Below are 57,195 nucleotides of genomic sequence, written 5' to 3' on the forward strand. Positions count from 1 at the left end.
CCGCTTCGCCCGAGAGCAACGAGCGCGCCTGCTGAGGGGCTGGTCGACTCTGTCCCGTGTGACGAGTCACATCGGCGGGCCACAACGGGTCAAGGCTGGACTCTCGCACTTGCCCGGACGTCGCCGCGCGCGCTCTGGACGGAGCTACCGCCCGCTGGCCGACCGGCGTAGAGTCATGATTCAGATTGAATCAGATGTGGAGGCCAGGATTGGCGTACCAGGCGATCACAGCCCGACAGCTTGCGGCTGACGTCCTCGAACTACTCGACCGAGGGGACGTGGACGAAGCCCGGTCGGTTCTCGCTCGCGTCGCGCGCTCGCATGTCGATGGCTCCGGAACATCAGAAGAACGTCACCTCGTGCTGTCCGCAGCGGCCTGCATGGTGGGTGTCGGCTTCGAGCCCCGGGCGGAGGAACGCGATGCTCGTCCGCCGTGGGCGTGGTTCGAGTCCATCCAGGAGCAGAACTCGACCTACTCCTCCGAGTTCCTGGATGCCTTGAGAAGCCGATTCACCCAGTCGGCGGACGTCCTGTTCGAGGTGGCGGAGTGCTTGAAGGCGACCCCTTCGATCTCGGGGCTCACTGCTCTGCCGGCACTGATGGAGGACGGGCGCATGGGCGGCGTCACTGCTCGTCACAGTGCCGAGAGGCCGGTGCCGAGCGGCCCCGCAGTGAAGCTCTTCCTGTCTTCTGCTCTGATGGGGCAAGCTGCGCGCCAGCGCGCCGCCGAAAGAGTGACCGTCCGGCTGATCTACTGGGCGAGTGGCGCTGGAATGACTCAGCGGGACATCTCGCGACTTGTCGCCAAGCCGCAGACTGCGGTGTACCGCCATATACAGGCAGTCCGAGACGACCCCGCGGCGTTCGCCCTCGATCCCGAGGAGCTCTACGCGAATCATGTCGCGGGTAATCTGGACCGCCAGACCTTGATCGAGCTGCTGGCGGCCTATCCCTACCAGCAGGGTCTTTTTCCGGAGGATGCTCCTGATTGGGGTTACGTACCGGGATCGTGGGATCAGCTGACGAGACTGGTGATCAACGGAAGCATCTCGGAAGAGGAGCTGGACGTGATCATCGCCGGGCACGAGATGATCGCGGCAAAGCATGAGTGACGCGCGGCGCGATTACGTTGCCGACGAGCTCGAAGCGATGTGCAAGCCAGGGGCGATTCTGGGGCGGGACAGCCCGAGGGCGACATGGCATGCCTTCACTCCCGGTCAGTGAGTCGTCCGTGCCGCCCACATCGCTCGGGCTTATCTGGGGCGGCAGGAGAATGTATCGACGGCCGGGGCGATCGCGGTCGTCACCGCAGGTCCCCCTGGAGCCGGGAAGACCTCGTTTCTGCGCGAGGAGGGCTACCTGGATTCGGACTATCGCAACATCGACCCGGACGAGGTGAAGTCCTTGTTGCTTCATCGAGCCCTCGACGAGGGGACCTTCAACGATCTTCTCGACATTCCACTCTCCGACGGTCTGTCGATTCAGCCCATGGAGCTGGCGACTCTCGTTCATCAGGAATCGGCCTCGATCGCCGACAGCATCCTTCGCTATTGCCTGGAAGCAGGTGAGAATGTCCTCCTGCAGGGCGCTCTCGGGTGGGACGAGTATCCGAACATCCTGTTGCGCGCCCTGACCAAGGAGGACTACTCGACACTGACTATTCTGGATGTCGAGGTCGAAGAGACTCTCGCCCTCGAGCGTTCGAGGGAGCGGTGGTGGGAAGGTCGCCACGATCCGACCGATATCCTCGGCGGGAGATTCGTTCCAGAGGATGTGATCTGAGGCCTGTACGCACCGAGCGGCAGATCGCGATGCGAGGAGAACGCAGAGTTGATGCTCGTGACTTCGAACATTGCAGAGACTCGGCTCATCAGGCAGTCCACCGTCGCAGGCGTGACGAGTCGAGTGGTCACGACCAATACGAACTCTGCTCGACGTGCCTCGGAGGCGGATCTCACTGACGACGCGATCGACGAATAGCGCACGAGGTCCGCGCAGCCGGTCCGAGCCGGTCACGGTCTGTGCCCACCGCTGGCGGTGTAGACGCAGGGCGGTAACGATCCGGCCGCCTCTGCGGCATCGCTTCCCCGGAAACTGCAAAAGCCCCACATGACGTGGGGCTTTCACACTAGTAACGAGCAGATCCCGACTGCCGTTGTTCCCGACAAAGCCAGCATTCGACGCCGCCCCCACTCGACCTGCGTCACCGGGTCCACGAGCCACTCGCCGGTCGGCCACTCCGCGACGCTCTCCACCTCCCCAGCATGACCGACGGCCGCGGGTGCGCGCGGTCGCGGGCGACGAGGCGATCCGCGGCTGTCAGCCCCCGCCCCGGAGCGCGACGCATGATGGCGGGATGTTCATCCCGACCCGAGCCGCCGGTCTCGAGGCGCTCGACGACTTCGTCGCGCGCGCCGGCTCCGCCTACACGCGCGAGCGCAATCACGACCACGGACCGTCCCGGAGCAACGTCTCCGGGCTCTCCCCCTACCTCCGCCACCGGCTCGTCACCGAGCGGGAGGTCGTCGCCGCGGTCCTCGCCCGCCACAAGCTCACCGCCGCGGAGAAGTTCGTCCAGGAGGTGTTCTGGCGCACCTACTGGAAGGGCTGGCTCGAGCAGAACCCCGAGGTGTGGCGCCGCTACCGCCGCGAGGTGCGCGACTTCGAGGGGCACCTCCCGACCGGCTACGCCGACGCGATCGAGGGCCGGAGCGGCATCGACGCGATGGACGCCTGGGTGCAGGAGCTCGTCGAGACCGGGTACCTCCACAATCACACGCGCATGTGGTTCGCGAGCATCTGGGTCTTCACGCTCGGCCTGCCCTGGCAGCTCGGCGCCGACTTCTTCTACCGGCACCTGCTCGACGGCGACGCCGCCTCCAACACCCTGTCCTGGCGCTGGGTGGCCGGCCTGCAGACCCCGGGCAAGACGTACCTCGCGACCGCGTCCAACATCGCCAAGTACACCGAGGGGCGCTTCTCGCCGCAGGGCCTCGCCGGCTCGGCGCCCGCGCTGGGGGAGGAGCACTTCCCGCCCCGCACGCCGATCGAGCCGGACGACGTCGTCGGCACCCTCGGCACCCGCCCCGGACTCCTGCTGCACGAGGAGGACCTCGACGCGGGGAGCCTCCTCGCCGAGCAGCCCGGACTGGCGGAGCGGCCGATCGCGACCGCGGTCGTCGCCGACCCGGGGGAGCGCTCGCCGTTCGCGGTCTCCGATGCCGTGCACGCCTTCACCGCCGCGGCGATCGCCGACGCCGCCGAGCACACGCCGGACAAGGGCGGCCGGCCGGCGCGGGTGCTGGCCGATGCGCTCCCCGCGACGGTCGTCGACTGGGCCGCGTCCGAGCGGCTCGACACCGTCGTGGTCCCGTACGCGCCGGTCGGTCCCGTGCAGGAGCGGTTGGACGAGCTCCGCTCCGCCCTCGCTCAGGAGGGGATCGCGCTCGTCACCGTGCGCCGCCGCTGGGACGGCACCGCCTGGCCCTCGGCCTCGCGCGGGTTCTTCGCCTTCAAGAAGCGGATCCCGACGCTGGTGCGCGGGCTGGACGAGCCGAAGGACGCGGTCCGGCTGTTCTGAGCCGCGGCGGGGACCTCGGAATGGCTGCTGCTGGACGTCGAGAGCGCAATCGACGAGCAGGTCGCGGACGCAGAGCGGACGGTCCCCGCGTCACGGGCGCGTGAAGTCTCGACACCGGACGTCCGCCCCGGGCCGGACGGCCGTGAGTCGCAGCGGGGACTCCGACGGCCCTGAGAGGGGGCGCGCCCAGCGCGTACCCTCGTGCCATGTCCGTTCCTCCTGCTCCGGCGACGATCATCGACGTGGCGCGGGTCGCAGGCGTGTCGCGGCAGACGGTCAGCCGTGCTCTCAACGACATGGCGGATGTCCGGGCGACGACGAAGGCGCGTGTGATCGCGGCGGCGCGGGAGCTGAACTACCGTCCGAACCGGGCGGCGCAGAGCATGGTCCGCGGGCGCCGCACGATCATCGGGCTCGTGCTCGAGGACCTGAGCAACCCGTACTTCGCGGAACTCGCCGCGGCGGTGAACCGGGTCGCGGCCGATCGGGACTGGGGCGTGCTGCTCTGCGACGTCGGCACGGACCGGGGGAAGGCGCGCGGGCAGCTCGCGACGATCGTCTCGGGCGTCGACGCGCTGGTGCTCACAGGCTGCCGCACGGACACCCTGTCGCTGCTGCCCGAGGACGTGCTGCGGGGCGGGCAGCGACGACTGCCGCTGGTGATGATCGACGGGCCCGCCGACGAGCGCTTGAACGGGCGGGTCGTGCTCGAGGTCGAGCAGGGGGTCCGGGCGGCCGTCGATCGTCTCGTCGCGCAGGGCCGGCGCCGGATCGCGTTCCTCGGTTCGGAGGTGGGGACCGACGTCCGCCGCGACGTCTTCCGGGCAGGTCTCGAGGAGCACGGCCTGTCCTGGCGGGACCTGCCGGCACTCGTCGCGGAGGAGAGCATGGAGGGCGGGATGCGCGGGGCCGGCGAGCTGCTGGAGCGGTGCCCGGAGCTCGACGCGGTCCTCGTCTACAACGACGTCATGGCGCTGGGCGTGCTCAAGACGCTGGCGAGGGCCGGGCGCCGCGTGCCCGAAGAGGTGGCGGTGATCGGCGTGGACGGCCTCGACATCGGCCGACTCGTCACGCCCGAGCTGACGACCCTGGCGATCGACAAGGCTCGGCTCGCGGAGGCGGCCGTCATGCTGCTCGAGCGGGCCTTCTCCGACGGCGGAACGGGGCCGGTGGGGGAGTCCGTCGTCGGGCTCACACTCCTCCTGCGCGACTCCGCCTGACCGCGACTGCACGGGTCGGCGCACCGAGGCGCTCGCCCGAGCTCTCCTTCCCTGCTGCAATCGGAACGTTCACGGTTCTGCGTCGACCTCTGCTAGCGTCTGGCCTGTGAACGTTCACGGCACCGCCCTCGCCCCCTCTCGCCACTCGATCGCCGCGTGGCGGAACGCCGTCATGGTGATGTTCACCCTTGGGGGCGTCACGGTCTCCACCTGGGGTCCGCGACTCCCGAGCATCCGCGATTCCCTGGGAATCGGGGACGCCGTGATCGGCCTCGCCCTGGCAGGCGTGACCGTCGGCTCGATCGCCGGCCTGGGCGTCGCGGCGCTGCTGCTGTCGAAGCTCGGTGCCCGGCGCGCGATCCTCGGCGCCCTCCTGACGACCGCTGCCGGCGTGGCCGTCGTCGGTCTCGGAGCCGGAGTCGCGGGCTCCCTCGGCATCACGATCGTCGGGTTCGTCGCGGTCGGCCTGGGGGTCGGCTCGCTCGACGTGATGATCAACGTCGAGGGTGCGGCGGTCGAGGCCGCCGTGCAGAAGACGCTGATGCCGCTGCTGCACGCGGCCTGGTCGGCGGGCGCGATCCTCGGCTCCGTGATCGGCGCCGGCGCATCGGCGGCCGGGATCCGCTTCGAGTGGCAGTTCTGCGCCGAGGCGGTGCTGATCGCGATCGCCGGCCTGATCGCGGTCCGCTACCTTCCGGCGGCGCAGGCCGTCGAGGCGAGCGCCGCGGGAGCCCCGGCCTCGAGTGGCTGGCGTCAGCGGCTGCGCGTCCTGGCCGACTGGCGGCTTCTGCTCATCGGCGTGGTCATGTTCGGCGCCGAGCTGGGGGAGGGGACCGCGAACAGCTGGCTGTCCCTCTCGGCCCGCGACGGCCACGGACAGACCGAGACGGTCGCCGCGCTCTTCTTCACGGTCTTCGCCCTGGGTGAGACGATCGCCCGCGTCGTCGGCGGCCCGGTCGTCGACCGCATCGGCCGCGTCGCCACCATCCGGATCACGGCCGCCGTCGGGGTGCTGGGGCTCGTGCTGTTCATCCTCGGCGGGCCCACCTGGCTGATCCTCCTCGGGACGGTGCTCTGGGCGGTCGGCGTCTCGATGGGCTTCCCCCTGGGCATGTCCGCCGCCGCCGACAGCGGTCCGAACCCGGCCGCCCGCGTCAGCATCGTCGCCTCCGTCGGCTACCTCGCGAACCTCGCCGGCCCGCCCGTCATCGGCGGCCTCTCGGAGTCGTTCGGGCTCCTCAACGCCTTCTGGCTCGTCGCCGCACTGCTGGCCGCCGCGTTCCTCGCCGCCGGCGCCTACGGCCGGCGCGGCACCCCGATCCCGTCCGACTGAGCACCGAAGGGCCGATCGCCGATGCCTCGACCTCTCCACCCCACCACCGACTCCGCACGCCGGCTCGGAGCGCACCTGCGCCGAGCCCGGCTGGAGCGGGGGCTCCGCCAGGAGGACCTCGCGCGCGACGCAGGCGTCGGAACCGCGACTCTGCGCCGCATCGAGCGCGGCGACCAGGACAACCCCAGCGTCTTCGTCGTCCTCCGCCTGCTGAACCGGCTCGATCTTCCCGCCGCGACCCTGGACAGGATCGTCGGCTAGCGGACGTCGATGTCCGATGCCGCGTGGCGCCTCGTCCCTCAGGACGCCCTCGACTCGCGGGGCCGGGAACCGACGTGTGGATGCATCCGAGCACGCCGGTCGGCACGGTGTCAGTGCTGGAGCAGATCCTCGATCGCCACGAGTTCGGTCGCCGAGAGGGGCGGCGCGTCGAGGGCCGCCACGTTCTGCTCCAGCTGCTGCACGCTCGAGGCGCCGATGATCGCCGAGGTGACAGCGGAGGAGCGCAGCACCCAGTTCAGGGCGAGCTGGGCGATGCTCTGGCCGCGCCCGTCCGCGACCTCCTTCAGGCCTTGGATCAGCCGCTGGTAGTCGCCCTCGAGGGCCCCGGGCTTCAGGAAGTGCCCGACCGCGGCACGCGAGTCCGGCGGGATCTCGCCGGAGAGGTAGCGGTCGGTGAGCAGCCCCTGCTCCAGCGGGGAGAAGACGATGGCGCCGATGCCCTCCCGCTCCACGAGATCGAGCAGGCCCGACTCCTCGGGCCGGCGGTCGAGCATCGAGTAGCGGGGCTGGTGGATCAGCAGCGGCACCCCGTACGCGGCGAGCGCGTCGCGGGCGGCGATCGTCTGCTCGGGCGAGTAGTTCGAGACGCCCGCGTAGAGGGCCTTGCCCTGCTGGATCGCAGTCGCGAGCGCGCCCATGGTCTCCTCGATCGGGGTCTCGGGGTCGGGGCGGTGCGAGTAGAAGACGTCGACGTACTCGACGCCGAGGCGGCCGAGGCTCTGGTCGAGCGAGGAGAGCAGGTACTTGCGCGAGCCGTGATCGCCGTAGGGGCCGGGCCACATGTCGTAGCCGGCCTTCGTGGAGAGGACCAGCTCGTCGCGGTACGGGCGCAGGTCCTCCGCGAGGATCCGGCCGAACGCCGTCTCGGCGGAGCCGTAGGGCGGGCCGTAGTTGTTGGCGAGATCGAAGTGGGTGATCCCGAGGTCGAAGGCGCGGCGGACGATCGCGCGCTGGGTCTCGATCGGCTTCGTCTCGCCGAAGTTGTGCCACAGGCCCAGCGAGAGCGCGGGCAGCTTCAGGCCGCTGCGGCCCGAGCGGTTGTAGGTCATGCGGTCGTAGCGGGTGTCGGCGGGGTGGTGGGTCATGGCGTGTCTCCAGAGAGCGGTGATGTGGTCGGCGTCGTGTCGTCAGGCCGGAACTGCCGGGGACGGTGGGTCTCGATACGCCCCTGCGGGGCTACTCGACCAGCATGTGGGGCCTGCGGGGCTGGTCGGCCGGCAGGGGAAGCCTGCGGGGCTGCTCGGTCGGCAGGGGAAGCCTGTGGGGCTGCTCGGTCGGCGGGAAGGGCCGGCGGGCGGCGTGGGCCGAGGCGGCGAGTGCGTGCGGGCCGCCCGCGACCTTGGTGACGACACGCGCTCCGGGAGCCACGCCGAGGAAGCGCTGCAGGGTGTCGGGATCGAGCAGGCTCGGGACGGTGTCGTCGGTGCGGACGGGGGTGTGGCTGTCGCTGAACGCGGGGCCGAGCGTCGTCGCCGTGTCGCTGACTCCCGAGACGCCGAGCACCGCCAGGGTGCCGGCGTCGCGCGCGGCGCGGGCGTGCTCGAGCGGGCCGTCGAGGCGGCGGGTCTCGAGGTAGGAGCGGCCCCAGTTGATCGCGGTGCCGAGGCCGTGGCGGGCGGTGAGCTCGAGCTCGGTCGGCAGGTCGAGGAAGCCCTTCGCCGGGTCCGGTCCCTCGAAGGAGTCGCAGTGCTCGATCACGAACCGCACGCCGTGCGGGTCCCAGCCGGCGATCTCGGCGAGACTCCGCGAGAACGCCGCCCGGGCCGTCCCTGCGGAGCCGCGGGTCGTCCGCGGCGCCGAGTGGAGCAGCACCGCGTCGACGACCGCGCGACGCTCGCTCTCGTTCACCGATACTGCGGCAGCGACGGCCCGCCGCACGAGGGCGAGCGCGGTCGCCCGGCGCTCCTCGACCGGATCCGCCAGCCCGATCCCGCGCTCGAGCACCGCCGGCAGCAGGGTGAGCACGTGCGTCCCCCCGCGGCGCAGCAGCCGCAGCAGCTTCGCCTCGTCGGGCACGAAGGCGCTGCCGAACGGGATCTCGAACCCCGAGCACCCGGTGACGAGCGCGATCCGCTCGTGGAAGGCGTCGAAGGCCGCCGCGTCGCGTCGCGCGTGCTCCGGCAGCGACGGGTACGCCCCGACGAGCATCTAGCGGGCGCCGTCGACCCGTGCCGCCCCGGGGAGGCGCAGGTCGCGGATGTAGGCGGCGAGCTCCAGCAGCGGTGCGCCCTCGTGCGCGCCGATGCCCTCGGGCTTCCAGCGGCTGATCGGCTCGATCGCCAGACGCGAGCTGTGCCGGAGGTAGTACTTCGCCGAGGTCGGGTAGCGGGAGTTGATCGTGTGCTCGGCGACCGTCAGCAGGCGCTGCACGGCGACGGCCGTCTCGGCGGGCTCGTCGTCGTAGTGCTCGCAGAGCCAGGCCACGTGCTCCGGGTAGATGTTCGCGGCGTAGCCGCTGAGGCCCGCGGCGCCCGCACGGAGCGAGTCGGTGAGGGAGGAGATCTGCGCGTTGTAGAGCTTCAGCCGGGTGCCCGCGATCGCGGCGAGCCGCTCCCGCATGGTGTCGAGCGAGTGCGAGGTGTCCTTGTAGAAGACGAAGCGGCCGGTCCCGGCCATCCAGGCGACGTTCTCGGTCGAGGGCAGGCGCTTGAACGGCACCGGGCACTCGTAGATCCCGAAGTCGACCCCCGGCACGGTGTCGAGGATGTGCTGCACCGTCGCGCGCCACTCCTCCTCGGTGGTGGTGAGCCCGCCGACCAGCGAGGAGATCAGGACGACCGCGTCGACCCCGGTCGCGGCCATCGCGGCGGCGGACGCGGCCTGCTCCTCCGGGGTGCCCGAGGAGACGGAGGAGGCGACCACCGGAACGCGGCCGGCGGAGCGGGCGACGACCCGCGTCGCGAGGGCGAGGCGCTCCTCCTCGGTGAGGTCGTACATCTCGCTGGAGAGCGCGACGGTGAAGATGCCGGCGGCGCCGTTGTCGATCAGCCAGTCCGTGAGGGCGTCGACCTGCTCGAAGTCGAGCGAGCGGTCCTCGCGGAACGGGGTGAGCATGACGGGCCAGCCGCCGTCGGGGAGGGTGCTGCCGGTCGTCGTCGGGGCGGTGGCGGTCTCGGTGGTGGTCATGTCGATCCTTCGGTGTGGGAGGTGGTCGGCGCGGAGAAGCGGTCGGACAGGGCGGTCGGCGGGGCGGGGCGGTCAGCCCTTGAGCGATCCGCTGACGAGGTCGAGGCGCCAGTAGCGCTGCAGGAAGAGGAAGAGCGCGATCAGCGGGATGGTCGAGACGAGGCAGCCCATGATCACGACGTTGTAGGTGTTGGGCTGGTCGTTGCCCTGGTTCATCAGCGAGTAGAAGCCGACCGTCAGCGGGAACATGTCGGTGCGCGAGAGCATGATGAAGGGGAGCAGGAAGTTGTTCCAGATGCCGACGAAGTGCAGCAGGAACACGGTGATCAGACCCGGCACCATCGGGTAGACGGCGATCCGCGAGAAGATCCGCCACTCGCTCGCCCCGTCGATCCGCCCGGCCTCGAGCATCTCGGTGGGCACCACCGCGGTGGCGTAGATGCGGCAGAGGTAGATGCTGAACGGGCTGATCATGCACGGCAGCAGCACCGACCAGTAGGTGCCGGCGATCCCGACGGAGGAGAGCAGCAGGTACTGCGGGATCGCGAGGATCACCCCGGGGATGAGCACGCCGATCAGCAGGAAGTTGAAGACGAGCTTCTTCCCGCGGAAGGAGTACTTCGCGAGGCCGTAGCCGGCGAGAGCGGAGACCGCGGTGCCGAGCAGCCCGCCGCCGCCGGCGAAGATCAGGCTGTTCAGGCACCAGGACCAGAACGCGCCGTTGCCGACCCCGAGCAGCAGGCCGAAGTTCTCCTGGAACCCGCCGGTGAAGCTCGGCCAGAGCGAGAACGTGGTGAACAGCTCGCCCGAGCGCTTGGTCGCTGCCGTGAAGAGCCAGAACACGGGCAGCAGACAGTAGACGGCCCCGACGAGCAGGACCGCGGTGGGCCAGAACGCGGCCCGCGGCCGGGTGACCGTGGGGCCCCGGCGGCGGGAGCGGACCGACTGCGCGGCCCGGCGCGGATCCTCGAGGACGGGCGGGAGCTTCGTGAGGGTGTCGGTCATGATCAGTCTTCTCCGAAGGCGCGCGACTGCAGGAACCGCAGCAGGCCGAGCGAGGCGATGAGGGTGAGGAGGGTGACCACGACCGAGGTCGCCGAAGCGGAGAACAGGTCGTTGGTCACGAAGGCGTCGCGGTAGATCAGCATCATCGGCACCCAGTCCGAGCCGATCACCGTGGTGAGCGTCACGAGCGTGTTCGGCTCCGAGAAGACCTGCAGCGCCCCGATGACGGAGAAGAGCCCGGTCATGATCACTCCCGGCACGATCAGCGGCAGCTTGATGCGCAGCGCGAGCTGGCGCTCGGAGCAGCCGTCGATGCGGGCGGCGTCGTAGATCTCGGACGGCAGACCGCGCAGCGAGGTGTAGAGGATCACCATGTTGAAGCCGACCGAGCCCCAGATCGCGATGTTCGCGACCGAGAGGAACACCGAGTCCGGTCCGAGGAAGACCGGAGCGGGCAGCCCCAGAGCGGTCGCCGCGTCGACGAAGGGGCTGACGCCCGGGAGGTAGAGGAACCCCCACATCAGCGCGGCGATCACGCCCGGCACCGCGTAGGGCACGAAGATCGCGATCCGCGAGAACCGGCCGAAGCGGGTGGAGAGGTTGTCGAGCAGCAGCGCGAACACCAGCGCGAGGATCATCGTGACCGGCACCGAGAGCAGCGCGTAGGTCAGCATCCGGCCGAAGCCGGCCCAGAGCGCGGGGTCGGACAGGGTCCGCGCGTAGTTGTCGAAGCCGACGAACGTCTCCTTCTTCACGCCCAGCCCGCTGCCGCTGACGGTGTTGCCGCGGAAGCTGAGCCAGACCGTGTAGAGCAGCGGGAGGGCGAGGAGCGCGACGGCGAGCAGGACCGCGGGGGCGACGAAGAACCAGGGTGCCGCGCGCGGGGCGAGGGTCGAGGGGCGCCCGGTCCGGGGCGCGGCGGTGGTCGTCACGGGAGCCTCACTGCCCGGCGACGTCGTAGCCGGACTTCTCGAGGTCCGCGACGGTCGCCTCCTGCACGCTCGCGAGCGCCTCCGCGAAGCTGCCCTTCTCGTTGACGGCGGCGCTGAAGGCGTTGTTGAAGGCGTCGTAGGCGACCGAGACGTTCGGCCCCCAGGTCACCGAGGCCGTCATCTGGTCGATCTCGTCGGCGGTGGCGTAGAAGTCGGTCTGCTCGGGCAGCAGCGCCGGGGCCTGCTGCAGCTCGGGCAGCTCGCGGCCGGAGAGCGCGGCGGGCCAGATGCTGGCGTACTCGATGTACGCCTCGAGGGCCTCGGTCGAGGTGTTCAGCCAGAGCGCGAACTCGCGCGCCTGCTCCGGGTGGTCGGAGCCGGTGGTCACGATCGTGCCGCTGCCGCCCAGGACTCCCGAGCTCGGGTCGGACGGGGTCCACTGCGGGATCGGCACCGCGGCCCACTTCCCGATCGTGTCGGGCGCGTTGTTCTGCAGCAGCGGGGGAGTCCAGACCGCGCCGAGCCAGCTGGCCAGCGTGCCGTCGGCGAGCGCGGCCTGCCACTCCGGAGTGAAGGTCTTGAAGGTCGCGAGGCTGCCGTCGTCGACCAGGCCCTGCCAGTAGTCGGCGACCTTCTGCGAGGCGGGGTCGTCGATCGCGACCGTCCAGGTGCCGTCCTCCTGGCTCCACCACTCGGCGCCGGCCTGCTGGCTGAGCCCGGCGAACAGCTGCGCGTCGTTCGCGGGGAAGGTCGCGAGGTACTTCGTCGGGTCCGCGGCGTGCAGGGCCCGGGCGGCGTCGGCGTACTCGTCCCAGGTGGTCGGGACGGCCAGGCCGTTGGCCTCGAAGATGTCGGTGCGGTAGTAGAGGAACATCGGCGCGGTGCCCTGCGGGACGGCGTAGTTCACGTCGTCGAACGTCGTCAGCTCCCAGGCGGGGCCGGCCGTCTCCGCCTCCCGGTCGCCCATGATCGAGGTGACGTCGGAGGCGATCTCGCTCGTGATCAGGTTCGGCAGGTTCTCGTAGGTGGTGTTCGAGAGGTCCGGCAGGGTGCCGGCCTGCTTCGCCGCGCTGAGCTTCGCGACGATCTCCGCGCCGCCGGTCGAGGTGTTGACCTCCACCTGGATGTCGGGGTTCGCCTGGTTCCAGACGTCGACGATCTTCTCGATGTTGGGGGCCCACGACCAGTACTCGAGGGTGACGGGGCCGTCGGCGTCGCCTGTCGCGGCCGGGCTGGTCGCGCCGGTGCAGCCCGCCAGGAGGGCGGCGGCGGCGAGGGCGGTCACGGCCGCGAGCGGCCTGCGGAACTTCGTCGTTCTCATCGGTGTCTTCATCCCTGCGTGAATCCTCTGCTGCTCTGCAGAAGGCGCGTCGCGTCGTGGATCCGGGTTTCGTTACCGGTAACGAACTGTGCGACAGGATCACCGTAGAGCGCCGTCCGCGACTCCGCAAGGATTAATCGTTACCGGTCACGATTCGGGGATCGGAGGGTCCGCGGTCGAGGTTCCGCGGGCTCGCGGATCCCTCAGGCGGGAGGGGCGGTCGACGCGCGCACGACGAGCTCCGGCGCCGGGTAGTCGACGGCGCCCGCCCGGTCGGACTCCTCGACCAGGGCGATCAGCGCCAGCGCGGAGGCGCGGCCCATCGCCGTGAAGTCCTGGCGGACGGTCGTCAGCGGCGGGTGGAAGAACTCCGCCTCGGCGATGTCGTCGAAGCCGACGACGCTGACGTCCTCGGGGATCCGCCGGCCGTTGTCGTGCAGCCAGAGCAGCAGCCCGAGCGCCATCCGGTCGTTCGCCGCGACGACCGCCGTGACGCCGGCCTCCGCGAAGAGCTGCGGAGCGGCCGCGTAGCCGGAGCGGGAGGACCAGTCGCCGTGCACGAGCGGACGGGTGGGCAGCGCCGCCTCGGCCATGCACTGCTGGTAGGTGCGCGCGCGGTCCTGCGCGGAGATCCAGCGCTCGGGGCCGGCGAGGTGCGCGATGCGCTGGTGGCCGAGCTCCAGCAGGTGCGAGACGGCGAGCCGCGTGCCGACCACCGACGAGCCGTCCGTCCGCTCGCCGCCGCGATCGATGTGGATCGGGATCGGGAGATCGAGCGTGCGCAGCGCCGCATCGACCTCGTCGGTGGGCGCGGTGGCGAGGATGCCCTCCAGGTCCCGGCTGCCGAGCGCGTCCAGAGCGTCGGCGAGCTCGACGTCGTCGGAGGTGTCGAGGCTGATGATGTCCAGCGAGTAGCCGGCCCGGCGGGCGGCGTCGCTCGCCCCCTGCATCGTCTTGCCCGGGCCGGTCCCGGACAGCTCGTGCACCAGTGCCCCGAGGCGGTGCGTGCGCCGGGTGGCGAGCGAGCGGGCGGTGGCGTTGGTCCGGTAGTTCAGCGTCCGCAGCGCCTCCTCGACCCGGACCCGGTTCGCCGGGCGGATGCCGCCGGTCCCCGTCAGGAACCGCGACACCGTCTGATGCGAGACCCCCGCCGCCCGGGCGACGTCGTAGATGGTCGCCGCGCGCTGCCTGTCGGCCATGCTCGTCCCCCGCCGCCTGATCCCGTGTTAGCGGTAACGATAGGGCAGTGGCCGCCCGGAGGCGGGGAGGAGGACGGGCGGGGCCGAGCCGAGAGCCGCTGACGCAGGGCTCCTCGTGCGTCCGTCGCGGTCCATGCTCGTCGAGTAGCCCGCGGAGCGGGCGTATCGAGATCCACCAGCGTCAGAGGGCGGGTGTGCAGACCAGCCGACGGGTGACGGTGGGTCTCGATACACCGCCGCGCGGCTACTCGACCAGCATGAACTGCGCCCTCACGCGGGCAGGCGCAGCAGGCCGCCGGGCGCGCGGACGGTCGCGGCGGCGACCGCCATCGCCCGCGACAGCACGGTGAGCGGATCGGCTGCACCGGCGACCAGCGCCGCGACGGCGGTGGCGAAGGCGGCGTCTCCCGCCCCCATGGTGTCCACGATCGGGCCAGCGGCAGCGGCGACCGGGACGGCCTCGCGGTGCCCGCGACGGACGTACGCGGCTCCCTCGGCCCCCGCCGTCTCGAGCACCGCGCCGGCGCCGGCGTCGAGGAGGAGCTCGGTCACCGAGGCGAGGTCGGCCCCGAAGACCAGCTCGGCGTCCTCGGCGCCCACCTTGACGAGGGCCGCGCGCGACGCCGCGGCGAGGAGGCCCTCGGCGAAGGCGTCGCGGTCGTGCAGCAGCCCGGGCCTCGGATTCGCGTCGATCGCCAGCGGAGTGCCCGCGGGGACCAGGGCGTCGAGAGTCGCCGCTTCGGCCGGGTCGTCGAACGGGAAGCCGCTGACGACGATCAGCTCGGCGCGCGCGGCGGCGGCGCGCAGCTCGCCGGTCGGGACGAGGGTGCGCGAGCGGGAGGCCGCGGAGAAGGAGTAGCGGGGCTCGCCGTCGGTGCGGTCCGAGACCGCCCGGCCGGTGCCCCGCGGCGCCGGAGTCGCGAGCAGGGGGACGCCGTGGCTGCGCAGGTGGTCGCGAAGCAGGCGTCCGGCGTCGTCGTCGCCCACCATGCCGGCCAGCAGGGCCGGAGTCCCGAGGACGGCGAGCCCGACGGCGACGTTGAGCGCGGAGCCGCCGGGGACGTCGACGGAGCCGGAGGGGTCCCGCATCTCGTCGATCAGGACGTCGCCGAGCACGAGGACGGGGCGGGCGGAGTGGGAGGACATGGCGCCTTTCCAGGAGAGTGCGGGCGCGCCGGACGGCGCCCCGGGGCGGGGCCGAGGGGAGGGGAGGGTGTCAGACCTGCGGCGCCAGCACGGACTCGCGCCGGACCAGCGGGCAGGGCAGCAGCACCGGGTGGGAGGCGAGGAGCAGCTCCTCCGCCGATCCCGCGATGAGCCGGACGAGCGTGTCGACCGCCCAGGCCCCCATCTCGTAGTGCGGGAGGGCGACCGTGGTGAGCGGCGGGTGGAGGCCCTCGGCGATGATCTCCTGATTGTCGAAGCCGACGACGGAGAGATCGCGCGGGATCTCGAGGTGCAGCTCGGCGGCGGCGCGGTAGGCGCCCATCGCCATGCGGTCGTTGTAGCAGAACAGGGCGGTCGGCCGGTCGGCGCGACCCAGGAGCCGGGTGCCGGCGCGGTAGCCGCCCGGGCTCTCCGAGATCTCCTCCACGATGAGCGACTCGTCGATCTCGATCCCGGCCTCGGTCAGCACCTCGCGGTACGCCTGGAGGCGGAGCCGGGTCGCGGGCACATCGTCCCGGTTCGTCAGGAACCCGATGCGGCGGTGACCGGCGGCGACGAGCTCGGTGACGGCCGCCCGCGCTCCGCTGAGCTCGTCGGGCACCGCGGAGGGGATGCGGCCCTCGGTGTCGCGCGCGTCGATCAGCACCGACGGGACCGCGTGCAGCGACTCCGGGAGCGAGACCTCGCGGTGGAACATCGTGGCGAAGAGGATGCCGTCGACCTGGTTGTCCATCAGGGTCCGGATGGGGGCTCCGAGATCTCCGGAGTCGCGCATCGTGTTGATCACGACGAGGGTGAGCCCGTGCGCCTGCGCGGCCTCCTGCGCGCCGAGGATGATGCGGCCGGCGTGCGGGGTGGTCGCGATCTCCTCGCTGATCAAGCCGATCATCTCGGAGCGCTGGCGGCGGAGGCTGCGCGCGATGCGGTTGGCGCCGTAGCCGAGGCGAGCCGCGGTGGCGCGGACCCGCTCGCGGGTCTCGTCGCTCGCGCGCGCCGACTCGACGTCGTTGAGGATGTGGGAGACCGTGGTCACGGAGACGCCCGCCTCGCGAGCGACGTCGCGGATGCCGACTGCCTTAGGGGTCACGTCTCCCACATCCCTCACGCTCGGAGCTCGACACTACCGTCCGCAGGCCCGCTCATCCCTTGACCGCCCCGAGGGTGAGGCCGGCCACGATGTGCCGCTGCAGGACGAGGGTCAGCAGGATGACGGGGAGCGAGTAGAGCACGGCCAGCGCGGTCATCGCGCCCCAGTCGAGGCCGAACTGCGTCTGGAAGTTGGCGATCACGATCGGCGTCGTCTGCGCGCGGACCGCGGTGAGCAGCAGCGCGAAGAGGAACTCGTTCCAGGAGGCGAGGAACGCGAAGATCGCCGTCACCGCGACTCCGCCGGCCGTGACCGGGATGACGACCCGCCACAGGGCGCCGAGCCGCGACGCGCCGTCGATCTTCGCCGCCTCCTCGAGCTCGCCCGGGACCGCCTCGAAGAAGCTCGACATCAGCCAGATCGAGAGCGGGAGCGAGATCGTCGTGTGCGCGATCGCCAGCGCGAGCGAGGTGTCCGCGATGCCGAGGGTGCGGAAGATCGAGATCATCGGGGCGCCGATGACGATCGGCGGCACCATCCGCATCACGAGCGCGCCCACGATGAAGGCGCGGCCGAGGCGGGTGCGGAAGCGGGTCACGGCGTAGGCCGCCGGGATCGCGAGCACCAGCGAGACGGCGGTGCTGAGGACCGCGGTCACGACGCTGTTGATGAAGGAGGCGACCACTCCGTCGCGGCTGAGGGCCGCCACGTAGTTGTCGAGCGTCCACTGCGTGGGCAGGATCCGCGGGGGAACGGCGATCGTCTCGAGCGGCGTCTTGAACGACGTCAGCAGCATGTAGACGAACGGGAATCCGTACAGGACGACGGCGAGGGCGAGCGCGATCCAGATGATCGCGCGGGGGCCGACGCGGGTGGCTTCGAGTCCGTTCACGAGGTGCTCTCTCCTCCGGGTCGCCAGATCGTGAGGATCGCGACGAGGGCGACGGCCAGCATCACGACGAGGTACACCGTGCCCATCGCGCTCGCGAGCCCCGGATCGCCGAACCGGATCATGGTGCGGTAGATCAGCAGCGACATCGTCTCGGTGCTCTGCTGAGGTCCGCCGTTGGTCTGGATGAGGATGACGTCGAACGCCCGGGCGGCGTCGATCCCGCGCAGGATGAGCGCGACCGCGATCACCGGTCGCAGCAGCGGGATGACGATGCGGAAGAGGATCGACGGGTAGCGGGCGCCGTCCAGGCGCGCGGCCTCGATCACGTCGCCCGGGATGTTCTGCAGGCCGGCGAAGAGCACCAGCGTGACGAACGAGGTGGTGAGCCAGATGTCGGGGATCGCGACAGAGAACAGGGCGATCGACGGGTCGCTCAGCCAGGCGATCTGACCGGGCGAGGACAGGATGCCGACGCGGCTCAGGACCTCGTTGACGATGCCGAAGTTGTCGATGAGGAGGAAGCGCCAGAGCAGTCCGGCGACGATCGGAGCGATCATCAGCGGGTACAGGAAGATCGTGCGGAACACCCGCGAGGCGTCGCCGAGCGCCGTGAACAGCAGGGCGACGGCGAGGCCGAGGACGAACTCGAGCGTCACGACCACGATCGTGTAGACCAGGGTCCGCCACGAGGCGTTGACGAAGTCGGGCGAGCCGAACGCGGTGAGGTAGTTGCCGAGGCCGACGAACTCGCGGCTGCCGGCGATCGGGTCGATCTCGAAGAACGAGTCGCCGACGAACTGCAGCAGCGGCCAGCCGACGAAGACGGCGAGGAAGAGGCCCGCCGGCACCATCATCAGGGCGGCGAAGCGGCGGTCGGTGAGGGCGCGGCGCGGGGGCCGGCGCCCGGCGGGGGAGGCCCCCGACCGGGCGCCGGGCGCCGTGGTCACGTCGACGGCGGAGGTCATTCGGCCACCAGCGACTCGACCTGCTGCTGCGCGGCGTCGAGCAGCGCGGCATTGTCCGCGCCGGGCTCCACGGACTTCTGCAGCATCGGGACGAGCACGGTGTCGACGATCTGCTGCCACTCGGCCACCGCGGGGCGGGGGAGCGTGGCGGGCGCCTGGAGCGTCTCGAGCAGCGGGCCGTAGTTCTCGTAGCCCTCGACGGTGGAGTACTTCTCCAGCACCGAGATGCGCGAGGCGAGACCGAGACTGGTGTCGGCGCTGAGCTCGTTGTGGTCGAAGGCGTACTGCACGAAGTCGAGCGCCTTCTCCTGCTTCTCGCTCGCCTTCGCCACCGACAGATACCAGGCGCCGGGGACACCGGCGGGGCCGGCCTCGCCGCCGATCATCGGGGCGACGCCCACGTTCCCGGCCACGGCCGCGTCCGCCGGGATCTGCCGGTAGGCGTGCGCCCAGAAGCGCATCATCGCGGTCTTGCCCTGGTTGAACAGGTTCTGCGCGCCGGCCCAGTCGAGCTGCGCGGCGCCGGGCGGGGCGTAGGGCAGGAGGCTGGTGTAGAAGTCGAGCGCCTTCCGGCTGTTCTCGTCGCCGAGCGAGACGTCCCCGTCGGTGCCGGTGACCATGGTGGTCTCGCCGGTCTGCGAGAGCGTGGCGAGGAACTCCGTCTCGACCGCGCCCTTGACGTCAGTGCCGTAGAGGTCCGGAGTGCCGTCGCCGTCGGTGTCCTGGGTGAAGAACTCTGCGGCGTCGGTGTACTGCTGCCAGGTGGTGGGCGGCACGAGGTCGTAGCCGTACTCGGCCTTGAAGGCCTCCTGCTGGGCCGGGTCCTCGAAGAGGTCGGAGCGGTAGTAGAGGATCTCGGAGTTGGTCCAGGCCGGCATCCCGACCTTGCTGCCGTCCACGGTCGCCTCGGAGACGAGCGACGGGAACAGGTCCGCCGTGACCTCGTCGGTGTAGAGGTCGTCGAGCGGAGTGACGGCACCGGCGAACGCGGGCAGCCAGATCGCGTCGAGCGCGGCGACGTCGAACGAGACGCTGCCCGAGGAGAACTCGCTGTTGAGGCGGTTGTAGAGCCCGTCGTAGGGGAGCTCGACGAACTCGATCGAGGTGCCGGTCTCCTCGGTGTACTGGTCGGCGATGGGCTGCAGCTCGCCGTGGCCGCCGGCCTCGACGAGGACGGTCACGCTGTCCGCGCCGCCGGAGGCGCCGGTGCCGCCGCCCGCACCGCAGCCCGCGAGGACGGTGGTGGCGGTGAGGGCGACGGCGCCGACCGCGAGGAGGCGGCGGGCGGGTCGGGGGGAAGATCTGCGAAGCGACATCACTTCGGCTCCAATCGAAAGCACTGCGGGAGGGGGGTGCGGCCGGGTCGGTGCGACCGTACGACGACAGCATGCAACGAAAGCGCGCGATTGACAATACGTTTTGCCAAAACGTATTGTCACAATCATGACCACGACCTCCGCCGCCGCCGTCGAGCGACTCGGCTCCTCCGTCCTCCGTCCGCGGATCCACTTCACCGCCGAGACCGGCTGGATCAACGACCCGCACGGCGTGACCTTCCACGACGGCCGGTACCACCTCTTCCACCAGTACGTCCCCGGGAGCACGGTGTGGGCGCCGAACTGCCACTGGGGCCACGCGGTCGCCACCGACCTCCTGCACTGGGAGCGCCGCCCCGTCGCGCTCGCCCCCGGCGACGGCGACGGCGGGATCTGGACGGGCAGCCTCGTCGTGGCCGAGGACGGCGCCCGGATCCTCTACACCTCCACCGTCGCCGGGGACTACGCGCGGGGGAGGGTCCGCGTCGCTCGCCCGGTCGATGCGAGCTGGGACGAGTGGGAGAAGGGTGACGTGCTCGTCGAGCCGCCGACAGACCCGGACGTGGTCGTCTTCCGCGATCCGTTCGTGCTCCGCGAGGGCGACGGCTGGCGCATGTTCATCGGCGCCGGCACCTCGGCGGGCGAGGCGCTGGCGATCACCTACACGTCGAGCGACCTCGACTCGTGGGAAGAGGACGGGGTGGCTGCGCGCCGCTCCTCCGCCGAGCGCGAACCCGTGTGGACGGGGGCGCTCTGGGAGTGCCCGCAGGTGGTCGAGGTCGACGGCCGGCACGTGCTGATCAGCTCCGTCTGGGACGACGACGTCCTCTACTACGCGGCGTACGGCATCGGCGACTACGCCGACGGACGCTTCCAGGCCCGCGACTGGGGGCGGCTCAGCTTCGGCGACTCCTACTACGCCCCCTCCTTCTTCCGGGACGCCGAGGGCCGGCCCTGCCTGATGTTCTGGATGCGCGACGTGGCCGACGCCGAGGCGGGCTGGAGCAGCGCCCTGAGCCTGCCGCACCTGCTCGCCGTGCGCGACGACCGGCTCGTCCTGCTGCCGCACCCCGCCTGGGCGGGCGGGGACCCCGTCGCGCTCGACGAGCTCGGCCCGGAGCCGGTGCGCCTCGACTGGACACCCGGTGCCGCGGGGGAGCGGCTCGACCTCGCTCCCGCGACCGCGCTGGTCTGGACCGGTTCGGAGATCGTGCTCGAGCGCGACGGCAGTGAGCCGTGGGCGGCACCCCACGCGGGAGGCGCCGTCGCGGTGGTCCTGGACGGACCGGTGCTGGAGGCGGTGACGTCGGCCGGCGTGCTGGGCGGGCCGATCCGGCCGGTCACCGGGGTGCACGCTCGAGGCGGCGACCTCGTCGGGCGCAGGATCGTCTGACCAGGACCGATCGCCGGAGCGCGGGGGGAGTCGTCGATCCGACGGCTCCCCCCTTCGCGCGTCAGCCCGGGATCGACGGCGTGGCCCGCACCGCGTTCACGGCCCGGTCCGCGACCACCTCGTCCTCGGTCCCCGAATCGAGGACCGTGTTGCGCGTCGACGCCGCCTCGATCAGGACCGTCACGAGCTCCAGCCGGTCCGACGTCGCGGTCGAGAGCAGCGCGTCCACCTGCGCCTCGAAGGCGGATCCGCCCGAGGCGGCGCGGACGTCCTTGCCGACCATGTGGTTGCCCGAGACCTGATTGCCCGAGCCGCCGACGAGCCGGACGATCACGGGCGTCGCCCCCGCCGGTCGGACGAGTCCCGCGTCCACGACCTCGGAGAAGTGGTTGGCGAGCACGGAGTTGTCGCTGCCATCGATCCGCAGAAGGCCGAAGTCGTCGTCGAGCCCGTTGTCGATCCCGAGGAACGGCGTCCACGGCTCGTGGTCGCGCAGCAGGTGGTTGGCGGAGACGAGGTTCTCGGAGCTGCCCTCGTCGAGGAGCACCATGCCGGGGTAGAAGGAGTGCAGGCGGTTGGCGACGACACTCGAGCGCGTGACTCCGCTCAGATGCACGCTGCTCGCCCCGCGCGGGAAGACGTTGTTCGCCGTGATCAGCAGCCCGCCGTGGTTCTCGGCGCGGATCGAGTGTCCGCGCGGCCCCGCTCCGAGCAGGTTGTCGGTGACCTTCGACGCCTGGCCCCAGCCGAGCAGCTCGATGCAGCTGCCGCACTCGGCGAGGAAGTTGTCGTGCACGGAGAGCGCGTCGGCGCGGTGGATCGTCAGCGCGTGCTCGAGGTAGACGAAGCCCATCCCGGTGACGCGGAACGAGTCGTTGGCGCTCGTGACCAGGATGCCGGTGCGCCCGTTCACGTAGGTGTTCTCGGGGTGCGCGTCCGAGCCGTCGGCCTCGAAGTGCAGACCGTCGAGGCAGAAGTCGATGAACTCCACCGAGCTGATCCGCGGGCTGCCCTCGCGGCGGACGAGGAACGCGGCGCCCTCCTCCTCGGTGGCGCCTCCGTCCAGCAGCACCTGGATGCGGCTGCCGCCCGGCCACAGCTCGTGCAGGTCGGGCCACTCCTCCTCGGGCACGTTGAAGCGGATGCTCGACGACGTGAAGCCGTGGCCGGCGCCCTGGATCCGCAGGAAGCTCACGTCGATGACGACCTGGGTGCGCAGCGGGTAGTCGCCCGGCGGGAGGTGGATCACGGCGCCGGGCCTGCCGCCCTGCTGCTCGCCCTGCTGCTCGCGGGCGGCGGTCTGCCGCGCCCGGATGTCGTCGAGGATGCTGTTCAGCACCTCGCCGACGTCCCGCGTCGGATCGCCGACGGGCCAGGTCGTGACGTCGTAGTGGTTGTCGCCGGGCATGGGGTCTCGCTCTCGTGTGTGCGGGTGGTGCGGGTGATTCATGTGGTGCTGATGGACCTGAGGGGCGGAGGGGGACGCGCGCGGCGCCCCCTCCGCCCCCCGGGAGTCGGGGGGTCAGGGCGTGGGACGGAAGCCGTAGCTGGTGCTCGCCGTGCTGAACTGCGCCTCGGTGCCGCTGTCGAACACGTGCGAGTTCGTCGTGCCGGCGTCGAGGACGACGGTGTGCACGGCGAGGTTGGTGATCACGTGGTTCACGCCGATCTGATTCTGATCGCCGGACTGCACGCGGAACACGGCCGCCGTCGCGCCGGCCGGGGCGACCTGCTCGGGCGGCACGATCAGCGAGACGTGGTTCCCGGTGACCGTGTTGCCGTCGCCGTTGATCTGCACGACGCCGAACAGGTCGTCCCGGCCGTTCCCGACTCCGAGGAACGGCCCGTAGGTCTCGACCTGCCGCTCGAGCACGTTGGAGCCGATCAGGTTCTCCTTGCAGTTGCCCTCGAGCGTGATCATGCCCGGGTAGAAGGAGTGCAACCGGTTCGAGGTGATCGCCGAGCGGTAGCAGTTCTTCAGGTGCACCGAGTCGATGCCCCGGGGGAACACGTTGTTCCCGGTGATCAGGAGCCCGTTGTGCGACTCCGCGAAGAGCGAGAAGCCGATCGGCCCGGCTCCGAGGTGGTTGTCGGCCACCTTCGAGGCCTGTCCGGACCCGACGAGCTCGATGCAGCTGCCGCACTCCGCGAGGAAGTTGCCCGACACGTCGAGCGCATCGGCGTCCTGGACGATCAGGCCGCGCTCGAGATAGACCATGCCCATGCCGCGCACGCGCGTCGCGTCCGTCGCCGTGGCGAAGCGGATGCCGACCTTGCCGTTGCGGTACGAGTTCTGATCGGCTCCGAAGGAGACGCCGTCCAGGCAGAAGTTCTCGAAGGTCACCGAGCTCAGCCGCGGGTCGCCGGTGCGCGAGACGAGGAAGGCCTCCGAGTGGCCGTCGGTGTTCTCGACCTTGACGTGGCTCCCGCCCGGGTTCAGCTCCTGCCAGGCCGCGGTGTCGGAGTTGTAGCGGATGCTGAGCGAGGTGAAGCCGTGCCCCGACCCGCGGATCGTGAGGTAGCTGACGTCGACGACGACCCGCGTCTTGAGGGAGTAGCTGCCCGGCGGGATGTAGACCACGGCGCCGGGCTTGTCCGCCGGGTCCGGCTGCTTCCGCTTGACGTCGGCGATGATGTCGTTGATCACGGCGCCGAGGTCGCTCTGAGCCGTGACTCTGCTGCCGCGGACCTTCCAGAGCGTGACGTCGTAGACGTTCGAGGCGAAGATGCCCTTCGCGAGGTCGACCGCGGCGACCTTGAGGTCGTCCCTCGTGCCGCTCACAGCAGGCCCACCATGACGTAGCGGCCGGCGGCGGTCTCGAGCGCCGGTTCGACCGCGGCGGCGGCGGGCTGCTGCGCCCAGGCCGCGCCGACGGCCGTGATGCCGGCGGCCACCTGGAGGACCGTCCGGCGAGTGATGGCTGGTGTCTTCATGCGTGCTCCTCATCGAGTGCTGTCGCGAGCGGTGTCGCCACGCGAGGAGATGACAAAACGTTTTGCCACGTCCTGAGAATGAGAATAGGGCACGCACGGTCCTTAGGAGAAGAGGGAGGCGCCGCTGAGGTGGACAGCGCCCGACTGCCCCGACCGCTGGTGAGAGGGCTCGGGGTCAGGACCCGCTGAGCGCCTCCTCCTCCGCCGCCACGTCCTTCTGCACCGCGAACTGCGTGCGGTGCAGCTCCTCGTAGCGCCCCGCCGCGGCGAGCAGCTCCTCGTGCGTGCCGCGCTCGACGATCGTGCCGTCCTCGATCACGAGGATCAGGTCGGCGCTGCGAATGGTGGAGAGGCGGTGGGCGATCACCATCGCGGTCCGGCCCTCGAGGGCCTCGCTGAGCGCCGCCTGCACCGCGGCCTCTGAGGTGGAGTCGAGCGCCGCCGTCGCCTCGTCGAGGATGACGACACGCGGCTGGGCGAGCAGGAGCCGCGCGATGGTCAGCCGCTGGCGCTCGCCGCCGGACAAGCGGTAGCCGCGCTCGCCGACGAGGGTGTCCAGCTGGTCGGGCAGCGAGCGGATCAGCGGCTCGAGCCGTGCGCGGCGGAGGGCGTCCCACACCTCGTCGTCGGTCGACTCCGGCCGGGCGAGGCGCAGGTTGGACAGGATCGTCTCGTGGAAGAGGTGGCCGTCCTGCGTCACCATGCCCAGGGTGTGCCGCATCGAGGCGAAGGTGACGTCTCGGACGTCGGTGCCGGCCAGGCGCACCGCGCCGCTGTCGACGTCGTAGAGGCGTGAGAGCAGCTGCGCGATCGTCGACTTGCCGGCCCCGGACGTGCCGACGAGCGCGACGGTCTGCCCCGGCTCGATCCGGAAGGACAGGCCGTGCAGCACCTCCTCGCCGCCGCGGGTGTCGAGGACGGCGACCTCCTCGAGGGAGGCGAGGGACACCTTGTCCGCGGACGGGTAGGCGAAGCGGACGTCGTCGAACTCGACGGACACCGGGCCGTCGGGGACGGTGCCCGCGTCGGGCTTCTCCTGGATGAGCGGCTGCAGGTCGAGCACCTCGAAGACGCGCTCGAAGCTGACGACCGCGCTCATGATCTCGACGCGCGCGTTCGCGAGGCTGGTCAGCGGTGCGTAGAGGCGGGTGAGGAGGAGGGCCAGGGTGACCACCGCGCCGGTGTCCAGCTGCCCGCCGAGCGCGAGGACGCCGCCGAGCCCGTAGACGAGCGCGAGGGCGAGCGCGGAGACGAGCGTCAGCGCGGTGACGAAGACCAGCTGCAGCATCGCCGCCCGGACCCCGATGTCGCGGACGCGGGCGGCCCGGACGCGGAACTCCTCCGCCTCCTCGTCGGGTCGGCCGAACAGCTTGACCAGGGTGGCGCCGGGCGCCGAGAAGCGCTCGGTCATCTGCGTGCTCATCGCGGAGTTGTGGTCGGCTGCCTCGCGGCGGAGCGCGGCGAGACGGCTGCCCATCCGGCGCGCGGGGATGAGGAAGATCGGCAGCATGATCACCGCGAGGACGGTGACCAGCCAGGACGTGCTGAGCATGACGATCAGGGTGAGGACCAGCGCCACGACGTTCGTGACCACGCCGGAGAGCGTGCCGCTGAAGGCCTGCTGCGCGCCGATGACGTCGTTGTTGAGCCGGCTGACCAGGGCGCCGGTGCGGGTGCGGGTGAAGAACGCGATCGGCATCTTCTGCACGTGATTGAAGACGGCGGTGCGCAGGTCGAGGATGACGCCCTCGCCGATCCGCGCCGAGTACCAGCGGGTGACGAGCGAGACCCCGGCGTCGGCCACGGCCACGACGGCGATGACCACGGCGAGCTGCACGATCGTCCCGACCGCACCCCGGGCGACGATCGTGTCGACCACCCGGCCGGCGAGCACCGGCGTCGCGACAGCGAGGAACGCACCGACGACGGACAGGCCGATGAAGAGGAGGAGACGGGCGCGGTAGGGGACCGCGAAGGTCATGATGCGGCGCACGGACTCGCGGGAGATGCCGTGCTTGCCGCTCTGGGCGGAAGAGATCCGGTAGAGGGAGCTCCAGGCGACGCCTTCCATGCTCATGTGGTGAGGTCCTTACTTGCGGTGCAGGGGGGGGGCGAGAAGGGGGCGGGATTTATGCCGCCGCCGACGAGCAAAGTTGCGCTACGGGACGGCTCGGCTGGCGAAGGACGGGGTCTAGCTACGGGGATGCCGAAGTTGTGTCAGGTGTTCGGGGCGTCGTGGTGATCCCGGCGTGGAGCAGCTGTAGACGGCCGCGATGCACGCTGCGCTGCGCGCGAGGCGGTCACTACGCTGATCGACCCACCCGACCGCTCCTAGCCCACCGAGACGGCGCAGCGGGCTGCAGTCCGCACGACCTATGAGCACGTTACGCCCCGCTCCTGTGCAGAACGGTGCCATTCCCCTGCGGAGAAGGTCCCACCGGGTGGCCATGCGCTCGGCCTGAGCCGCCGTCGGCGAACCGGGGCTGAACCGGGCGGACCAAAGCGAACCCCTCACCCGTTCGCTCTAAGTCCTTGCCGCGAGCCCTGATCGCGTGACACCACTTCGATCGCACCAGTCGATTTCGACGCGCAGACGTTCTGAAGTGACGCGGTCACCGCGTCGCTGCTGCTTGCCACACCTCGAACTCAGGGTTATCCGACGCGACCAGCCAGGTGATCTCGAACGCGGAGTCGCTCGCCTCTCCCGTGTCGTAGTCGAAGCCTCCGGCGTAGGAGGCGAGCCATCCGGTCTTCTCGATATCCGGGATCGTCTTCTGTGCGTAGTCCAAGCCGCGCTCCGCGATGAAGGCCTCGTACGTCGAAGGCGACTCTGCGAGTGCGATGTCCCTGTCGCTGACGACTTCGACGAAGAGCGAGCTGGATCCCTCGGCGCGCGCGAGGTCGTCGACTATCGCTTTGATCTGATCGCGGCCGGCTGTGGTGGACGCTTCGACTCCTTCCGCGAACATCCAGTACTGGGTGAGACCGGCATTGCTCTGACCGCGGTCCGTCGACACGATCTCGTAGGGCACGCCGTTATAGGTGGAGACGTCGGCGGGCTCGGTCGGTACTGCCGCTGGCGCCTGCGTAGGAGCTGAAGTCGGGGTCTGTGCGGGCGCGGCCGACGTAGGCGACGTTGAAGGAGCTGCAAGCTCCTCGTCGTCCCCCGTGATCAGGCTCACGACGGTGATGACGGCCGCGAGGATCACGAGGACGCCTCCGACTCCTCCGATGAGGAGCCACGGTGGCTTCGGCTTAACGCGTCGGAAGGTGAGGCTCGTCCGCAGCATCGGCTGCTCCTGCTGGGAGACGAGCTCCCAGCCCTCCTTCTCCCACTTAGTGATCGAACGGCTTTCAAGGCCTCGGATGGTGGTGACCGTCTTGGTCTCGTACCGGATCTCACCGTCGGGCATTGCCTACTCCTCAGGTGCCGCCGATGAGGTCATCGCGCATGCACCCGCTCGAGCATAGGAGGCGCCGTGCGGTCGTGAGCCTCAAGACGCTCGTCTACTTCGTGAGGGTTTCGACCCGGTCGACGATGGTGTCGACTGTTTGTCCGGCGAGGATCGTCGCGACAGAGCGGCTACGACGGAGGGTCCGATGATGTGCAGCCCCACGGAGGAGAAGAGCCCGACAGTCGTGATCCGCCGCACGACTCGAGCCAGATAACAAGCTTGCCGTTATGGCTTGGTGCGCCCAAGACGTCGTTGTTGAGTCGGCTGACGAGGGCGCCCGTGCGGGTGCGGACGAAGCACGCGACCGGCATTTTCCGCGCGTGGTTGGAGACGGGTGTGCGGAGATCGAGGATGACGCCCTCCCCGATCCATGCCGAGGACCAGCGCGTGACGAGCGAGTCCCCGGCGTCGGCCACGGCGACGAGCGTCATGACGACGGCGAGCTGCCCGATCGTACCGACGGAGCCCCGGGCGACGATGGTGCCGACCACGTGGCCGACGAGCGTGGGCGTCGCGACGGCGGGGAACGCGCCGCCGACGGAGAGGCCGAGGAGAAGGAGAAGGCGGGTGCGGTAGGGGTCGCGCCTCCCATGTGGTGCAAGAGGCAGGGACCAGGGAGCACGGCCCGAGGCGTCGCCCTGGGTCAATAGGATCCTGCTACATGCCAACGAGGGAAGTCAGACTTGAGTAACAATCACGCCACGTTCATCTGGTCGATCGCTGACCTGCTTCGGGGGAGCTTCAAGGCTCACCAGTACGGCGACATCATTTTGCCCTTCACAGTGCTCCGTCGCCTCGACGCGGTGCTTGAACCGACGAAGCAAGCAGTGTTCGCGGCGGTGGAGCAGGCCGCGGCCGACGGCATTCCGGTGCGGGCGTCGCTGCTGCGGAACAGGGCGGGACACTCCTACTCCTTCTGGAACGAGTCGAAGTTCGACCTGAAGACCGCCCTCGGCGATTCGGAGAACCTCGCGGCGAACCTGCTCGACTTCGTCTCCGGGTTCTCGGAGAACGTGAAGGACATCTTCGACAAGTACAAGATCTCTGACCGGATCGCAGAGCTTGACGAGCACAACCTCCTGTTCCTAGTCGCGCAGCGCTTCGCGGCGGTCGATCTTTCGCCGGCGCAGGTGCCGAACGAGGAGATGGGGCACATCTTCGAGGAGCTCATCCGCAAGTTTGCGGAGGCGTCGAACGAGACGGCCGGTGAGCACTTCACCCCCCGGGACGTGATCGAGCTGATGGTCGACGTGCTGCTCGCCCCGGAATCGGACACCCTCGCGAAGGCGAACGTCGTGCGGTCGGTCTACGACCCGACGGCTGGCACCGGCGGCATGCTCTCGGTCGCTGAGGATCACATCCGCAGCGCGAACCCGTCGGCTGTACTCACGCTCGCTGGCCAGGAGATCAACCCGCAGTCGTACGCGATCTGCAAGGCAGACATGACCGTCAAGGGCCAGTCGGTCGACGCAATCTACTTCGGCGACACCCTCATCAACGACGGCCACGCTGGCGCGACCTTCAGCTACGGACTCTCCAACCCGCCGTTCGGCGTCGACTGGAAGAAGCAGCAGAAGGATGTCACCGACGAGCACACCCTTCGCGGTTATGCGGGGCGCTTCGGCGCCGGCCTGCCGCGGGTGTCGGATGGTTCGATGCTGTTCCTGATGCACCTGATCTCGAAGATGCGGACCGCCGAGCAGGGCGGTGGGCGCGCGGCGATCGTGCTGAATGGCAGCCCTCTGTTCACGGGTGGTGCGGGGTCGGGGGAGTCGAATATCCGCAAGTGGGTGCTCGAGCGCGACCTGCTCGAGGCAATCATCGCGTTGCCGACCGACATGTTCTACAACACCGGGATCGCGACCTACATTTGGGTACTCGCGACGAAGAAGAGCGCCGATCGAGTCGACAAGGTGCAGCTGATCGACGGGACGAAGCTGTTCCGCAAGATGCGCAAGGGCCTCGGCTCCAAGCGCAACGAGCTGGGCCCCGACGACATCGCCACGCTGGTGAAGCTCTACAGCGGTGAAACGGACGAGGCGCGTTCGAAGACCTTCGCGACGGAGGACTTCTTCTACCGCACCATCACGGTCGAGCGGCCGCTGCGGCTGAACTGGGCACTCACACCGGACCGGCTGGCCGTCGCGCGGGAGACGAAGGCCCTGGCAAAGGTGGAGTGGAAGGACTTCGTCGTGTCAGTGGAGGAGGCGGAGATCGGGCCGACCACGGACCTCGCCGAGTTCCGCAAGAAACTCAAGCGCCGGCTCGACGGCAACGGCGTCACGATGACTCCCGCGCAATACAAGGTCATCCTAGGCACGCTGTCGAAGCGAGACGAGAACGCGCCAATCGTGAAGGACGCAAAGGGTCACCCTGAGGCTGACGCCACACTTCGCGACACCGAGAACGTCCCATGGACCGAAAACATCCACGAGTACTTCGAGCGCGAGGTGACGCCATTCGCCCCAGATGCGTGGATCGACGAGTCGAAGACGAAGGAGGGCTGCGAGATCCCCTTTACGCGGCATTTCTACCAGTACGTGCCACCACGCTCGCTCGAAGCGATCGACGCCGACCTCGAAGCGGTACTCGGCCGCATCCGCACCCGACTCGCGGCGGTGAAAGCGTGACGGACCATCGACCCAGATCAGGCAACGAGTCCGTCGAAACCGATTGGCTCGGTGCGCTGCCGTTCACCTGGAAGCGGGCTCCACTACGGCACGTTGCCAGAATAGTGAACGGCGGCACACCATCGCCCGATCCGTTGAACTGGGACGGTCCGATCGCGTGGGCGACACCGGTGGACCTCGGCTCGGTTAATGGTGGATTTCTTGGTAAAACCGGCAGGACACTGACGGTAAAAGGCCTTCTTGGGGGATCCGCAGCTGTCGGCCCCGGATCGGTCCTCGTGTCAACTCGTGCGCCGATTGGCTATGTGGCGCTCAGCACAGAATTGACCGCTTTCAACCAAGGATGCAAAGCCCTCATTCCGAACCGCTCCCTTATTCCGGGCTTTCTGCTCTACATTCTTCAGGCTGCGAAGTCGGAAATGATGCGACGTGGTCAGGGAACGACGTTTTTAGAGATTGCATCCGGAGCTCTTGGTTCTATGCACGCGCCGGTCCCGACGGAGGAAGATCAGAAGCGACTGGTGAGCTTTCTCGATCGGGAGACGGCGGAGATCGATGCGTTCATCGCGGATCAGGAGGAGCTCATCGCATTGCTCGCCGAGCGCCGCGCCGCGACCATCAGTCGTATCGTAAGCAAAGGCCTCGATCCGACGAGCAAGACGAGGGAGAGTGGTGTTCGTTGGCTCGGCGACGTGCCAGTTCATTGGCAAGCGGGGAACATTCGCCGTTTCGCCACCATGAAGACCGGTCATACTCCTAGTAGGTCGAAAGGAGAGTACTGGTTAAATTGTTCAATACCATGGTTCACGCTCGCCGATGTATGGCAACTTCGACGAGGCCAAACTTACCTTGGAAAAACTAGTACCGAAATCAGCCTTTTAGGCCTTCAAAACTCTGCAGCGGAACTTCTTCCTGCTGGAACGGTGGTTCTTTCCCGAACGGCGTCAGTTGGATTCTCGGGTATTATGCCGCAACCGATGGCAACCAGCCAAGATTATTGGAATTGGATCTGCAAACCGTCACTGCTTCCGAAATATCTTTGGTATCAATTCCTTGCAATGCGGCCTTTCTTCGGTTCGCTTGTACATGGGTCGACGCATAAGACTATCTATCAAGCGGACGCCGCAGCTCTCGGGATCGCTGCGCCCCCTGTCGACGAGCAGGAGTTGATCATTGGCTACCTCGATCGGGAAACTGCAGAGCTTGATGCCGCGATCGCGGATGCGCGCGAGGCAATCGCGCTGTCGAAGGAGCGGCGGGCCGCGCTCATCTCGGCAGCGGTGACGGGCAAGATCAATGTGCGCGGCGTGGCCTGACGGCGGCGGGCGTTGACCGGGGGTAACTGATGGCGATCCAGCACGAGGACGCGTTCGAAATTGAGCTGTGTGAGTACCTCGCGGCGCACGGGTGGGAGTACTCCACTGATGACGAGGGGTACGACAAGGGGCGGGCACTGTTTCCCGCCGACGTGTTCGCGTGGTTTGAGGAGACGCAGCCGGAGCAGCTCGACAAGCTGGTGAAGCCGGGCGCGAACGAGGCATCTCGAGAGCTCGGACGCAAGCAAATCCTCGATCGCATAACCACGGCGCAGACGAACGATCCGATGAATGGGGGCGGCACGCTCAACGTGCTGAAAGCCTCCGTCGGAGTGTTGAACGCGAAGTTCTCGCTCTTCCAGGCACGGCCCGCGACCTCGCTCAATCCGAAGACGGCCGGACGCTTCGCGGCGAACCGTCTGCGCGTGATGCGCCAGGTTGTCTACTCGAGCAAGAACGGCAACCGCATCGACCTCGCCCTGTTCGTGAATGGCATACCGGTGTCCACGATCGAGCTGAAGACCGATCTGACGCAGAGCCTCTCTGCCGGTCTGAAGCAGTACGCCCAGGACCGGAAGCCGGAGGGTGAGCCGCTGCTGACGTTCGGACGTGGTGCTCTCGTGCACTTCGTCGTCACGAACGAGGAGGTGCACATGACGACAAAGCTCGACGGGCCGAACACGCGCTTCCTCCCCTTCAACCGCGGCCGAGCAAACGGCGCGGGCAATGCGGCAATTCCGGGGACGAGCCCGACCGCGTACTTCTGGGAGGAGATCCTCGACCGGGGTACGTGGCTGGATCTTCTCGGGCGGTTCCTGCACTACAGGTTCGAGGAGAAGACCGACCCCATCGATGGGAAGAAAACGTACGCGAAGTCGCTGCGGTTCCCGCGGTATCACCAGTGGCGGGCCGTCACGAAGCTCGAACGGTCCGTGCTGGAGGAAGGCCCTGGCCACAACTACCTGATCCAGCACTCCGCCGGCTCGGGGAAGACCGACTCCATAGCGTGGGCTGCGCACCGGATGGCGCAGCTGCACGACGCGGACGGCACCAAGGTGTTCGACGGCGTCATCGTGGTCTCGGACCGGCAGGTCCTCGACGGCCAGCTGCAGCGCGCTGTCGAGCAGCTGGAAACTACGTCGGGTGTGTTCCAGCCGATCACGCGCGGTGGAGATGCATCGAAGTCCGCGCAGCTCGCGGAGGCGCTGCTGGCGGGGAAGCAGATCATTGGGGTGACGTTGCAGACGTTCCCGCATGCGTTGGCCACGATCGAGAAGCACGCGGGTCTTGCCGGTCGCCGGTACGCGGTCATCGCGGACGAGGCGCACTCCTCGCAGAGCGGCGAGGCCGCGTCCTCTCTCAAGCAGGTCCTCACCGCCGGCGCGGCAGATGCCGATGAGGCGGGGGAGGGGTCTGCGGATGTCGAGGATGTGCTTGCAGATGTGATGGCGCGGAAGGTCGGGGTCGGAACGATCTCGTTCCTGGCGTTCACGGCGACGCCGAAGGGGAAGACGGTCGAGCTGTTCGGCCGCGAGGACGAGACGGGCACCAAGCGTGCGTTCGATCTGTATTCGATGAAGCAGGCGATCGAGGAGGGCTTCATTCTCGACGTGCTGAAGAACTACCTCCCCTACGACCTCGCGTTCACCCTCGCCCACACCGACCGTGCGACCGGGGTGGATGTGGAGATCGACACGGTGAAGGCCAGCAGTGAGGTGATGCGGTGGGTACGGCTGCATCCCACCAACATCGCTCAGAAGGTCGCCGTGATCGTCGAGCACTTCCGCACGAACGTCCGCAGCGAGCTCGGCGGCCGCGCGAAAGCGATGGTCGTCACCGGGTCCCGCAAGGAGGCCGTGCGCTACAAGCTCGCCATCGACGCCTACTTGAAGGACAACAAGCTCGACGGTCAGCTCGGGGCACTCGTCGCGTTCTCCGGGTCTGTGCTCGACGCGGAGTCTGGGCCGAAGGACTTCACGGAGACGTCGATGAACGCGGGCCTGAAGGGGCGGTCGTTGGAGGCGGCGTTCGCGGAGGATGAGTTCCAGGTGATGATCGTCGCGAACAAGTTCCAGACAGGGTTCGACCAGCCGCTCCTGGTGGGCATGTACGTCGACAAGAAGCTCTCCGGGATCACGGCCGTCCAGACGCTGTCTCGACTGAACCGGGTGATCCCCGGGAAGGAGAACACGTACGTCATCGACTTCGTCAACGACCCGGACCAGATTCTCGAAGCGTTCCAGACCTACTACGAAGACGCTGAACTGACCAAGCCGTCAGACCCGAACATCATCCACGACATGCTCGGCAAGCTGCGCAGCATGAGCATCATCGACCCCCACGACGTCGACGCCGTCGTCGACGCGTGGCTCACCAAGTCCAGCCACAACACCCTGTACTCGCACATCAAGGCGTCCCGCGACGTGTTCTGGACCCGCTGGAGCGACGCCGTCGATACCTCCGACGACCTCGAGAAGGGCCGCCTTGACGAGTTCCGCCAGACCGTCTTCGCGTTCGTGAAGGCCTACGACTTCCTGTCGCAGATCATGGACTACGGCGACACCGACATCGAGAAGTGGGCGATCTTCCTGCGCGTCTACCGCCGCGTCATCGAGCGCCAGGACGCAGAGCCTTCGGCGATCAATACCGACGACATCATCCTCACCCACTACCGCCTCCGAAAGCTCGATGCTCAGAACCTCGGCCTCACGACAGGCGAGACGGGTCAGCTGGCCGGCGTCACTGCGGCAGGGTCGGCTCAGCCGAGAGAGGCGAAGTACGGGCTGCTGCAGGACGTGATCGACAAGATCAACGGCCTGTTCGCCGGCACCGATGTCGACGAGATCAACGGCGTCAGCGCCACAGAGACGATCCTCCGTCACGTTGTCGACAACCCCAGAATCCAAGCCGAAGCGATGGCCAACACTCCCATCGACTTCGTAACCTCACCCACCATCGCTGCCGAACTCGAAGACGTCATCTACGCCTCCGCCGCCGGCCACAGCAACGCCATGAAAGCGCTTCTGCAAAAGGGCGACTTCGCCTCGATCGTGGGCGTGCTTGTCGAGATGGGGCTGTATGAGAAGACTCGGAGCGAAGCCGAACGTGCGGCATAGATCAGCTAGAAGCCCTGCTTCCATGAAACCGAGTACGGCATTCAACCCAGACGCCGTCCCCGCAAAGCGGAGCCAGTTTCAAACGGCATGGATAGGGGAACCTGCACCATTGTGAGGAGAATCTGCCAATTCCGTTAATCGGCGGTACATATGGAGGATGAGATATTGCAAGATATCGAACGCACCGCATTTCCGCGCCAATATGCGTCTCCTGAACAGCCGCCCACTCTGTGGGGCGGCCAATTCGAGTGGTACTGGGGTGTCCCCGACACCCTCCGTGCGGTCGCGCTGGAACACGGCCAGCGAGCCGTTCCCGCCGCACCGAGGGACGGAGATCCGCATCCTCAATTGAGGGGTTATTGGACAGCCCTGCAAACTCTGCTGATGTATCGCCTGGGTTGGACCCGTCCAGATCTAGGGCTCGCCTGGTGGTACGACAAGGGAAAGCCCACCGACGATCCTACCCTAAGGCTAATCTCCGAAATATGGGACTCAGACGGCAATCTTGACATCTTCCTTGGTGCTGCTCTTCTTCGTCGCGGCCGGTACCCTGTTGGACGGCCCAAGCCAGACTGGGTTGAACTGCCACCTCACGTTCGACCCTTGCCGCGACGCTGGCAGCAGTGGCTCCGCGAGGTCGAGACTCCGACTCGCGGAGTCAACAAATATTCTTTCTCGCTTGACCCCGCTCACCCAGGTGATTCTCTTCATCTCTACGGCCATCTGGGTGAGGGCGGCGATTCTGATCCTTCGGCGTTCCTTGTCCCAACTTCGTCAGAGAATCGGACGGCCGTGTTCGTCACGTCGACGGCGGACTCCTGGTATGGCGATCTGAGGAATCGGGGTAACAAGCTCCCAGTCAGCGGTGTGCAGTCATGGAAAGTTGAGGTGTTCGTGAAGCCGATCGGGTACCTAGGAACCTACCGCAGATCGATGCAGACAGGACTGTGGTTCACCGGCCGCCATCTATATCACGCCGCGGGAAACTGATGCCTGACGATCTACCCACTTGTGGCGCGCGCACGATGTTCGAAGCGCGCGTTCCTCCGGGGCGTCTCACGCTGTTTATCAGCAAGCGCGCGACAGGACTACCAGTGGCGCTACCGTTCGTCCTCCCCGATGAGCGCGAGGAGTTCTTCCAAGGAGATCTGCTGCTCCGGGTCGGCCCGTCTTCCTGTGAGAGTCACTCCCTCCGCCGTGAGCACGTCCGCGGGGTTGCGCTTGTCTTCCGTGTCGGGCCAGCGGAACTCTTCAGCAATGGTGCCGTCCCAGGTCAGCACCCGGTAAGCGTTCACGCACCTGCTGCATCCGGCGAGATGTCGCGCCATGGCCTGTGCGCCGGTGCCGACTGCTTCGGCGAGGTTGTTGTAACTCGTCCAGCGCCCTGTGGGTAGCGCGTCGAGGATGGAGTGCGCTTGGGACCAGTCGAATCGCCTGGAGTCGCTGAACCGTTCGCGATACTGGGCGAGTACCGGCTCGTCGAGGGCCGGCATGGCCCAGATCCTTCTGGCTTGCGCCGCGAGCGAGGCCGCGCGTCGCTCGATACTCGACGCTTCCCACCTTTCGAGTTGCCCGAGTCCTTTGTTGAGGCGGAGGGGGCTGTCGCGGAATCCACCCGGCATGTCCCGCTTCTCGCGGAACGGCCGGTCTGAGTACTCCGGGTTGTAACCGGTGAGGGTCAAGTTGCCGAGCGTGTGCAGGTAGCGGTCGTGGACGGCCTCCCAGTCGGTTCCGAGTTCCTGCTGCCAGTCGCGGGTGATGTGCTGGGGCATGATGTGCTCGATGGTGTACTCCGCTGTGGAGACTTCTTCCTTCCGGCCGTGGTTTTCCATCTCGCGGAAGAAGTAGCCGCGTCGCTTGAGGTGGTACATGTCGGCGGTCTTCAAGGCCTCCTCGAACTCCTCGTTCGTGGGGAAACGCCTGTAGTCCGGAAGCGTCAGGAGCCGACTGCAGACGCTCTCGACATAGTGGGCGGTGTCGATGGAGGAGGAGAGGGTCGCGAAGGTCTTGTTCAAGCTGTTGGTGGGGATCCTGCAGACGGCGCGGCGGAACAGGTACGCGATGATCGCGTCGAGGATCTCGACGAACTCGCGGCTGTCGAGGACGCCCGCGATGTAGTCCGAGTAGAGGCGCAACTGGAAGGGGTAAGCGACTGTAGCCAGCTGGTCGAGCTCACGGAAGCGCTTAGCCAGTGCGGGATCTGTCTCCGCGCCGAGCGCCATGGCCGCGAACCAGCCGGCGTGGCGGTTCAGGTCGGTCACCAGCTGGTCGCGGTCGGTCCCGTTCCGATCCTCATCCGAGGCATAGCTCTTGAAGGCGTCGTAGATCTCATCGATGCGCGGGATCGCGAGTGTTTTCACGGTGAGGAAGTGGCGCACGAACTCGTCGAACCGGCTCTCGTCAGCCCCCTGGAACTGTCGCTCCATGGGGAACCAGTAGGCCTCGTAGAGCCGCTCCTGCCTGGACGGCGACAGGTCCATCAGTACGAAGTTCCTGATCAGGTCGGCTTGGGAGAGCTTCTTGCCGGTCGCGTTCATCGACTCGAAAACGAGCTGCGGATCGTCGGTGCCCCGGGTCAGCTTCACGTCAACCACGACCAGCTTGGCCAGGCCGCGGCAGACGTCGATGATGGCGTCGCTAGATGCACCGCGCAGGAGGTCGACGAAGTAGAGGTAGTTGGTGACGACCCGTGAGGTCGTGGTCGGCAGAGGAGCGTTCTGAATAACGGCCTTCAGTGCCTCCTTGTCCCGCTGCGAGAGAATCAGCTTGAAGAACCCGTCCCCGGACTCGTACTGGTTCGTCAGATACAGCCCGCGGATCTTCTGCGGGGCGAACCCAGCCACCGGCTCCCGCTCCTCCTCGGGAAGCTCGTCCAGACGAGCGGCGACAGCTGCGAGGAGCAACGTCACTGTCGTGACTCGTTGCTGACCGTCGATGAGGAGGTCGGGCTCGCTCGATGTCCGCGTCCCCTGGCCTCGCTCGATGTAGACGATCGATCCAGTGAAGTGGCTGCTCAGCTCATCGCGTGCGCCTGCCCTAGTGATGTCGTTCCAGAGCTGTCCGCACTCCGCTTCACCCCACGAGTACACCCGCTGGTAGATCGGCACGACGAAGCGGTCGGCTTTCTTCAGCAACTCCAACAGGTTGGCGTCCACAGCTTTCACAGAGTGTCTCCTTCAAGGCCCTCGTCTCACGCAGGCGGCAAGGGGACCTCGCCGACATGCGCCGGGTTTCGGACCCGTCAGGCGTCCCGCCCGGGTCACAGTATCGCTCAGCGTGCGACGATCCTTCATTACCAGGGCCAGCGAGACGTCCTCTGGACTCTCGAGCGGTTGTGTTCAGCCCCTACGGCTGTGGGATGTAGCGGTCACTGGCGCCGCGAGGCTCGCGCAGGCGACGACTCATCGCGCGGTCCGCACCCGAAAGCTTCGCGGATCGTTATTGCACCAGCGAGCCTCGGTTGTTGGTGATGTGCGGCATTATCAAAGCATGGGCTTCTTCTCCTCTGCGCTGAGCAACGGGCGTCTTTCGTTTCCGGGCGTGTCGGAGGAGGTGGTTTTCCGAGCTGTGCTGACGGCGGCAGCGCAATGCCGCATGGCAGTGCAGAACGCCGATCCGGCGTCCGGGTTCGTGCTGCTGCGGGCGAAGAGCTCCTATCGGCACTGGGACGGCAACATCTCGGTGTCCGTTACGGGCGAGCGGTCCGGCGCCGTCGCGACAATCTCTGGCGCCACGACGTCTAACTCCCTCCTGGGAGTGACGGGCAAAACCTCGCAAGGAGAGCTCGGCTTTGCGCGGGGACGGCTGGATTCGGCCATCCGGCGCGCGGTGTCGCTGGCGGGAACCGGATCCCCGTCCACTCCCGCAACCAAGGAGCCCTCCGCGTCGGCAGCGGGTGCCGATGCTCAACCTGCGAGCTCGCACCAGAAGCTGTGGTCGTCCCCGTTTGGTGACAAGCGGGACAAAGCGGTAGTGACCGTCTTCGACGACGCCGTGGAGTGGACGCACCGCGGCGTCGAAGCGGCAATCACCCTCGATGCAGTGGAGACTGCAGACGTCGTCGACTCGCCTCAGGGCGGGGCGCTGAGAATCACGGCATATGGTCGCGAGTATGTGTTCGCGCTCGACCTTCACCGGGCGAGGATCGGCGCGTCGACAGTCACGTCTCTAGTGGAGGAACACCGCGCATTAGCGGCCCAGACGGCTTCTGAAGTGCTCAGGAGCGAGGAATCGGCCCAGCCGAGCTTGACTGCTTCGGACGCCGTCACTCCCGCTGGCGGATCGGGCCCTGACGTTGCGCAGCGAATTGCAGCTCTTCACGGCCTGCTGACCTCCGGCGCCATTACTCAGGAGGAGTACGACCGCAAGAAATCCCAGTTGCTCGAGCTGCTCTGACATGGTCGTTTGGAGTAGGGCCGACGACTCGGCTCCTTCAGTTCCTCAGTTCCAGCGAGCCCATTTCCACTGAAAGTACAACTCTGGAATCACGTTCGGGGACGAAGGTTGAGCTCTCCTCAAACGTATAAAAGTACCCGACGGAAGCCGTTAGGCGAATACTCTGCCCCTCAGTCAGATCTTTCTGCTGAAGAGGTGAGTCCTCCGGAAGAAGAATCGGAGTGATTTTGAAGCGTGGACCTGTTTCTAAGCCGTCGACGTCGCCTGCGACAATGGTGGCTGTAGAATATACGGCTCTTTCGCTATCAATAAGGAAGGTTATATGGCCATCAAGTTGAATCGATGCTCCGCTGTACTTTTCCACGAATTCCCGCACCGAGGAGCCGGAGACTGGTCCGGACACCAAGGCGGCGAAGTCCTCGCTGTTTTCGACTGTTAGTACATCCTCGCGCGAACTCGACGCTTCGGGCGTCGAGTTGTCCGATGATTTCGTCTTGTCGTCAAATGAGTGATACGAGATCACTATCTGTGCGCTAGTGGGGAATGCATCTCCCTCTCGAAAAGAGCTCTTATCGCCGACCGTTACCTCTTCGATTTCGCCGGGGCTCTTTAGCCAGCCGGTTACCAGATCGCCAAGAGGGGCTGCTTCGATCCTTGTGAAGCCAGCGTCGCGCAGTGTTTCGGCTACATCCTCGTACTGTTCCCCTTTTATTTCGTCCGAAGATGCAGGCATTGAGGCATTTCCGTCTATGGCACTATCGGGACTTGCAGCGCCGCATGCGGTTAGTGTAAGTAGAAGCGCCACTGCGACGCTGGCCGCGACGGATTTTCCTGCCAACTGAAGCACCTTTTCTCTGAGTGTTGAGGAACTAGCACTCGCTTGTTCCGATTCATCAAGGCTACCTGACTGCTGACCACAACGTTGCGAACGATCGGTTCCTAACGATCGGTCAGGCCATAGTCCATTGTGGCGCACGAACTCTGAGTGACCTAGAGGCGAGCGTCGGTCGAGGCGTGCATCTAAATCGGGACACCCATGGTGGGGGAGGTGGGCCGCGAAGTCGACTCGATTCGAATACGAGCTAAGCAACTCTGTCGCCCAAGGCGAAATTATGGCGTTTTTCGAGACGTCTGAGGTTCAGTCCTAGCGCCTCCGTGGCCGGCGGTGCGGGCTTCGCTTCAAGGTCGGACGACCGACGGTGACCACGCGTGTTCGAGGTACAGTTCGGGATCACCCGCCCCACTGGCCGAGATCGACCAGACATCCGTATCCCCCGCCGCCCCTTCCCGCGGCAGCCCGTACAGCAGCGTCCCGTCGTCGAGCCACACCACCTGATCGTCCACGCTCCGCTCCTCCGGCAGCACCGTCTCCACCCCCGACGCCAGGTCGAGCACCGCGATCCGCCAGTCCGGCACCCCGTCCCCGACGTCCTTCTTGTACGCGACCCGCGTCTCGTCCGGCGACAGCGACGGGCACTCGGCCGTGTCGTGGATCGCGGTCATCGTCCGCGCCGACATGCTCCCGCGCACCAGCCACGTCCGCGACCCCGACGCGGCGGTCGCATAGAAGGTGTCCCCGTCGTCCGCGAACGTGACCCCCCACAGGTTCCGGTCGGCGGCCGTCAGCGGCGCCCCGGCGACGCTCAGCGCGAAGGATTCCAGATCGCCCGGGTCCGGGACGGCCGGGTCGAGCGAGCGGATGACGGTCTGCGTGGAGAACGTGGTCGGCGCATACGAGTGCCCGGTGACGAACGCGGTCGTGCTCAGCATCCCGTCTCTGATGCGGGCGCGGCTGGGGATGCCGGGCAGCGGCCACGTCTGCAGGGTCTCGCCGTCGGCGCCGGTCAGCACGGCCTCGAAGGTGGTCAGCACGCCGCGGTCGGTCCGCAGGCAGAGCTCCATCGACTCGGTCGCGGCGACGCGGTCGCAGGCGCGGTCGGTGAGGGTGCGCGCGGCGCCCGGGTCGGCCAGCGGGACGGAGGCGACGAGCCCGTAGCCCTGGCCGCTCGCGGTGTTGCGGAAGACGATCCGGTCGCCGTCCGCGGGGGCGCCGGTCGAGACGGCGACGGCTGAGTCGGCCGAGGCGCGCGCCTGGTACCGCGCCCAGGCGCCGGCCCCGTACACAGCCGCGCCGCCGAGCAGGGCGACGGCGGCCAGCACGGCGATGATCCAGCGCGCGCGGTCCGAGAGGCGGCCCGCCTGACCGGCCGTCATTCCTTCTTCTCCGCGAAGCGCTCGCGCAGCAGCAGCACCGCCAGGGGGAGCGCCACCGCGAGGCCGACGGCGACGGCGATCATCGCGCCCTCCCGGCCGAGCCACAGCCACAGCGCTCCGAAGCCGACCGAGGCGAACAGCCGCGCGACCGCGACGACCGTCTGGGCCGCGGCGATCCCGCTCGCCCGGATCTCGGCGGGCACGCTCGCCCCGGCGACGGCCGCGAGCACGCCGTCGGTCGCCGCATAGAAGGCGCCGAGCAGCAGCAGGCAGGCGATCGTCACGGCCAGCCCGGAGGCGGGCGACGCCGCGAGCACGTAGACGGCGAGCAGCAGCACGTGGCCGGCGGCGAACATCCGCGCGCGGCCCCAGCGGTCGGCGAGGCGGCCGAACGGGATCGCGAGCGCGAGGTACGCGGCGTTCGTCCCGACGTACAGCAGCGGGAACCACTGCGCCGCGAAGCCGCTGCGGCTCTGCAGCACCAGGTAGACGAAGCCGTCGCCGACCGTGAGCAGCCCGAGCAGGCCGGCAGCGAGCAGGAGGCGGCGCGGGCGCCGGTCCCAGAGGCGGCGCCAGGGCAGCTTCGTCCGCGCCGCGCCGCTGGCGATGCGCGTCCGCACGTCCGGCACGAACAGCAGCAGCACGACCACGCCGAGCGTCGCGAACGCGGCCGACAGCACGAAGACCGTCGAGTAGCCGTCCGGCACGAGCAGCAGCACGACGAACGCCAGGAGCGGCCCGATCGTCGCGCCGACGGTGTCGAGCATCCGGTGCACGCCGAAGGAGCGGGCGAGCGACGCGGGCTCGGACGAGGCGGAGATCATCGCGTCGCGGGGCGCGGTGCGGATGCCCTTGCCGAGGCGATCGACGGTGACGACCGCGGTGAGGGCCGCGGGGCCGCTGCCGACCAGCAGGCCCAGGCGCGCGATCGCAGACACCCCATAGCCGGCGAGGGCGACGAGCTTGGGGCGGTCGGTGCGGTCGGCGGTCCAGCCGGCGCCGATCCGGACGAAGGCGCTGACGCCCTGGTACAGCCCGTCGAGGAAGCCGTACGCGAGCGTCGACATGCCCAGCGCGGCGGTGATGTAGAAGGGGAGGATCGCGGCGGTCGACTCCGAGGAGATGTCGGTGAAGAGGCTGACGATGCCGAGGGCGATGACGGCGGGGGCGATGCGCGACGGGCCGGTGCCGCGCGCGGGCTGCTCCGCGGCGCCCTCGGGCCGGTCGGACAGGGAGATGTACACGTCTAGCCGCCGCTCGGGTGCAGGACGGCGATGAGCGAGTAGCTCATCCGCGGGGTGCCGGTGGGGGTGACCGAGAGGCTCACGCTGTCCTCGCCCGCGGTGAAGACCATCGCGGCGCCGTCGGCGGGGGCGTCGACGGCGGCGGAGGTGAAGCCCTGCGCGGCGAGCGAGCGGCGGTAGCTCTCGACGATCTGCTCCGCATCCAGGGCGACGGTCGCGGTGAGGCCCGAGCGCAGCGCGTCGCCGGCGGGCTCGACCGAGCTCGAGGCGACGACCGAGTCGGGCAGCGGGGCGACGACGGCGGAGGGGTAGCCGGCGACCAGCGCGCGGGTGGCGCTCGCGGCGGCCGGCAGCGGCAGGGAGACGAGGGCGGCGCGCGGGGTGGAATCGGGCAGGCCGGTGTCGACAGGGGCGGGGCCGGAGACCTCGAGCGGGGCGGAGGGGTCGGCGACGGCGGCGGGGTTCGACGGGTCCTGCGGGGTCACGGTGGCGGCGGAGGTCGCGCTCGGGGTGGCGGCGGCGCCGGGGGAGGAGGTGGTGCCGGAGGAGGGCGCGCCGGGGGAGGAGCTGGTCGCGGAGCTGGTCGCGCCCGCGCTGATCCGGGTGCCGTCGCCGGGGCTACCGGCGGTCGCGTCGAGCACGAGGGCCCCCGCGACCAGCACTAGGGCGACCGCTCCGGCTCCCACCAGCAGGCGTCGTCGAGCGTCCAAGGGGTCTCCGAATGCGGGCGCACCGACGATCGTGGCCGGCCAGGATCCGTCCATCCGCGTCGGGTCGCGTCTCGCGGAGCATAGCCCTCGCGGGGCCCGACTGCACCTGTCGATACGGTGAGCGGATGAGATCGAGGCGGGCGGCGGTCGCGGGCGTCGTGCTGCTCGGGCTGCTGACCGGGTGCGCGGCGGGGCCGACGGCGGGCGTCGACGAGCAGATCCTCGCCGCGGAGGAGCTCGGCGACGGCGCGGTGGGTGCCGCGGAGTCGCTGCATCCGGTGGTGATCGGCGCGGACCTCCGGGTGTCGGTGCGCGGTGGCAAGCCCTCGGCGCGGCACGACGACGAGCGCTTCGTGGAACTGTTCCTGCGCCTGGTGCCGCAGGGGGCGGGGCCCGAGGCGAGTCGGGAGATCCAGGAGGCGATCGGCAGCGAGCTGCTCGCCGACGGCTGGGTCGCGGACGAGCTGACGCAGGACGCCGCGGAGACCGGCGAGGGCGCCGAGCTGTGGTTCACCCGGCCGGGCGCCGAGGGCACGGCGACCTGGGACGGCGACTCCCCGGGCGACTGGCACGTCTCCGTTTGGGACCGCCTCGACTACGTGCAGATCGACGTCCAGAGCCCGTTCGCCCTGACGACAGAGACCCAGTACGCCACCGCCGACGCGGTCGAGGCCCGCCACCCGGAGTGGCGGAGCCCGGACGGCGTCCTGCCGTGACCACGTGCTGCGGGAGTGGCCGTCCCATGCTGATCGAGTAGCCCGCATTGCGGGCGTATCGAGATCCGCCGTTCTGCTGGACGTATGGTCTCGATACGGGGTCTACTCGACCAGCATGCACAGGGGCCGGTCGTCGATACATGCTGATCGAGTAGCCCGCTCCGCGGGCGTATCGAGATCCACCGTTCTCCCGCGGTCCGGCCGTCAGGTCAGGCGCTCCGTCAGGTGGACGGCGACCTCGTCGCCGAGGTCCTTGCCGAGCTTCTTGCGGAGCTTGGCGCTGATCGAGAGCATGTGGCCGCCGGCGCCCGTGGGCATCAGGCCGGCGGTGAGCGGCTCGCCGTCGACGCTCGCGACGACCTTCACGGCCTTGCCGGTGCCGAACAGCGCGGCGGAGTCCGGCACCTCCACGCAGGACCAGAGGTCGCCCTTCACGGTGACGCCGATCGGCGCGGTGAAGGCGACGTCGATCGGGCCGACGCCGTTCATGCCGGGACCGCCGCTGCTCGGCTCCGGAGTTCGGCTGCGCAGGTCTCGTCGTGGTCGGGCATCGTCGTCCTCCGGGTGTCGTCGGTGCGGCAACCCAACCACAGGAGGCGTCAGCCGGTCAGCCGGTCGATCTGCTCCACTGAGAGCGGGCGGTCGGCGTACAGGACGACTCGGGCCGTCGGGTCCGGGCTGTGCGCGTCGGGGCCCGTCCACGCCCGCACGAGGCCGAGGCGCTCGACGGCGCGGTGGGAGCGCCGGTTCTGCTCCGCGACGACCGCGGTGATCGGCAGATCCGGGCGGAGGAGTGTCGCTCGGGCGATGCCCGCGGTCGCGATCTCCTGCGCATAGCCCTTGCCCCAGTGGTCCGGGTGAAGGGTGAACGCCACGTTCCACGCGGTGCCCGCGAGGAGCGAGCAGCCGCCGACGCCGATCAGGCCGGGTCCGCCGCGCGGGCTCCGCTCGCGGACCACCCAGCTGCTGAGCCCGTCGCGCGCCCACTGCTCCCGCCGCCGGTCGAGCATCGCGCGGGTGTGCGCGCGGGAGGGATGCAGGAGGAGGGGATCGCCCTCGGCCAGCCGGGGATCCGAGTAGAGGGCGAAGAGCTCGTCCAGGTCCGTCTCGGCGGGTCGGTGGAGCAGGAGCCGCTCGGTCGTCTCGACCGGGCTCGGCTCCGCGCCGTCGCGCTGATCGTCCCCGCCGTCCACCGGGCGAGCCTCTCACGGGGCGCCGTCGGGGTCGAGTAGCCCGAAGGGCGCTGCCTGCCGGTCGAGGCGGCAGCAGGGCACTGCCTGCCGGTCGAGGCGGCAGCAGGGCACTGCCCGCCGGTCGAGTAGCCCGACGGGCGTATCGAGACCCGGCTCCGGAGGACAGTGGATCCGCTTGGAAGAGACGCCCACAGAAATGCTGGTCGAGTAGCCCCGTAGGGGCGTATCGAGACCCACCACCGCATGCACGTCGGCCTCTTCCCCGCCCTGCGCTGGCGCCGAAGGCGCCCTCTCCGCTCGATACGCCCGTGCTCCTCTGGCGCTGCTTCATCGCGGACCCGCTCTTCGCCTCGCACGGCGTGCCGTTCCGGCTGTCCCTCTCGCCCTGCGCGCCGGCTGACCGCGGGCTCCGGACTCAGACGGCGATCCGGCCGCCGTCGACCGGGAGCACCGCGCCGTGCACGAACGAGGCGCCGTCGGTGGCGAGGAAGACGATGGCCTCGGCGACCTCGGACGCCTCGCCCGGGCGACCGGCGGGGCCGGCGGCGGCGAGCTGATCGAGCGCCTCGCCCATCGCGGCGGTGCCCTCGGTGCGGGTCGGGCCGGGGCTCACCGCGTTGACCCGGACGCCGGCCGGGCCGAATTCGGCGGCCCAGGCCTTCGTGAGCAGGACGAGTGCCGCCTTGCTCGCTCCGTAGAGCGCCATCCCCGCGGCGCCGAACTCGGCGACCATGGTCGTCACGTTGACGACCGCGCCTTCGCCCCGCTCCGCCATCGCCGGCGCGAGCGCGGCGACGAGGAAGTAGGGCGCCTTCACGTTGAGGGCGAAGACGTCGTCGAAGCCCTCCTCCGTGGTCTCGGCGGTCGGCCCGAAGGGGAACACGCCGGCGCTGTTGACGAGGACGTCGACGCGCCCCGTGACCGCGGTCGCCCGGCCGGCGAGGTCGCGGGCGCTCGCCTCGTCGCGCAGGTCGGCGAGCAGGAAGTCGGCGGTGCCGCCCGCCGAGCGGATCCCCTGGACGACGGCCTCGCCGCGCTCGGCGCTGCGGCCCGAGACGAGGACGTGCAGGCCCCGCGCGGCGAGCTGCTCGGCGGCGGCGCGGCCGATGCCGCTGGTGGCGCCGGTGACGAGGGCGGTCTTCTGCTGGGCGCTCTTCTGCTGGTCGGTCTTCTGCTGGTCGGTCATGATCGTCCCTATCTGAACCGATCTGTTCGGCTACGAGATGTGACTGTACAGATCTGTTTGGTAAAGTCCAACCCATGAGCTCGACTCCGTCCCCGAAGGTCCGCCGCCGACCGGCCCGCGAGCGCGCCATCGCGACGGCCGACCGCCTCTTCTACGAGCAGGGGATCCACGGGGTCGGCGTCGACCTGATCGCCGCCGAGGCGGGCATCTCGAAGGCGAGCCTGTACACGCACTTCCGCACCAAGGACGACCTGGTGGTCGCGTACCTCGGCGGGCGGAGCGCCGCCTGGCAGGCGCATGTGGCGGCCGAGCTGCCCGGGCGCGGACGGACGGCCTCGGAGCGCCTGCTCGCCGTGTTCGACCTGCTCGGCGAGTGGTTCGCCGAGCCCGGCTATCACGGCTGCCCCTTCATCAACGCGGAGGCGGAGTACGGCGAGGGTCACGTCTCGCACGCCGTGACGCTGCGCCACCGCGAGTGGGTCCGCGACCTGTTCACGGGACTCCTGCGCGACGCCGGTGTCGAGGACGCGGACGCCGCCGCCCTCGAGCTGTGCCTCCTCTACGACGGTGCGATGGCCGGCGCCCAGGCGGACCCCGCTCGCCCGTGGGCGGCGGCCGCGCGACGAGCGGCGGGGCGGCTGCTCGGCTAGGCGCCTCCTCGGCAGGGCGCCTTCTCGGCTCGGCGCCTCCTCGGCTCGGCGCCTTCTCGGCAGGGGGCGTGGGGGCTAGGGCGCGCGTCGACGCGAGCGCGCCTCGTCCTCCCGGCGGCTCAGCCAGCCGGGGCCTTCCCGTCGCAGCCGCTCGACCTCCGGGCTCGGCGACACGGGCGCGCGCCGCCGCCCCCGCACGAGCTGCACCTGCTTGACGACTCCCACGACGACTCCGGTGCCGAAGAACGGCAGCCCGATCCCCGCCACCAGCCACAGCGGAGCGTGCCGGCGGCCCCCGCCGACGACCGCGGCCGGGTCCCAGCCCACGTCCGCGGCGAGCACGACGATCATCGCCACGAACACGCCGCTGAGCACGGCCAGCGTCCACGGCCGGGCGAGGAGCAGCGCCTGCGCGCGCTCCGACACCCTCCGCTTCGCCATTCCGCGAGCCTAGGCGCCGGGCCGTCGCGCCCGCGATGCCCGCGGCGGTCCGTCCGGACGCGCTCGCGGCCGTGCACCCTCCGATCGCTCGCAGCGGGGCGACCGCGTCGGGCGCCTCTGCTGGAGAAGCGGCTTCGGTCCCGGCTCGCTCCGTCCCGGCTTCCTCAGGGGAGCGGATCGAGGTGAAGGCTCGAGGTGCCGGCCCGCTCGGCGCTCGTCCGCTCGAACTCGACGGTCCGCGCCGGGTCGATCCCGGCCGGCGTGTCGATGACGTAGCTCGCGAGGACGTGGCTCTCCCTGCAGCCGATCCCCTCCGGATCCGACTGCAGTCTCGTCTCGATGCGCAGCCGGTCGGGAGCGAGCACCTCGAGCAGCACCGGCTCGTTCAGGCACTGCCCGCTCCCTCCGGTGGTGATCACGAACGAGCGACCGCCGTCCCGCCACTGGATCGGCAGCGCCGTCGTCGGATCCTCGATGGGCCCCCAGTACCCGTGGCGGTAGACCGCGCCGGTCGGCGAGAACGTCGGCTCGACGGCGGGCGCCGTAGCGGCGCCCGCCGCCTCGGGCCACACCTCGGCGTCGTTCGCGAGTACCCACAGGCCGACGCCGAGAGCGACGATCGACGCCCCGACGCGCAGCGCCTTCGTCTCACCGCGACGACGAGGAGGGCGTCGCGTCGGGTGCGAAGGAGGAGTCATCGATCCAGTGTCGTCCGGCGGCCCGCGACACTCCACCTCGATCGGCGATCACGTCTCCCCCCCCCCCCCCCCCGCGGAGTCGTGCGCGCTGGTCCTCCTCCTACCGGGCTCGGGTCCGCCACCAGAACGCGTCCTCCCAGGCGGCGGGGTCCTGGTCGTAGTCGTCCGCGGCCGCCCGGTACCGGCTGTACGCGCGGCGCGCGCGTTCTTCGTCCCACTCGCGGATCGAGACGTCGTTCAGGAGCTGCCCGCCGAAGTGCACGATCTCGTCGCGGTATCCGCCCATCGCGTCCAGCATCCAGTCGCTGTGGTCGTCAGCCGGCGCTCGGGTGCGGAGGTAGTCGGTCCATCGTGCGTCGAGCTGGGCTCGATACGGGTCCACCGGGCGATCGTGAGAAGAGGGCAGCTCCATGCCGGGAACCCTACGACTCCGTCCGCAGTCGCCCGAGGGCTGTCGCATTCCGGTGAGACGAAACCGGCGCCGCGGACGTCACCGAGTGAGAGTGATCAGAGGGTTGGGTGGGGTGTGTGTCCCTCTCGGTCGGGGTGTGGATCGGGTCAGCTCTTCGAGCCGGTGAGCGCGAGCGTGCCGCCGAGGCCGATCATCATCACGCCGCCGGTGCCGGTGAGGGTCGACATCCGCTTCGGCGACGACGCGAACCACGAGCGCGCGGTGCCCGCGGCCAGGGCCCAGACGCTGTCGCAGATCAGCGCGAGGGCCTGGAAGGTGAAGCCGAGCAGCAGGAGCTGCGCCCAGACGGGGCCGGCGGCCGGGTCCACGAACTGGGGGAGGACGGCGACGAAGAAGGCGACGGTCTTGGGATTCGTGAGGCCGACGACGAAGCCCTGGCGCAGGAGGGTCCACGACGACGCCGGGGCGGTGGCTGCCGTGCCGGCGTGCGCGTGGCGGTGGCGGATCGCCTGCACGCCGAGCCACACCAGGTAGACGGCCCCCGCGAGCTTGAGGACGGTGAAGGCGACGACCGACGCCGCGACGACGGCCCCCACGCCGAAGGCCACGGCGAAGATGGCCGGCATGATCCCGAGCGCGTTCCCGAGCAGGCTCAGGATCCCCGCCCGGCGGCCGTAGGCGATCGATCGGCTGATCGTGAAGAGGACGCTCGGCCCGGGGATCACGATCAGGGCCACCGAGGCGAGCGCGAACGCCAGGAAGTGCTCGGGGGAGATCATGCCCGAACAGTAGCGCCGCGCCGTCCCGAACGGGGATCGGCCACGTCAGTGCTCACCGAGGTCGTCGCCCGGCTCGACGTCCGCCAGTCGGAAGGGGCCCTCGTGGAGAGGGCCGCGGCTCCACATCGCGACGGTGGCCCAGCCGAGGTCGGAGTGGGCGACGCTCCCCTCGGGGATGCTGCGGGTGAACAGGGCGTAGTCGACGCCGTCGAGGGGGAGCGCGGTGACGTCCCACCCGTCCCGGTCGCGGGCGAGAGCCTGGGCTCGTTCCTCCGTCGCCCTCATCGCGGCGCGCGCCTCGTGCGTCGGCAGGCCGATGGGCAGCACGTCCAGGAGCAGGGAGCCGACGGCCAGGCTCGCGGTCGCGACCGAGTCCGTCACCGTCCCGTGGACGGAGCCCCGAGGTCCCAGCCGGGTGCCGGTGCGCCGCATCGTGCGGATCGTGAAGCGGTGCTCCGGCGTTCCCCGGTCGACGGCGATCAGCACCTCGTCGAGCGGACCGTCGTCGGTGCGGCCCAGGCCAGTGACCGTCCACGGCTCCGAGATCGGCGGGAGGAGGGTCAGCATCCTGCCATCCAACTCGGCGGCCGTCGTCCTGCCAAGGCCGTGGCGCGCATCGAGGACCCGTTGCGGAGAGTGCAGGTCCGCAGGTCCCCCGTGGGGGCGTGCTCCGGCTCGTGAATTGCGCTCGGGCTCGCTGGAAACACGCGGAACGACGTGCCGGAGGGCGGATCGCGTGCCCGAGGTAGTGGGCGGGTGCGCTCCGGCTCGTGTAATGCGCTCGGGCTCGCTCAAAACGCCTGGAACGACGAGCCGGAGGGGATTCCACGAGCCGGAGGTGCGCCGCCGGGAGCGCCGTCGGGTCAGCCCCGCTCGACCAGCGCCCGCAGCGCGTCGCGGACGAAGCGGGCGCCGGTCGCCCCGCCGTAGTGCGCGGCGAAGCGCTCGTCGGCGACGTACATCTCGCCGAGGCCGAGCAGGTACTCGTCGCTCGGGGCGCCGGATGCGTCGCGGGGCGTGCCCGGCACCTCGGCGAGCCATGCGCGCTGCCGGTCGGCGAGCGCGAGCGCCTCCTCGCCGGCCGGGTCCGCGCCGCTCGCCGCGGCGGCGGTCCAGGCGCCGGCGAGGTCCGCCTGCCGCCGGAGCCACTGCTCGCGCTCCTCCGCGGTCATCGAGCGCCACCAGCGGTCGCCGTCGGCGTAGGCCGGCGCGCCCCAGCGGCGCTCCACCTCCTCGCGGTGCTCCGCGTGGTCGAACCCGTCGAACATCTCCTCGGCCATCGGCCCGTTCCCTTCTCTCATCGCCGCGACGGTCCCGGCGACCGCGCGGATGCGGCGGTCGAGCCGCCGGCGCTCCTCCCGCAGCACGTCGAGGTGCCGCTCGAGGGCCACCGCCGGCTCGGTGTCGCGGCGCAGGATCCGCCCGATCTCGGACAGCCCGACACCGAGGTCGCGCAGCAGCAGGATCCGCTGCAGCGTCACCAGCGCGGCCGCGTCGTAGTAGCGGTACCCGTTCGCGCCCAGCCGGCTCGGCGGCAGCAGCCCCTCGGCGCCGTAGTGCCGCAGCGTCCGGCTGGTCGTGCCGGCCAGCCGCGCCACCTCGTGCGCGGACCACTCCTGCGCCGGCCCTTCGTCCTCCACCGCGTCCTCCGTTCCCGCCTCCCGGGCGGATCCCGGGGCGATGGAAGCGACGCTACGGGTTGACGCAGCGTCAGAGTCAAGTGCGTCCCGGATCGACCGCAGCGCCCTCCGACCAGGACCCTCAGGCGCGGGGGCGGGCTTCGGCGGGCAGCGCCCGGTACTCCTGCCAGGCGACGAGGAGCCCGGCGCGGTCGCCGTCCGGGTGCTCGGCGTGCCACGCGCGGGTGAAGCGGTCGAGCTCGAACTGCGGATCGATCGGCCGCGGCTCGCTCGATCGGGAGGCGTGCCAGAAGGCGACGGCGTCGGCGAGCGTCCCCCCGTCGGCTGCGAGATGCCGGCGCACCGCGGCGTCGAAGCGGAACGACGGTCCGACCTGCTCGAGGAACCAGGCGCGGAGGTTCTGGAGGCGAGACGCCCGCGCCCTACGGTGGAGGCGTGACCGTCCGCCGTCCCCTCAGCCCGCTGTTCTGGTCCCTCGCGCAGATCGGGTCGCGGGCCCGCGTCGGAGCGCCCCGCGGTCTCCCGGAGCCGAGCACCCGACTGCCCTCCCCGACCGGCCTGCGGATCCCGACCCGGCACGGCGTCGTCCGCGCGGTGGTGCAGCGTCCCGCCGTCGACGACCCGGACGCTCCGGTCGTGCTGCAGCTGCACGGCGGCGGCTTCGTCAACCGCTACCCCGAGCAGGACCTGCACATCGCGCGGGCGATGGCCGATCGGCTCGGTGCCGTCGTGGTGCTGCCGGACTACGACACCGGGCCGCGCGTGCAGTATCCGGTCGCCGAGGAGGAGGCCTGCGACATCGCCCGCTGGCTCCAGGCGGAGACCGGCGCCGGATGGTCCGGGGACCGGCTCCTGCTCGGCGGCGTCAGCGCCGGGGCGAAGCTCGCGATCAACATCTGCCAGCAGCTGCACGCGGCGTCGCTGCCGGCTCCGCTGGCCGTCGCGCTCGTCGTCCCGGTGACGGACGTGATCCGGACGGACCGGACGTCGGGCGTCCGTCGTCCGGCGATCAGCCCGTTCGTGCAGCGCTTCGTCGGCTGGGCGTACTTCCCGGACGTCCCGCGCCAGCAGGAGCCTCTCGCGTCGCCGTCCCGCGACCTCGCGCTGCCTGCGGCGATGCCGCCGACGCTCGTGCTGACCGGAGGGGACGACACGCTCGCCCCCGAGGGCGCCGAGCTCGCCGCGCGGCTCCGGAGCGGGGGCGTGCGCACGGAGCACCACGTCTTCGTCGGCTCGGACCACGATCTCCTCGCCGGGCGCGATCGGGCCGTGGTCATCGAGGCGCTCGACCGGATCACCGGCTTCTTCGCCGCGGAGCTGAGACGTCCTCGTCCTGACGGCATCACCGCCGGGTGAGGCCGCTGCGTTCTCCCTCGCCCCGGTGACCCCCGGCTCGATCGCGGGCGACGCCACCCCGTCGCGCCTCCGCCTCGCCCTCGTGCGGGTCCGAGCCCGCGGAACGCGAGGGTCGGTTCGTACAGTGGAGGCATGAGTGTGATGAAGGAGACGGGCACCGTACGACGGACCGGACGCGGGTGGACACGGGCGTCGCTCGTGCTGGGCGTTCTCGCCGTCGTGTCGTACGCGATCGGATACCTGGCGGTGGCTCACCTATGGCGGGGCGATCCCCTGGTGATCGGGATCGCGACCACGCTGCAGTACGTCCTCCCGCTGGTCGGCGTCGTCGTCGGTCACGTGGCGCGACGACGCGAGGGCCCTCGCCGCGAGTCGACGGTGGGGCTCGTGCTGTCCTACCTCCTGCTGGCCGTCGCGGTGGTGCCGGTCGTCATCGGGTCGTTCGGGCTGCTGGCGCGCTGAGGCGACCCTGAGCGGGAGGGGTGCCTCGGCGTCGGCGCAGGGCATGAAGAGACCGACGTCCTCGGGGTGGGTGGGTCTCGATGTGCCCCTTCGGGGCTACTCGACCAGCATGTGTGCGGGCGTCGCTTCCCAGGACACCCACCCTTCCCGGTGACGCCGCGCCACCAGCTGGAGTCGCGCGGTGCCGTCACCTCGAAAGCCTCGAGGACGGCACGGTCGAGCTGCTCCGCCGGCGAGGGGAGTCGTGCGGGAGCGGCTGTCGTCGCCGGAGGGCCGGTGCAGCCCTTCGGATACGATCGACCACCGTGCCTCGCCGTTCTCCCGCCGCCCTCAGCGCGAGCATCCGCGCGGCGGGGGAGCGGCTGTTCCGGGAGCGCGGCTACTCGCGGGTCACCGTCCGCGAGATCGCGGCGGAGGCGCAGGTGGATCCCGCCGTCGTCGTCCGCCGGTTCGGGTCGAAGGAGGCGCTGTTCCTCGACGTGATGCAGGTGAGCATCCAGGACCGCCCGGAGCTGGACGTGCCGCTGCGGGACTTCGGGCGCAGCTTCGTCGCCTCCCTGCTCGCGGACGAGCGCGACACGCAGGCCGTGTTCCTCGCGCTGGTGCGCGGGGGGAGCGAGCCCGCGATCGGCGCCCGGCTGCACGCCGTGCACGAGGAGGCGTTCGTGGCTCCGCTGCGGGCCCGCATGACGGGGCCGGACGCGGACCTGCGCGCACGCCTGGCCGCGGCGCTCGTCGGCGGACTGCTGCACTCCATGTGGGTGGTCGGCGACGAGGTGCTCCTCGCCACCGACCACGAGCAGATCGTCGAGCGCTACGGCGACGCGCTGCAGGGCCTGCTCACTCCCGCGGACCGGTCCGGCCCGCCGGCGTCCGCCTGACTACTGCACGGACCAGCCGCCGTCGCTGGGCAGGATCGCCCCGTTGATGTTCACGCCGTCGTCGCTGAGCAGGAAGGTGATCGACGCCGCCAGCTGCTCCGCGGAGGCGACGGAGGGGATCGCGCTCTGGAACGGGGCGAGCCGGGCGCTGCCGGCCTCGGAGACGTTCGGCGGGAACGGGATGCCGGTGGCGACGCCGCCGGGCGCGACGGCGTTCACGCGGATCCCGCTGCCCGCGTACATGAACGCGGCGCTCCTGGTGAGCCCGACGACGCCGTGCTTGGAGACCGTGTAGGCGTTGCCGGACGCGTTGCCGCGCAGTCCCGCCTCGGAGGCGACGTTGACGATCGATCCGGCCGCGGCCGCGAGCATCGCGGGGAGCACGGCTCGGGAGAGCTTGAAGCCGCCGGTGAGGTTGATGGCGATCACCCGGTCCCACACCGCGTCCGAGGTCTCGTGGGCGGGGGAGAAGTCGTCGTTGATGCCGGCGATGTTGGCGAGGCCGTCGATCCGCTCGCCGGCCGCCGCGACGATCGCGTCGATGTCGTCCTGCTTCGTGATGTCGCCGGCGACGGGCACGATCTCGGCGTCCGGCAGCGAGGCCGCGAACTCCTGGAGCCGCTCGGCCGAGATGTCCACGGCGACGACCCGGCCGCCCTCGCGGGCGATGCGGGAGGCGGTGGCGCGGCCGATCCCGGACGCCGCGCCGGTGACGATCACGGTCCTCCCCGCGAAGCGCCCGGCGGTGACGCTCTCACGCCAGCCCGCGCTCTCCACGGCCTCGGGCACGACGCCGCCGTTCGCCCGCAGCACCAGATCGTCGACGACGCTCTGCGGGAGCTGCCCCTGACTCAGCGCGACCAGCTGCTGCAGCGGCAGCGAGCGCACCGGCGCCAGCTTCGCCTCGTCGAAGCCGCCGGCGGCGCCGCCGAGCACGTCGCGGATGAGCGCGGAGCCCTCGGGGTGGTTCAGCCATTCCCCGATCGAGCTCTGGGCGGTGAGTGGGGCGGTCGTGGACATGCGTCCTCCTTCTGGGTGGTCGAGCAGTGAAGTCAACTTAGTTGACTTCACGCGTTCCGGCCACTACTCGCCTCGACCGCTGCTTCTGAGGGCGCCGTGACGACCCGGCGGCGGCGGGGGCGAATCGCACAGGACACCGCTAAAGGTGCTAATCGGAGACTGTTCTTAGTAGCTTTCGACGGCTCTCCCGCCGGCCGCCGTCCCCTCGTCGACGCGCGCCGGGCCCCGCCGTGGGCCCGCATCTGGTTCCATGGACGTGCGCGTGCGTCCGTCCGGTCGCACTGCTCCTCCCGTGAAAGGTCGTCGGATCCGTGGTCTCCCAGGTCGTGCTCGTGGACGATCTCACCGGTGCGCCCATCGCCGCCGGGCGCGGCGGGACGGTGTCCTTCTCCGTCGGGGACGACGCGTACGAGATCGACCTGTCGGCGGCGAACATCGGGCACCTGCACCGGGCGCTCGCGCCGTTCGTGGACGCGGCCCGGCCGCTGTCCGAGGTGCCGGCCCGCTCCCGGGTGACGTCGATCGCCGCGAGTGCCGGGCGGAAGAGCCCCGAGATGCTCGCCGCGATCCGGCACTGGGCGCGGCGGCACGGCTACGAGGTCCCGCGCTCCGGCCGGGTGCCCGCGGACGTGCAGGCCGCGTACGACGCGGCGCACTGACACGGACGACCCCGGTCGCCTTCGCGGCCGCGAGGAGCCGTCTCGTGCTGATCGAGTGGCCCGCACGGCGGGCGTATCGAGATCCCCCGGTGTCGGAACAGAGGTCTGCAGGCCTGCCCTGCTGGCGACAGTGGGTCTCGATACGCCCCTGCGGGGCTACTCGACCAGCATGGAGCCGGCCGGCTCCGCTCCCTGCTGATCGAGTAGCCCGCACCGCGGGCGTATCGAGATCCGCCCGCGGGAGGACGGGGCCCTCAGCGCTCGCGGCCGTCGATCTCCTGGTCGCCGAGGTGGGCGCCGTAGAACTCGGACTGCTGCCGCATGAGCTCCCGCATCGGCACTCCGGGGCCGACGCCGTAGACGGTCCCGACGAAGTCGAGCCCGCGCTGGATCGCCCAGATCTCCTCGTGGCGCTCCGGCGGGAGGATCGTCGCCGGCGTCCCCACCGCGACCCAGCCGATCGGGACGACGGCGCCCGGCTCGAGGACGGTGTCGACCTGCACGACCGCGTTGATCCGGACCTCGGCGCCGACGCCGATGCGGCTGCCGGGGAAGAGGGAGGCGCCCGTGGCGATGAACGCCTCGTCCTCGACGGTGCTGCCGTTCACGTGCGCGTGCGGGCCGATCATGACGGCCGCCCCGATGCTCACCGGGTGGCCCGCCCGGGCGCGGATCAGAGCGTTCTCCATCACGATCGTGTCCTCGCCGACGACGATCTCGCCGTCCTCCGCCGAGAGCACCGCTCCGTGGAGGACGCGAGCGCCCGGCCCGAGGCGGACGGCGCCGACGATCACGGCGGACGACGCGACGGACGCGGTCGGATGGATCACGGGCTCGCGGTCCCGATGTCTCATGAGCATGCGCTCGCTCCTCGTCTCGCCGAGCGCCACCCGCTCGGCCCGCTCACGACGGTATCCCCGCCCGGGCGCCTTCCGGTCCTCGGCAGAAGGTGCCGCGGGGCGCTCGTCGCGCGCACCCCCGCCCCGGGTGTACCGTCGTCGCATCTGAGGTAAAACGCAGGCCGCGCCGGTCTGCAGGCGCACGCGGCATCGAGAGATCCGCCACTTCTTCCCTGTGAAGGAGTGCGCCCATGGTGCTCGACACCCCCCGATCCGCCCCGCGGGACACGGCTCCCCGCCGCCTGCGCGATGCGTGGATCGCCCTCGCCGGCCTCTCGGCCGTCTTCCTGTTCGAGATGCTCGACAACTCGGTCCTGAACATCGCCCTGCCGACGCTCGGCCGCGAGCTGCACGCGTCGACGGCCGGCCTGCAGTGGGTGACCGGTGCCTACTCGGTCGCGTTCGGCGGCCTCATGCTCCTCTTCGGCGCGGTCGCCGACCGCTTCGGACGCCGCAGGGTGATGCTCGCCGGCCTGGTGCTGCTCGCCGCCGCGAGCCTGGCGACCGCGGCCGTGACGACGACGGAGCAGCTCATCGCCGTCCGGGCCGTGATGGGGATCGCGGCGGCGATGACCACCCCCGGGTCGATGGCGCTCGCCTTCCGCCTGTTCGGGACCGACGACCTCCGGGTCCGGGCGCTGACCGTCGTCTCGACCGCCGGGCTCGTCGGCCTCGCGGTCGGCCCCACCGCCGGTGGTCTCGTGCTGGCGGTCGCGCCGTGGCAGGTGCTCCTGCTGGCGAACGTGCCGATCGCGGTGCTCGCGCTGATCGGCATCCGCCTGGGCGTGCCGGCCGATGCCCCGGGCGACCTGCACCGCGACCCGATCGACGTCGTCGGCGCGCTGCTCGGCACGGTGACGATCGCGGCCGCCCTCGTCGCGCCGACGCTGTTCGTGGGCACTGGTTCCACGGGCACCGACGCCGACGGCACCGGGACCGGGATCGGACCGTGGGCGCCGTGGGCGACCGTGGTGACGGCGGCCCTCGCGGGAGCGGGTTTCGTGCTCCGCCAGCGCACCGCCCGGCATCCGCTGCTGGACCTGCGCCTCGTGGCCCTGCCGCTCGTCTCCAGCGGACTGGCGTTCAAGGCCGCGACCGGTCTCTCCGTCGGTGGGCTCTCCTACCTGGTCACGCTCCAGCTGCAGCTCGCCTGGGGCTGGAGCCCGGCCGCCGCGGCGCTCGGCCTGCTCCCGCAGGTCGTGGTCCTCCTCGCCGGCGGTCGCTTCGTCGGCCCCTTCGTCACGCGCGTCGGCCTCGAGCGCGCCGCCGCGCTGAGCGCGGGCGCCGTGGTCGCCGGGCTCGCTGTGTTTGGGCTGCTCGGCCGCCTCGGCTACGGCTGGGTGCTGGTCGCCCTCGTGCTCGTCGCGGCGG

The 57,195-nt window shown here is 69.8% G+C and carries 53 protein-coding genes (1 of these 53 only partly in view); 18 read left to right on the forward strand and 35 right to left on the reverse strand.

The features are described 5' to 3' along the window. The first annotated feature begins 278 nt into the window (after positions 1-278). The 6 genes from EDF36_RS00975 (at position 279) to EDF36_RS01000 (ending at position 6,394) form a co-directional block, all read left to right on the forward strand. Entirely contained in the window at positions 279-1,112 is an 834-nt protein-coding gene (locus tag EDF36_RS00975) for a hypothetical protein (RefSeq protein WP_148059934.1), read from the forward strand. A 145-nt stretch (positions 1,113-1,257) separates the two neighbouring features. Next, positions 1,258-1,782, forward strand: coding sequence for a zeta toxin family protein (locus EDF36_RS00980; RefSeq protein ID WP_260300503.1), 525 nt, complete (start codon positions 1,258-1,260; stop codon positions 1,780-1,782). Between the two features lie 574 nt (positions 1,783-2,356). Further along, on the forward strand, positions 2,357-3,580 hold the full coding sequence (locus tag EDF36_RS00985; RefSeq protein WP_123731527.1) for an FAD-binding domain-containing protein: 1,224 nt from the start codon (positions 2,357-2,359) through the stop codon (positions 3,578-3,580). Between the two features lie 206 nt (positions 3,581-3,786). Next, entirely contained in the window at positions 3,787-4,800 is a 1,014-nt protein-coding gene (locus EDF36_RS00990) for a LacI family DNA-binding transcriptional regulator (protein ID WP_123731528.1), read from the forward strand. A gap of 106 nt (positions 4,801-4,906) precedes the next feature. Next, on the forward strand, positions 4,907-6,133 hold the full coding sequence (locus tag EDF36_RS00995; protein ID WP_260300472.1) for an MFS transporter: 1,227 nt from the start codon (positions 4,907-4,909) through the stop codon (positions 6,131-6,133). 21 nt (positions 6,134-6,154) lie between these two features. Further along, complete coding sequence (locus EDF36_RS01000) at positions 6,155-6,394, forward strand: helix-turn-helix domain-containing protein (RefSeq protein WP_123731529.1); 240 nt, start codon at positions 6,155-6,157, stop codon at positions 6,392-6,394. Between the two features lie 110 nt (positions 6,395-6,504). On the opposite strand, the gene EDF36_RS01005 is transcribed toward EDF36_RS01000, so the two are convergent. The 12 genes from EDF36_RS01005 to EDF36_RS01060 form a co-directional block, all read right to left on the reverse strand. Beyond that, positions 6,505-7,500 carry an aldo/keto reductase gene (locus EDF36_RS01005; RefSeq protein ID WP_123731530.1) on the reverse strand — a complete coding sequence of 332 codons (996 nt, stop codon included), beginning with the start codon at positions 7,498-7,500 and terminating at the stop codon, positions 6,505-6,507. 91 nt (positions 7,501-7,591) lie between these two features. Further along, entirely contained in the window at positions 7,592-8,563 is a 972-nt protein-coding gene (locus tag EDF36_RS01010) for a DUF4862 family protein (protein ID WP_123731531.1), read from the reverse strand. After that, positions 8,564-9,541 (reverse strand): dihydrodipicolinate synthase family protein, encoded by a 978-nt coding sequence (locus EDF36_RS01015; protein ID WP_123731532.1) that lies wholly within the window; start codon positions 9,539-9,541, stop codon positions 8,564-8,566. It abuts the gene before it with no gap. A gap of 72 nt (positions 9,542-9,613) precedes the next feature. Next, positions 9,614-10,546 (reverse strand): carbohydrate ABC transporter permease, encoded by a 933-nt coding sequence (locus EDF36_RS01020; RefSeq protein ID WP_123731533.1) that lies wholly within the window; start codon positions 10,544-10,546, stop codon positions 9,614-9,616. A gap of 2 nt (positions 10,547-10,548) precedes the next feature. After that, a complete protein-coding gene (locus EDF36_RS01025) occupies positions 10,549-11,478 on the reverse strand; it encodes a carbohydrate ABC transporter permease (protein ID WP_123731534.1) in 930 nt (309 codons plus the stop codon). A gap of 7 nt (positions 11,479-11,485) precedes the next feature. Beyond that, on the reverse strand, positions 11,486-12,799 hold the full coding sequence (locus EDF36_RS01030; protein WP_166649696.1) for an ABC transporter substrate-binding protein: 1,314 nt from the start codon (positions 12,797-12,799) through the stop codon (positions 11,486-11,488). A gap of 203 nt (positions 12,800-13,002) precedes the next feature. Then, entirely contained in the window at positions 13,003-13,998 is a 996-nt protein-coding gene (locus tag EDF36_RS01035; RefSeq protein WP_123731535.1) for a LacI family DNA-binding transcriptional regulator, read from the reverse strand. A 270-nt stretch (positions 13,999-14,268) separates the two neighbouring features. Next, on the reverse strand, positions 14,269-15,144 hold the full coding sequence (locus tag EDF36_RS01040; protein ID WP_123731536.1) for a PfkB family carbohydrate kinase: 876 nt from the start codon (positions 15,142-15,144) through the stop codon (positions 14,269-14,271). Positions 15,145-15,214: 70 nt separating this feature from the next. Further along, complete coding sequence (locus EDF36_RS01045) at positions 15,215-16,252, reverse strand: LacI family DNA-binding transcriptional regulator (protein WP_123731537.1); 1,038 nt, start codon at positions 16,250-16,252, stop codon at positions 15,215-15,217. A 52-nt stretch (positions 16,253-16,304) separates the two neighbouring features. Beyond that, positions 16,305-17,144 carry a carbohydrate ABC transporter permease gene (locus EDF36_RS01050; RefSeq protein ID WP_123731538.1) on the reverse strand — a complete coding sequence of 280 codons (840 nt, stop codon included), beginning with the start codon at positions 17,142-17,144 and terminating at the stop codon, positions 16,305-16,307. Further along, positions 17,141-17,998 carry a carbohydrate ABC transporter permease gene (locus EDF36_RS01055; RefSeq protein WP_260300504.1) on the reverse strand — a complete coding sequence of 286 codons (858 nt, stop codon included), beginning with the start codon at positions 17,996-17,998 and terminating at the stop codon, positions 17,141-17,143. The genes EDF36_RS01050 and EDF36_RS01055 overlap by 4 nt, the downstream gene beginning before the upstream one ends. A gap of 107 nt (positions 17,999-18,105) precedes the next feature. Continuing rightward, positions 18,106-19,425 carry an ABC transporter substrate-binding protein gene (locus EDF36_RS01060; RefSeq protein WP_123731540.1) on the reverse strand — a complete coding sequence of 440 codons (1,320 nt, stop codon included), beginning with the start codon at positions 19,423-19,425 and terminating at the stop codon, positions 18,106-18,108. A 127-nt stretch (positions 19,426-19,552) separates the two neighbouring features. Here EDF36_RS01060 and EDF36_RS01065 point away from each other — a divergent pair, with 127 nt between their 5' ends. Beyond that, positions 19,553-20,818, forward strand: coding sequence for a glycoside hydrolase family 32 protein (locus tag EDF36_RS01065; protein WP_123731541.1), 1,266 nt, complete (start codon positions 19,553-19,555; stop codon positions 20,816-20,818). Positions 20,819-20,879: 61 nt separating this feature from the next. On the opposite strand, the gene EDF36_RS01070 is transcribed toward EDF36_RS01065, so the two are convergent. From EDF36_RS01070 to EDF36_RS01090, 6 genes are all read right to left on the reverse strand, one after another. After that, the gene (locus EDF36_RS01070) at positions 20,880-22,226 is read right to left on the reverse strand and encodes a NosD domain-containing protein (protein ID WP_123731542.1); all 1,347 of its coding nucleotides are present in this window, start codon (positions 22,224-22,226) and stop codon (positions 20,880-20,882) included. Positions 22,227-22,340: 114 nt separating this feature from the next. After that, complete coding sequence (locus tag EDF36_RS01075; RefSeq protein WP_260300473.1) at positions 22,341-23,600, reverse strand: NosD domain-containing protein; 1,260 nt, start codon at positions 23,598-23,600, stop codon at positions 22,341-22,343. Continuing rightward, positions 23,597-23,752: a hypothetical protein gene (locus EDF36_RS21690; protein WP_260300474.1), complete on the reverse strand. Its 156-nt coding sequence runs from the start codon at positions 23,750-23,752 to the stop codon at positions 23,597-23,599. The genes EDF36_RS01075 and EDF36_RS21690 overlap by 4 nt, the downstream gene beginning before the upstream one ends. 175 nt (positions 23,753-23,927) lie before the next feature. Then, the gene (locus EDF36_RS01080) at positions 23,928-25,829 is read right to left on the reverse strand and encodes an ABC transporter ATP-binding protein (protein WP_123731544.1); all 1,902 of its coding nucleotides are present in this window, start codon (positions 25,827-25,829) and stop codon (positions 23,928-23,930) included. A 535-nt stretch (positions 25,830-26,364) separates the two neighbouring features. After that, positions 26,365-27,165, reverse strand: a complete 801-nt coding sequence (locus EDF36_RS01085) for a hypothetical protein (protein WP_123731545.1) — start codon at positions 27,163-27,165, stop codon at positions 26,365-26,367. A 170-nt stretch (positions 27,166-27,335) separates the two neighbouring features. After that, positions 27,336-27,875 carry an ABC transporter transmembrane domain-containing protein gene (locus EDF36_RS01090; protein ID WP_123731546.1) on the reverse strand — a complete coding sequence of 180 codons (540 nt, stop codon included), beginning with the start codon at positions 27,873-27,875 and terminating at the stop codon, positions 27,336-27,338. A gap of 15 nt (positions 27,876-27,890) precedes the next feature. Between EDF36_RS01090 and EDF36_RS01095 the strand changes: the two genes are divergently transcribed. From EDF36_RS01095 to EDF36_RS01105, 3 genes are read left to right on the forward strand one after another with little or no spacing between them, the layout of a single operon-like run. Next, a complete protein-coding gene (locus tag EDF36_RS01095; RefSeq protein ID WP_123731547.1) occupies positions 27,891-29,837 on the forward strand; it encodes a class I SAM-dependent DNA methyltransferase in 1,947 nt (648 codons plus the stop codon). Next, entirely contained in the window at positions 29,834-31,153 is a 1,320-nt protein-coding gene (locus EDF36_RS01100; protein WP_123731548.1) for a restriction endonuclease subunit S, read from the forward strand. The genes EDF36_RS01095 and EDF36_RS01100 overlap by 4 nt, the downstream gene beginning before the upstream one ends. A 29-nt stretch (positions 31,154-31,182) precedes the next feature. Then, complete coding sequence (locus tag EDF36_RS01105) at positions 31,183-34,269, forward strand: type I restriction endonuclease subunit R (RefSeq protein WP_123731549.1); 3,087 nt, start codon at positions 31,183-31,185, stop codon at positions 34,267-34,269. A gap of 1,100 nt (positions 34,270-35,369) precedes the next feature. On the opposite strand, the gene EDF36_RS01110 is transcribed toward EDF36_RS01105, so the two are convergent. After that, on the reverse strand, positions 35,370-37,433 hold the full coding sequence (locus EDF36_RS01110; RefSeq protein WP_123731550.1) for a DUF262 domain-containing protein: 2,064 nt from the start codon (positions 37,431-37,433) through the stop codon (positions 35,370-35,372). Between the two features lie 325 nt (positions 37,434-37,758). Between EDF36_RS01110 and EDF36_RS01115 the strand changes: the two genes are divergently transcribed. Continuing rightward, on the forward strand, positions 37,759-38,664 hold the full coding sequence (locus EDF36_RS01115; protein ID WP_148059935.1) for an SHOCT domain-containing protein: 906 nt from the start codon (positions 37,759-37,761) through the stop codon (positions 38,662-38,664). Positions 38,665-38,701: 37 nt separating this feature from the next. Here the strand turns inward: EDF36_RS01115 and EDF36_RS01120 are convergent, their stop codons facing one another. From EDF36_RS01120 to EDF36_RS21075, 4 genes are all read right to left on the reverse strand, one after another. Continuing rightward, the gene (locus EDF36_RS01120) at positions 38,702-39,502 is read right to left on the reverse strand and encodes a DUF4839 domain-containing protein (RefSeq protein WP_148059936.1); all 801 of its coding nucleotides are present in this window, start codon (positions 39,500-39,502) and stop codon (positions 38,702-38,704) included. 341 nt (positions 39,503-39,843) lie between these two features. Further along, positions 39,844-40,878: a hypothetical protein gene (locus EDF36_RS01125; protein ID WP_123731553.1), complete on the reverse strand. Its 1,035-nt coding sequence runs from the start codon at positions 40,876-40,878 to the stop codon at positions 39,844-39,846. Then, on the reverse strand, positions 40,875-42,122 hold the full coding sequence (locus tag EDF36_RS01130) for an MFS transporter (RefSeq protein ID WP_123731554.1): 1,248 nt from the start codon (positions 42,120-42,122) through the stop codon (positions 40,875-40,877). Before EDF36_RS01130 ends, EDF36_RS01125 begins: the two co-directional genes overlap by 4 nt. A 2-nt stretch (positions 42,123-42,124) precedes the next feature. Then, the gene (locus EDF36_RS21075) at positions 42,125-42,832 is read right to left on the reverse strand and encodes a hypothetical protein (RefSeq protein WP_185020320.1); all 708 of its coding nucleotides are present in this window, start codon (positions 42,830-42,832) and stop codon (positions 42,125-42,127) included. A 125-nt stretch (positions 42,833-42,957) separates the two neighbouring features. Between EDF36_RS21075 and EDF36_RS01140 the strand changes: the two genes are divergently transcribed. After that, positions 42,958-43,548, forward strand: a complete 591-nt coding sequence (locus EDF36_RS01140; protein WP_123731555.1) for a hypothetical protein — start codon at positions 42,958-42,960, stop codon at positions 43,546-43,548. 204 nt (positions 43,549-43,752) lie between these two features. On the opposite strand, the gene EDF36_RS01145 is transcribed toward EDF36_RS01140, so the two are convergent. The 3 genes from EDF36_RS01145 to EDF36_RS01155 form a co-directional block, all read right to left on the reverse strand. Beyond that, positions 43,753-44,037 (reverse strand): DUF1905 domain-containing protein, encoded by a 285-nt coding sequence (locus EDF36_RS01145; RefSeq protein WP_123731556.1) that lies wholly within the window; start codon positions 44,035-44,037, stop codon positions 43,753-43,755. Positions 44,038-44,147: 110 nt separating this feature from the next. Next, positions 44,148-44,741, reverse strand: a complete 594-nt coding sequence (locus EDF36_RS01150) for a GNAT family N-acetyltransferase (protein ID WP_123731557.1) — start codon at positions 44,739-44,741, stop codon at positions 44,148-44,150. A gap of 415 nt (positions 44,742-45,156) precedes the next feature. Next, positions 45,157-45,927, reverse strand: a complete 771-nt coding sequence (locus EDF36_RS01155; RefSeq protein WP_123731558.1) for an SDR family NAD(P)-dependent oxidoreductase — start codon at positions 45,925-45,927, stop codon at positions 45,157-45,159. 74 nt (positions 45,928-46,001) lie between these two features. On the opposite strand from EDF36_RS01155, the gene EDF36_RS01160 reads away from it, so the two are divergent. Next, positions 46,002-46,577 (forward strand): TetR/AcrR family transcriptional regulator, encoded by a 576-nt coding sequence (locus tag EDF36_RS01160; RefSeq protein ID WP_123731559.1) that lies wholly within the window; start codon positions 46,002-46,004, stop codon positions 46,575-46,577. Between the two features lie 75 nt (positions 46,578-46,652). Here the strand turns inward: EDF36_RS01160 and EDF36_RS01165 are convergent, their stop codons facing one another. The 7 genes from EDF36_RS01165 to EDF36_RS01195 all read right to left on the reverse strand — a co-directional run bounded on the left by EDF36_RS01165 (position 46,653) and on the right by EDF36_RS01195 (position 50,890). Next, positions 46,653-47,018, reverse strand: a complete 366-nt coding sequence (locus EDF36_RS01165; RefSeq protein ID WP_148059937.1) for a hypothetical protein — start codon at positions 47,016-47,018, stop codon at positions 46,653-46,655. A 164-nt stretch (positions 47,019-47,182) separates the two neighbouring features. Next, positions 47,183-47,716, reverse strand: coding sequence for a hypothetical protein (locus EDF36_RS01170; protein WP_148059938.1), 534 nt, complete (start codon positions 47,714-47,716; stop codon positions 47,183-47,185). 100 nt (positions 47,717-47,816) lie between these two features. Further along, positions 47,817-48,098, reverse strand: coding sequence for a hypothetical protein (locus EDF36_RS01175; RefSeq protein WP_123731562.1), 282 nt, complete (start codon positions 48,096-48,098; stop codon positions 47,817-47,819). Between the two features lie 176 nt (positions 48,099-48,274). Further along, positions 48,275-48,907, reverse strand: coding sequence for a LysE family translocator (locus EDF36_RS01180; protein WP_123731563.1), 633 nt, complete (start codon positions 48,905-48,907; stop codon positions 48,275-48,277). 45 nt (positions 48,908-48,952) lie between these two features. Beyond that, a complete protein-coding gene (locus EDF36_RS01185) occupies positions 48,953-49,474 on the reverse strand; it encodes a hypothetical protein (protein WP_123731564.1) in 522 nt (173 codons plus the stop codon). A 296-nt stretch (positions 49,475-49,770) separates the two neighbouring features. Next, positions 49,771-50,547 (reverse strand): MerR family transcriptional regulator, encoded by a 777-nt coding sequence (locus EDF36_RS01190; protein WP_123731565.1) that lies wholly within the window; start codon positions 50,545-50,547, stop codon positions 49,771-49,773. Positions 50,548-50,668: 121 nt separating this feature from the next. Beyond that, complete coding sequence (locus EDF36_RS01195) at positions 50,669-50,890, reverse strand: hypothetical protein (protein WP_123731566.1); 222 nt, start codon at positions 50,888-50,890, stop codon at positions 50,669-50,671. 92 nt (positions 50,891-50,982) lie between these two features. Between EDF36_RS01195 and EDF36_RS01200 the strand changes: the two genes are divergently transcribed. From EDF36_RS01200 to EDF36_RS01210, 3 genes are all read left to right on the forward strand, one after another. Beyond that, positions 50,983-51,903 (forward strand): alpha/beta hydrolase, encoded by a 921-nt coding sequence (locus EDF36_RS01200; RefSeq protein ID WP_123731567.1) that lies wholly within the window; start codon positions 50,983-50,985, stop codon positions 51,901-51,903. A gap of 276 nt (positions 51,904-52,179) precedes the next feature. Then, entirely contained in the window at positions 52,180-52,365 is a 186-nt protein-coding gene (locus EDF36_RS01205) for a hypothetical protein (RefSeq protein ID WP_148059939.1), read from the forward strand. Between the two features lie 305 nt (positions 52,366-52,670). Further along, entirely contained in the window at positions 52,671-53,246 is a 576-nt protein-coding gene (locus EDF36_RS01210; RefSeq protein WP_123736028.1) for a TetR/AcrR family transcriptional regulator, read from the forward strand. Here EDF36_RS01210 and EDF36_RS01215 read toward each other — a convergent pair whose 3' ends face one another. Further along, positions 53,247-54,266, reverse strand: a complete 1,020-nt coding sequence (locus EDF36_RS01215; RefSeq protein ID WP_123731570.1) for an SDR family NAD(P)-dependent oxidoreductase — start codon at positions 54,264-54,266, stop codon at positions 53,247-53,249. 311 nt (positions 54,267-54,577) lie between these two features. Here EDF36_RS01215 and EDF36_RS01220 point away from each other — a divergent pair, with 311 nt between their 5' ends. After that, on the forward strand, positions 54,578-54,925 hold the full coding sequence (locus EDF36_RS01220; RefSeq protein WP_123731571.1) for an Lsr2 family protein: 348 nt from the start codon (positions 54,578-54,580) through the stop codon (positions 54,923-54,925). 254 nt (positions 54,926-55,179) lie between these two features. On the opposite strand, the gene EDF36_RS01225 is transcribed toward EDF36_RS01220, so the two are convergent. Then, on the reverse strand, positions 55,180-55,785 hold the full coding sequence (locus EDF36_RS01225) for a gamma carbonic anhydrase family protein (RefSeq protein ID WP_123731914.1): 606 nt from the start codon (positions 55,783-55,785) through the stop codon (positions 55,180-55,182). 230 nt (positions 55,786-56,015) lie between these two features. On the opposite strand from EDF36_RS01225, the gene EDF36_RS01230 reads away from it, so the two are divergent. Beyond that, on the forward strand, positions 56,016-57,195 hold the 5' portion of the coding sequence (locus EDF36_RS01230; RefSeq protein WP_123731572.1) for an MFS transporter. 308 nt of this gene lie beyond the right edge of the window; 1,180 of the gene's 1,488 nt are visible here — the first part of the coding sequence; its start codon is at positions 56,016-56,018; the stop codon falls past the right edge of the window.

This window comes from Rathayibacter sp. PhB152, assembly GCF_003751395.1.
GTDB classification, from domain to species: Bacteria; Actinomycetota; Actinomycetes; order Actinomycetales; family Microbacteriaceae; genus Rathayibacter; species Rathayibacter festucae.

Coding starts and splice junctions, on each gene's coding strand:
- EDF36_RS01035 (WP_123731535.1), bottom strand. CDS start 13,998: ATGGCCGACAGGCAGCGCGCGGCGACCATCTACGACGTCGCCCGGGCG.
- EDF36_RS01070 (WP_123731542.1), bottom strand. CDS start 22,226: ATGCCCGGCGACAACCACTACGACGTCACGACCTGGCCCGTCGGCGAT.
- EDF36_RS01125 (WP_123731553.1), bottom strand. CDS start 40,878: ATGACGGCCGGTCAGGCGGGCCGCCTCTCGGACCGCGCGCGCTGGATC.
- EDF36_RS01215 (WP_123731570.1), bottom strand. CDS start 54,266: ATGTCCACGACCGCCCCACTCACCGCCCAGAGCTCGATCGGGGAATGG.
- EDF36_RS01160 (WP_123731559.1), top strand. CDS start 46,002: ATGAGCTCGACTCCGTCCCCGAAGGTCCGCCGCCGACCGGCCCGCGAG.
- EDF36_RS01185 (WP_123731564.1), bottom strand. CDS start 49,474: ATGCTGACCCTCCTCCCGCCGATCTCGGAGCCGTGGACGGTCACTGGC.
- EDF36_RS01170 (WP_148059938.1), bottom strand. CDS start 47,716: ATGACTCCTCCTTCGCACCCGACGCGACGCCCTCCTCGTCGTCGCGGT.
- EDF36_RS01000 (WP_123731529.1), top strand. CDS start 6,155: ATGCCTCGACCTCTCCACCCCACCACCGACTCCGCACGCCGGCTCGGA.
- EDF36_RS00990 (WP_123731528.1), top strand. CDS start 3,787: ATGTCCGTTCCTCCTGCTCCGGCGACGATCATCGACGTGGCGCGGGTC.
- EDF36_RS01155 (WP_123731558.1), bottom strand. CDS start 45,927: ATGACCGACCAGCAGAAGACCGACCAGCAGAAGAGCGCCCAGCAGAAG.
- EDF36_RS01060 (WP_123731540.1), bottom strand. CDS start 19,425: ATGTCGCTTCGCAGATCTTCCCCCCGACCCGCCCGCCGCCTCCTCGCG.
- EDF36_RS01180 (WP_123731563.1), bottom strand. CDS start 48,907: ATGATCTCCCCCGAGCACTTCCTGGCGTTCGCGCTCGCCTCGGTGGCC.
- EDF36_RS01005 (WP_123731530.1), bottom strand. CDS start 7,500: ATGACCCACCACCCCGCCGACACCCGCTACGACCGCATGACCTACAAC.
- EDF36_RS01055 (WP_260300504.1), bottom strand. CDS start 17,998: ATGATGGTGCCGGCGGGCCTCTTCCTCGCCGTCTTCGTCGGCTGGCCG.
- EDF36_RS01040 (WP_123731536.1), bottom strand. CDS start 15,144: ATGTCCTCCCACTCCGCCCGCCCCGTCCTCGTGCTCGGCGACGTCCTG.
- EDF36_RS01165 (WP_148059937.1), bottom strand. CDS start 47,018: ATGGCGAAGCGGAGGGTGTCGGAGCGCGCGCAGGCGCTGCTCCTCGCC.
- EDF36_RS01015 (WP_123731532.1), bottom strand. CDS start 9,541: ATGACCACCACCGAGACCGCCACCGCCCCGACGACGACCGGCAGCACC.
- EDF36_RS01080 (WP_123731544.1), bottom strand. CDS start 25,829: ATGAGCATGGAAGGCGTCGCCTGGAGCTCCCTCTACCGGATCTCTTCC.
- EDF36_RS01140 (WP_123731555.1), top strand. CDS start 42,958: ATGAGATCGAGGCGGGCGGCGGTCGCGGGCGTCGTGCTGCTCGGGCTG.
- EDF36_RS01010 (WP_123731531.1), bottom strand. CDS start 8,563: ATGCTCGTCGGGGCGTACCCGTCGCTGCCGGAGCACGCGCGACGCGAC.
- EDF36_RS00985 (WP_123731527.1), top strand. CDS start 2,357: ATGTTCATCCCGACCCGAGCCGCCGGTCTCGAGGCGCTCGACGACTTC.
- EDF36_RS01020 (WP_123731533.1), bottom strand. CDS start 10,546: ATGACCGACACCCTCACGAAGCTCCCGCCCGTCCTCGAGGATCCGCGC.
- EDF36_RS01085 (WP_123731545.1), bottom strand. CDS start 27,165: ATGCCCGACGGTGAGATCCGGTACGAGACCAAGACGGTCACCACCATC.
- EDF36_RS01030 (WP_166649696.1), bottom strand. CDS start 12,799: ATGAGAACGACGAAGTTCCGCAGGCCGCTCGCGGCCGTGACCGCCCTC.
- EDF36_RS21690 (WP_260300474.1), bottom strand. CDS start 23,752: ATGAAGACACCAGCCATCACTCGCCGGACGGTCCTCCAGGTGGCCGCC.
- EDF36_RS01145 (WP_123731556.1), bottom strand. CDS start 44,037: ATGAACGGCGTCGGCCCGATCGACGTCGCCTTCACCGCGCCGATCGGC.
- EDF36_RS01105 (WP_123731549.1), top strand. CDS start 31,183: ATGGCGATCCAGCACGAGGACGCGTTCGAAATTGAGCTGTGTGAGTAC.
- EDF36_RS01225 (WP_123731914.1), bottom strand. CDS start 55,785: ATGCTCATGAGACATCGGGACCGCGAGCCCGTGATCCATCCGACCGCG.
- EDF36_RS01115 (WP_148059935.1), top strand. CDS start 37,759: ATGGGCTTCTTCTCCTCTGCGCTGAGCAACGGGCGTCTTTCGTTTCCG.
- EDF36_RS01065 (WP_123731541.1), top strand. CDS start 19,553: ATGACCACGACCTCCGCCGCCGCCGTCGAGCGACTCGGCTCCTCCGTC.